The 56,029-nt window shown below is 72.7% G+C and carries 49 protein-coding genes, 1 tRNA gene and 4 pseudogenes (1 of these 54 only partly in view); 29 read left to right on the top strand and 25 right to left on the bottom strand.

The window, feature by feature from the left end; genetic code table 11:
* Window positions 1-15, top strand: a tRNA-Sec gene (locus tag ACZ7HQ_RS26500); it begins 78 nt to the left of the window's first position.
* 35 nt (window positions 16-50) lie between these two features.
* Here the strand turns inward: ACZ7HQ_RS26500 and ACZ7HQ_RS26495 are convergent.
* Window positions 51-1,829 (bottom strand): annotated as a pseudogene (locus ACZ7HQ_RS26495) (SelB domain-containing protein); the annotation flags it as partial.
* Window positions 1,829-3,178 carry an L-seryl-tRNA(Sec) selenium transferase gene (selA, locus tag ACZ7HQ_RS26490; protein ID WP_470994590.1) on the bottom strand — a complete coding sequence of 450 codons (1,350 nt, stop codon included), beginning with the start codon at window positions 3,176-3,178 and terminating at the stop codon, window positions 1,829-1,831. The pseudogene ACZ7HQ_RS26495 and the gene selA, both read right to left, overlap by 1 nt.
* A 193-nt stretch (window positions 3,179-3,371) precedes the next feature.
* Here selA and ACZ7HQ_RS26485 point away from each other — a divergent pair, with 193 nt between their 5' ends.
* Window positions 3,372-3,710, top strand: coding sequence for a hypothetical protein (locus ACZ7HQ_RS26485; RefSeq protein WP_470994587.1), 339 nt, complete (start codon window positions 3,372-3,374; stop codon window positions 3,708-3,710).
* Window positions 3,711-3,758: 48 nt separating this feature from the next.
* Here ACZ7HQ_RS26485 and ACZ7HQ_RS26480 read toward each other — a convergent pair whose 3' ends face one another.
* The 5 genes from ACZ7HQ_RS26480 to ACZ7HQ_RS26460 all read right to left on the bottom strand — a co-directional run bounded on the left by ACZ7HQ_RS26480 (window position 3,759) and on the right by ACZ7HQ_RS26460 (window position 8,218).
* Window positions 3,759-4,781, bottom strand: coding sequence for an MASE1 domain-containing protein (locus tag ACZ7HQ_RS26480; protein ID WP_470994584.1), 1,023 nt, complete (start codon window positions 4,779-4,781; stop codon window positions 3,759-3,761).
* 123 nt (window positions 4,782-4,904) lie between these two features.
* Complete coding sequence (locus ACZ7HQ_RS26475) at window positions 4,905-5,729, bottom strand: PP2C family protein-serine/threonine phosphatase (protein WP_470994581.1); 825 nt, start codon at window positions 5,727-5,729, stop codon at window positions 4,905-4,907.
* A 118-nt stretch (window positions 5,730-5,847) separates the two neighbouring features.
* A complete protein-coding gene (locus tag ACZ7HQ_RS26470) occupies window positions 5,848-6,168 on the bottom strand; it encodes a hypothetical protein (protein WP_470994578.1) in 321 nt (106 codons plus the stop codon).
* A 39-nt stretch (window positions 6,169-6,207) separates the two neighbouring features.
* Window positions 6,208-6,849 carry a DUF998 domain-containing protein gene (locus tag ACZ7HQ_RS26465; protein ID WP_470994575.1) on the bottom strand — a complete coding sequence of 214 codons (642 nt, stop codon included), beginning with the start codon at window positions 6,847-6,849 and terminating at the stop codon, window positions 6,208-6,210.
* 142 nt (window positions 6,850-6,991) lie between these two features.
* Window positions 6,992-8,218 carry a hypothetical protein gene (locus ACZ7HQ_RS26460; RefSeq protein WP_470994572.1) on the bottom strand — a complete coding sequence of 409 codons (1,227 nt, stop codon included), beginning with the start codon at window positions 8,216-8,218 and terminating at the stop codon, window positions 6,992-6,994.
* Between the two features lie 166 nt (window positions 8,219-8,384).
* Between ACZ7HQ_RS26460 and ACZ7HQ_RS26455 the strand changes: the two genes are divergently transcribed.
* Window positions 8,385-9,830, top strand: coding sequence for a glyceraldehyde-3-phosphate dehydrogenase (locus ACZ7HQ_RS26455; protein ID WP_470994569.1), 1,446 nt, complete (start codon window positions 8,385-8,387; stop codon window positions 9,828-9,830).
* A gap of 73 nt (window positions 9,831-9,903) precedes the next feature.
* Here the strand turns inward: ACZ7HQ_RS26455 and ACZ7HQ_RS26450 are convergent, their stop codons facing one another.
* The 3 genes from ACZ7HQ_RS26450 to ACZ7HQ_RS26440 all read right to left on the bottom strand — a co-directional run bounded on the left by ACZ7HQ_RS26450 (window position 9,904) and on the right by ACZ7HQ_RS26440 (window position 14,082).
* The gene (locus ACZ7HQ_RS26450; protein WP_470994567.1) at window positions 9,904-11,862 is read right to left on the bottom strand and encodes a collagenase; all 1,959 of its coding nucleotides are present in this window, start codon (window positions 11,860-11,862) and stop codon (window positions 9,904-9,906) included.
* Between the two features lie 193 nt (window positions 11,863-12,055).
* Window positions 12,056-13,006 carry a LysR family transcriptional regulator gene (locus ACZ7HQ_RS26445; RefSeq protein ID WP_470994564.1) on the bottom strand — a complete coding sequence of 317 codons (951 nt, stop codon included), beginning with the start codon at window positions 13,004-13,006 and terminating at the stop codon, window positions 12,056-12,058.
* 188 nt (window positions 13,007-13,194) lie between these two features.
* Complete coding sequence (locus tag ACZ7HQ_RS26440) at window positions 13,195-14,082, bottom strand: NAD(P)-dependent oxidoreductase (RefSeq protein ID WP_470994561.1); 888 nt, start codon at window positions 14,080-14,082, stop codon at window positions 13,195-13,197.
* Between the two features lie 99 nt (window positions 14,083-14,181).
* Here ACZ7HQ_RS26440 and ACZ7HQ_RS26435 point away from each other — a divergent pair, with 99 nt between their 5' ends.
* The 3 genes and pseudogenes from ACZ7HQ_RS26435 to ACZ7HQ_RS26425 all read left to right on the top strand — a co-directional run bounded on the left by ACZ7HQ_RS26435 (window position 14,182) and on the right by ACZ7HQ_RS26425 (window position 16,534).
* Window positions 14,182-14,532, top strand: coding sequence for a winged helix-turn-helix transcriptional regulator (locus ACZ7HQ_RS26435; RefSeq protein ID WP_470994559.1), 351 nt, complete (start codon window positions 14,182-14,184; stop codon window positions 14,530-14,532).
* A 240-nt stretch (window positions 14,533-14,772) separates the two neighbouring features.
* On the top strand, window positions 14,773-15,345 hold the full coding sequence (locus ACZ7HQ_RS26430; protein ID WP_470994556.1) for a TetR/AcrR family transcriptional regulator: 573 nt from the start codon (window positions 14,773-14,775) through the stop codon (window positions 15,343-15,345).
* Between the two features lie 23 nt (window positions 15,346-15,368).
* Window positions 15,369-16,534, top strand: a pseudogene (locus ACZ7HQ_RS26425) (GDSL-type esterase/lipase family protein).
* 14 nt (window positions 16,535-16,548) lie between these two features.
* Here ACZ7HQ_RS26425 and ACZ7HQ_RS26420 read toward each other — a convergent pair.
* Together ACZ7HQ_RS26420 and ACZ7HQ_RS26415 are read right to left on the bottom strand one after the other, a co-directional pair.
* Complete coding sequence (locus ACZ7HQ_RS26420; protein ID WP_470994553.1) at window positions 16,549-17,220, bottom strand: class F sortase; 672 nt, start codon at window positions 17,218-17,220, stop codon at window positions 16,549-16,551.
* 323 nt (window positions 17,221-17,543) lie between these two features.
* Entirely contained in the window at window positions 17,544-18,188 is a 645-nt protein-coding gene (locus ACZ7HQ_RS26415) for a hypothetical protein (protein WP_470994551.1), read from the bottom strand.
* Window positions 18,189-18,650: 462 nt separating this feature from the next.
* Here ACZ7HQ_RS26415 and ACZ7HQ_RS26410 point away from each other — a divergent pair, with 462 nt between their 5' ends.
* Together ACZ7HQ_RS26410 and ACZ7HQ_RS26405 are read left to right on the top strand one after the other, a co-directional pair.
* On the top strand, window positions 18,651-19,649 hold the full coding sequence (locus tag ACZ7HQ_RS26410; protein WP_470994549.1) for a Vgb family protein: 999 nt from the start codon (window positions 18,651-18,653) through the stop codon (window positions 19,647-19,649).
* 130 nt (window positions 19,650-19,779) lie between these two features.
* Window positions 19,780-20,658, top strand: coding sequence for an SCO6745 family protein (locus ACZ7HQ_RS26405; RefSeq protein ID WP_470994546.1), 879 nt, complete (start codon window positions 19,780-19,782; stop codon window positions 20,656-20,658).
* Between the two features lie 397 nt (window positions 20,659-21,055).
* Here ACZ7HQ_RS26405 and ACZ7HQ_RS26400 read toward each other — a convergent pair whose 3' ends face one another.
* From ACZ7HQ_RS26400 to ACZ7HQ_RS26385, 4 genes are all read right to left on the bottom strand, one after another.
* The gene (locus tag ACZ7HQ_RS26400) at window positions 21,056-22,267 is read right to left on the bottom strand and encodes a cytochrome P450 (RefSeq protein ID WP_470994543.1); all 1,212 of its coding nucleotides are present in this window, start codon (window positions 22,265-22,267) and stop codon (window positions 21,056-21,058) included.
* Window positions 22,264-22,974 carry a cyclodityrosine synthase gene (locus tag ACZ7HQ_RS26395; RefSeq protein ID WP_470994541.1) on the bottom strand — a complete coding sequence of 237 codons (711 nt, stop codon included), beginning with the start codon at window positions 22,972-22,974 and terminating at the stop codon, window positions 22,264-22,266. Before ACZ7HQ_RS26395 ends, ACZ7HQ_RS26400 begins: the two co-directional genes overlap by 4 nt.
* Window positions 22,975-23,015: 41 nt before the next feature.
* Window positions 23,016-23,947 (bottom strand): IS5 family transposase gene (locus ACZ7HQ_RS26390; RefSeq protein ID WP_470994538.1). Its coding sequence is split into 2 segments (ribosomal slippage): window positions 23,016-23,581 and window positions 23,581-23,947, totalling 933 coding nucleotides; the frame shifts between segments, so codons are not numbered across the junction.
* 56 nt (window positions 23,948-24,003) lie between these two features.
* Window positions 24,004-24,333, bottom strand: coding sequence for a deoxyxylulose-5-phosphate synthase (locus ACZ7HQ_RS26385; protein ID WP_228617682.1), 330 nt, complete (start codon window positions 24,331-24,333; stop codon window positions 24,004-24,006).
* Between the two features lie 243 nt (window positions 24,334-24,576).
* On the opposite strand from ACZ7HQ_RS26385, the gene ACZ7HQ_RS26380 reads away from it, so the two are divergent.
* A complete protein-coding gene (locus tag ACZ7HQ_RS26380; protein ID WP_470994535.1) occupies window positions 24,577-25,452 on the top strand; it encodes a fructosamine kinase family protein in 876 nt (291 codons plus the stop codon).
* A gap of 35 nt (window positions 25,453-25,487) precedes the next feature.
* Here ACZ7HQ_RS26380 and ACZ7HQ_RS26375 read toward each other — a convergent pair whose 3' ends face one another.
* Window positions 25,488-25,916, bottom strand: a complete 429-nt coding sequence (locus tag ACZ7HQ_RS26375; RefSeq protein ID WP_470994532.1) for a VOC family protein — start codon at window positions 25,914-25,916, stop codon at window positions 25,488-25,490.
* A gap of 265 nt (window positions 25,917-26,181) precedes the next feature.
* Here ACZ7HQ_RS26375 and tgmA point away from each other — a divergent pair, with 265 nt between their 5' ends.
* The 10 genes from tgmA to ACZ7HQ_RS26325 all read left to right on the top strand — a co-directional run bounded on the left by tgmA (window position 26,182) and on the right by ACZ7HQ_RS26325 (window position 36,895).
* Window positions 26,182-26,373, top strand: coding sequence for a putative ATP-grasp-modified RiPP (gene tgmA / locus ACZ7HQ_RS26370; RefSeq protein ID WP_020938095.1), 192 nt, complete (start codon window positions 26,182-26,184; stop codon window positions 26,371-26,373).
* 17 nt (window positions 26,374-26,390) lie between these two features.
* Window positions 26,391-27,374, top strand: coding sequence for an ATP-grasp ribosomal peptide maturase (gene tgmB / locus ACZ7HQ_RS26365; RefSeq protein ID WP_470994529.1), 984 nt, complete (start codon window positions 26,391-26,393; stop codon window positions 27,372-27,374).
* A gap of 35 nt (window positions 27,375-27,409) precedes the next feature.
* Entirely contained in the window at window positions 27,410-28,297 is an 888-nt protein-coding gene (locus ACZ7HQ_RS26360; RefSeq protein WP_470994526.1) for a Gfo/Idh/MocA family protein, read from the top strand.
* Window positions 28,298-28,751: 454 nt separating this feature from the next.
* On the top strand, window positions 28,752-29,861 hold the full coding sequence (locus tag ACZ7HQ_RS26355) for a PP2C family protein-serine/threonine phosphatase (RefSeq protein WP_470994523.1): 1,110 nt from the start codon (window positions 28,752-28,754) through the stop codon (window positions 29,859-29,861).
* A gap of 279 nt (window positions 29,862-30,140) precedes the next feature.
* Complete coding sequence (locus tag ACZ7HQ_RS26350; RefSeq protein WP_470994520.1) at window positions 30,141-30,608, top strand: hypothetical protein; 468 nt, start codon at window positions 30,141-30,143, stop codon at window positions 30,606-30,608.
* Between the two features lie 503 nt (window positions 30,609-31,111).
* Window positions 31,112-32,362: a serine hydrolase domain-containing protein gene (locus ACZ7HQ_RS26345; protein WP_470994517.1), complete on the top strand. Its 1,251-nt coding sequence runs from the start codon at window positions 31,112-31,114 to the stop codon at window positions 32,360-32,362.
* A 120-nt stretch (window positions 32,363-32,482) separates the two neighbouring features.
* Window positions 32,483-33,715 (top strand): cytochrome P450 family protein, encoded by a 1,233-nt coding sequence (locus ACZ7HQ_RS26340; RefSeq protein WP_470994515.1) that lies wholly within the window; start codon window positions 32,483-32,485, stop codon window positions 33,713-33,715.
* Window positions 33,716-34,016: 301 nt separating this feature from the next.
* Window positions 34,017-34,637: an L-threonylcarbamoyladenylate synthase gene (locus ACZ7HQ_RS26335; RefSeq protein WP_470994512.1), complete on the top strand. Its 621-nt coding sequence runs from the start codon at window positions 34,017-34,019 to the stop codon at window positions 34,635-34,637.
* Window positions 34,638-34,752: 115 nt separating this feature from the next.
* Entirely contained in the window at window positions 34,753-35,508 is a 756-nt protein-coding gene (locus ACZ7HQ_RS26330) for a dienelactone hydrolase family protein (RefSeq protein ID WP_470994509.1), read from the top strand.
* Window positions 35,509-35,710: 202 nt separating this feature from the next.
* Window positions 35,711-36,895 carry a glycoside hydrolase family 64 protein gene (locus tag ACZ7HQ_RS26325; protein WP_470995300.1) on the top strand — a complete coding sequence of 395 codons (1,185 nt, stop codon included), beginning with the start codon at window positions 35,711-35,713 and terminating at the stop codon, window positions 36,893-36,895.
* 50 nt (window positions 36,896-36,945) lie between these two features.
* Here ACZ7HQ_RS26325 and ACZ7HQ_RS26320 read toward each other — a convergent pair whose 3' ends face one another.
* A complete protein-coding gene (locus tag ACZ7HQ_RS26320; protein WP_470994506.1) occupies window positions 36,946-39,366 on the bottom strand; it encodes a M4 family metallopeptidase in 2,421 nt (806 codons plus the stop codon).
* A 368-nt stretch (window positions 39,367-39,734) separates the two neighbouring features.
* Here ACZ7HQ_RS26320 and ACZ7HQ_RS26315 point away from each other — a divergent pair, with 368 nt between their 5' ends.
* The gene (locus ACZ7HQ_RS26315; RefSeq protein WP_470994504.1) at window positions 39,735-40,475 is read left to right on the top strand and encodes an SDR family NAD(P)-dependent oxidoreductase; all 741 of its coding nucleotides are present in this window, start codon (window positions 39,735-39,737) and stop codon (window positions 40,473-40,475) included.
* Window positions 40,476-40,541: 66 nt separating this feature from the next.
* On the opposite strand, the gene ACZ7HQ_RS26310 is transcribed toward ACZ7HQ_RS26315, so the two are convergent.
* Window positions 40,542-40,829, bottom strand: coding sequence for a DUF1905 domain-containing protein (locus ACZ7HQ_RS26310; protein ID WP_470994501.1), 288 nt, complete (start codon window positions 40,827-40,829; stop codon window positions 40,542-40,544).
* Between the two features lie 128 nt (window positions 40,830-40,957).
* On the opposite strand from ACZ7HQ_RS26310, the gene ACZ7HQ_RS26305 reads away from it, so the two are divergent.
* Window positions 40,958-42,460, top strand: coding sequence for a metallophosphoesterase family protein (locus ACZ7HQ_RS26305; RefSeq protein ID WP_470994498.1), 1,503 nt, complete (start codon window positions 40,958-40,960; stop codon window positions 42,458-42,460).
* Between the two features lie 68 nt (window positions 42,461-42,528).
* Window positions 42,529-43,557, top strand: coding sequence for an LLM class flavin-dependent oxidoreductase (locus tag ACZ7HQ_RS26300; RefSeq protein WP_470994495.1), 1,029 nt, complete (start codon window positions 42,529-42,531; stop codon window positions 43,555-43,557).
* A gap of 93 nt (window positions 43,558-43,650) precedes the next feature.
* On the opposite strand, the gene ACZ7HQ_RS26295 is transcribed toward ACZ7HQ_RS26300, so the two are convergent.
* Complete coding sequence (locus ACZ7HQ_RS26295) at window positions 43,651-44,625, bottom strand: TauD/TfdA dioxygenase family protein (protein WP_470994492.1); 975 nt, start codon at window positions 44,623-44,625, stop codon at window positions 43,651-43,653.
* Between the two features lie 171 nt (window positions 44,626-44,796).
* Here ACZ7HQ_RS26295 and ACZ7HQ_RS26290 point away from each other — a divergent pair, with 171 nt between their 5' ends.
* Window positions 44,797-45,627, top strand: a complete 831-nt coding sequence (locus tag ACZ7HQ_RS26290) for an aldo/keto reductase (protein WP_470994489.1) — start codon at window positions 44,797-44,799, stop codon at window positions 45,625-45,627.
* A 19-nt stretch (window positions 45,628-45,646) separates the two neighbouring features.
* On the opposite strand, the gene ACZ7HQ_RS26285 is transcribed toward ACZ7HQ_RS26290, so the two are convergent.
* Complete coding sequence (locus ACZ7HQ_RS26285) at window positions 45,647-46,522, bottom strand: helix-turn-helix domain-containing protein (protein ID WP_470994487.1); 876 nt, start codon at window positions 46,520-46,522, stop codon at window positions 45,647-45,649.
* Window positions 46,523-46,683: 161 nt separating this feature from the next.
* Between ACZ7HQ_RS26285 and ACZ7HQ_RS26280 the strand changes: the two genes are divergently transcribed.
* Complete coding sequence (locus tag ACZ7HQ_RS26280; protein WP_470994484.1) at window positions 46,684-47,547, top strand: oxidoreductase; 864 nt, start codon at window positions 46,684-46,686, stop codon at window positions 47,545-47,547.
* A gap of 57 nt (window positions 47,548-47,604) precedes the next feature.
* Window positions 47,605-48,213 carry a DNA polymerase ligase N-terminal domain-containing protein gene (locus ACZ7HQ_RS26275; protein WP_470994482.1) on the top strand — a complete coding sequence of 203 codons (609 nt, stop codon included), beginning with the start codon at window positions 47,605-47,607 and terminating at the stop codon, window positions 48,211-48,213.
* Window positions 48,214-48,250: 37 nt separating this feature from the next.
* On the opposite strand, the pseudogene ACZ7HQ_RS26270 reads toward ACZ7HQ_RS26275, so the two are convergent.
* The 3 genes and pseudogenes from ACZ7HQ_RS26270 to ACZ7HQ_RS26260 form a co-directional block, all read right to left on the bottom strand.
* Window positions 48,251-50,565, bottom strand: a pseudogene (locus tag ACZ7HQ_RS26270) (ATP-binding SpoIIE family protein phosphatase).
* A 79-nt stretch (window positions 50,566-50,644) separates the two neighbouring features.
* Window positions 50,645-51,112, bottom strand: coding sequence for a peroxiredoxin (locus ACZ7HQ_RS26265; RefSeq protein WP_470994479.1), 468 nt, complete (start codon window positions 51,110-51,112; stop codon window positions 50,645-50,647).
* Complete coding sequence (locus tag ACZ7HQ_RS26260) at window positions 51,109-51,489, bottom strand: DoxX family protein (protein ID WP_470994477.1); 381 nt, start codon at window positions 51,487-51,489, stop codon at window positions 51,109-51,111. Before ACZ7HQ_RS26260 ends, ACZ7HQ_RS26265 begins: the two co-directional genes overlap by 4 nt.
* Before the next feature lie 239 nt (window positions 51,490-51,728).
* On the opposite strand from ACZ7HQ_RS26260, the gene ACZ7HQ_RS26255 reads away from it, so the two are divergent.
* Window positions 51,729-52,271 carry an SH3 domain-containing protein gene (locus tag ACZ7HQ_RS26255; RefSeq protein WP_470994475.1) on the top strand — a complete coding sequence of 181 codons (543 nt, stop codon included), beginning with the start codon at window positions 51,729-51,731 and terminating at the stop codon, window positions 52,269-52,271.
* A 185-nt stretch (window positions 52,272-52,456) separates the two neighbouring features.
* A complete protein-coding gene (locus ACZ7HQ_RS26250) occupies window positions 52,457-53,242 on the top strand; it encodes an XRE family transcriptional regulator (protein ID WP_470994473.1) in 786 nt (261 codons plus the stop codon).
* Between the two features lie 105 nt (window positions 53,243-53,347).
* On the opposite strand, the pseudogene ACZ7HQ_RS26245 reads toward ACZ7HQ_RS26250, so the two are convergent.
* Window positions 53,348-53,586 (bottom strand): annotated as a pseudogene (locus ACZ7HQ_RS26245) (hypothetical protein); the annotation flags it as partial.
* Between the two features lie 276 nt (window positions 53,587-53,862).
* On the opposite strand from ACZ7HQ_RS26245, the gene ACZ7HQ_RS26240 reads away from it, so the two are divergent.
* Both ACZ7HQ_RS26240 and hemC read left to right on the top strand, forming a co-directional pair.
* Complete coding sequence (locus tag ACZ7HQ_RS26240; RefSeq protein ID WP_470995298.1) at window positions 53,863-54,819, top strand: ATP-dependent DNA ligase; 957 nt, start codon at window positions 53,863-53,865, stop codon at window positions 54,817-54,819.
* A gap of 49 nt (window positions 54,820-54,868) precedes the next feature.
* Window positions 54,869-55,804, top strand: a complete 936-nt coding sequence (gene hemC / locus ACZ7HQ_RS26235) for a hydroxymethylbilane synthase (protein WP_470994471.1) — start codon at window positions 54,869-54,871, stop codon at window positions 55,802-55,804.
* Window positions 55,805-56,029 lie beyond the last annotated feature (225 nt).

The raw sequence follows: 56,029 nt of genomic DNA, 5'->3' as shown, positions 1-56,029 counted from the left end.
TCCCGTCCGCCTCCGTTCGCCGCGTCCCCGCGGCAGCGCCGATGCTGGTCGTCGACGCGTTCGGTGAGGCCCCGGGCGTCCAGGAACTCCAGCAGCGGTACGGCCACCCGGCGGGTGGTGTCCAGCGCGCGCCGGGCCTCGCTGAGCGTGAACGGCTGGCGCAGGGTGCGCAGTACGGCGGCGGCCCCGGCGTCGGCGCCGGGCAGCAGCACGATCCCGTCGGCGATCCGCAGCAGCGCGCCGGCCGAGACGGCGGCGGCCAGCGCCCTGCGGTCCAGGCCGAGTTCGGCGAGCCGCCCGGCTTCGGGGGCGCGGAAGGGCGTACGGCCGAGATCCCGGCGCACCGCGTCCACGGCGGCTTGGACGGGCGGAGGCAGGGCGGGGCGGGGGCTGCCGGCGGGGTACAAACGGCCCTGGCGGGCGTGGAGTCGGGGTGCCGCTTCGGCCAGCGCGTCGACGAGGGCCCGGTCGGGCAGGCCGAGCAGCCGGCGTGCGGCCTCGGCGGGCAGGCCCGGCTCCAGCGGATGCTCCCCCGCGTACCGTTCGACCTCGGCGGCCAGCCGGTCTTTCAGAGTGGTCCAGTACGCGTCGTCCACCAGCCAGTCCGCACCGGTCGGCGTGCCGGCGGTGTCCGCCGGGTCCTGGACCTCGGGCGCGGGAGGCGGCGGGACGCCCATCGCCCGCAGGTCGGCGCGCCGGATCAGCTTGCGGCGGCGCAGTTCGGCGGTGGCGTCGGGGCGGCCGGTCATGTCCGCGAGTTCCGCCGCACGGGCCCGGCCGGCGCCGCGCCGGGTCAGCCGGGGCGGGCGTACGTCGAGCACGGTGACCCCGCAGGGCCTGCGCCCGCCGCCCGGTTCACGCAGCACCGCGCGGTCGCCGAGGCGCAGGGGCAGGCCCCGGGCGAGCGTGAGACGGGCGGTGTCGTCGCCGAGCGGCCGGACGGTGGCGGGCACGGCCGCGGTGCCGATGTGCAGGGTGACCTGTCGGGGCAGGTCGTCGACCGGTGCGCCGGTGACCCGGGCGTCGAGCACCTCGGTGCGCAGCCAGCGGTCCGGGGTCAGCAGCACCTGGCCCCGGCGCAGGGCGTCGGCGCCGGGGCCGTGCACGTTGACCGCCACCCGGGCCACCCCGCTGACCTCCGTCCGCTCCTGCTGCAGGGCTTGCAGCCCGCGCACCCGCAGCACGTTCGTGCCGTCCCCGGTGGCCAGCCGGTCACCGACGCGCAGGGTGCCCGCCCCGAGGGTGCCCGTCACCACGGTGCCGTACCCGCGCACGGTGAAGACCCGGTCGAGCCACAGCCGTACGTCGGCGGCGGGGTCGGGATCGGTCAACTCGGCTGCCAGCCGGGCCAGTTCAGCGCGCAGCTCACCGAGGCCCGCGCCGGTGACCGAGCTCACCGCGATCGCGGGGACCTTGCCGAGGGAGGTCCGGGCGAGCCGCTCGACGGCGTCGCCGCGCACGGGCTCGGGGTCGGCGAGGTCGATGCGGGTCACCGCGAGGACGGCGTGCCGGACGCCGAGCGCGTCGAGGACGGCCAGGTGCTCCTCGGACTGGGGCTGCCAGCCCTGGTCGGCGGCGACCACGAACAGCACGGCGGGGACCGGTCCGACGCCGGCCAGCATGGTGGGAACGAAGCGTTCGTGCCCGGGGACGTCGACGAAGGCGAGGTCGTCACCGTCCGGGCCGAGCCGTGTCCACACGAAGCCCAGGTCGAGGGTGAGTCCCCGGCGGCGCTCCTCCTCGTAGCGGTCGGGCTCCATGCCGGTGAGGGCCCGTACCAGGGCGGACTTGCCGTGGTCGACGTGGCCGGCGGTGGCGAGGACCCGCATCATGCCCGCCCTTCCGCGGCGGGCCGGGCCGCGCGCACCGCCTCGGCCAGCCGTGCGTCGTCCTGCTCGGGCACCGCCCGCAGATCCAGCAGGCAGCGGCCCGCCTCCAGGCGTCCGACCACCGGAATGCGGCAGGTGCGCAGCGCGGCGGCGTACGGCTCGGGCAGGGAGAGTGCGGCACTGGGCAGGGTGACCCCGGGTGCTCCGCCGCCGCCGACGGTGGCGGCGGACTCGACGGCCCGTACGTCGATGCCGTCGGTGGCCAGGTCTTCGGCGAGCCGGCCGGCGCGGGCACGCAGGGCCCCCGGGTCGGCGGTGAGGGCGAGGGCGGTCGGGGTGGGCGGGCCGCTGAGGGTGGCCTCCAGCGCGGCCAGGGTCAACTTGTCGACGCGCAGGGCGCGGGCCAGTGGGTGCCGGGCGAGGGCGCGGACCAGGTCGTGGTCGCCGAGCAGCAGTCCGCACTGGGGTCCGCCGAGCAGTTTGTCGCCGCTCGCGGTGACGAGCGCGGCACCCGCGCGCAACTGCGTCTCGGCGTCGGGTTCCGCGGGCAGCGCCGGGTGCGGGGCGAGGAGTCCGGAGCCGATGTCGACGACGACCGGTACGCCGAGTCCGGCGAGTTCGGTGATGTCGGCGGACCGGGTGAAGCCGGTGATACGGAAGTTGGACGGGTGCACCTTGAGCACGAAGCCGGTGTCCGGGCCGAGCACACCGGCGTAGTCGGCGGGGGTCGTGCGGTTGGTCGTACCGACCTCCCGGAGCCGGGCGCCGGTCGAGACGAGCAGGTCGGGCAGGCGGAAGCCGTCCCCGATCTCCACCATCTCGCCCCGGCTCACGACGATCTCCCTGCCGGCCGCGAGGGCGGTGGCGGCGAGCGCCAGCGCGGCGGCGCCGTTGTTGACGACGTGCACCGCCCCGGCCGACGGCACCCGCTCGTGCAGGGCGGCGAGGGCCGAGCGGCCACGGCGGGCGCGTACGCCGGTCGCCAGGTCCAGTTCGACGTCGGTGGGCCCGGCGGCCTCCTGTACGGCCTGCCGGGCGGCGGCCGACAGGGGGGCCCGGCCCAGGTTGGTGTGCAGCAGCACCCCGGTGGCGTTGAGCACCGGGCGCAGGCCGCTCGCGGTACCGGGCAGCAGGGTGAGGGCGGTCCGCAGCACGTCCTCGGGCGGGATGCCACCCGTACGGGCCCGCTCCTGCGCCTCGCGTACGGCGGCCTTGACGACGCCGGCGCCGAGGCGGCCGACGGCCGCGGACAGCCGGGGGTCACGCAGCAGGCGGTCGGTGCGCGGGATGCCGCGGCGCGCGTCGGTGGCCTCCGGCGGCCGTACGCTCGTACCTTCCTGCGGTCCCACGGCCCCGGAGTCTGGTCGGGCCACCCCGGTCCGCCGGTCCGCCGCTCCGGCCGTCCGCTGCTCCATGACGACGCCGTCCCTCCGGCCCGGGCCCGTCCGGGCTTCGCCCATCGTCTCCCAGTGCCCCGCACCGGCCGTTCGACACGCCGGACGAGGTGGCTGCACCGGCCGGCGGCCGGGTACTCGGCGCCGTATGAGCGACAGGGACCGCATGCCCATGAACGACGACAAGGTCCGCAGCCGGCAGGACGAGCGCGCCCCGGCCGCCGAGCCGGCCCCGCCCCGCCGGCGCGAGACGGAGCGCGAGCGTGCCGCCGGCGAACCGTTCGACCACCCGCGCCCGGAGCGCCGGGCGGGAATCCGGGTACCGCGCCGGATGAGCGAGGCCCAGGCCGCCGCGGACATGCCGCCGGGCCTCCTGGGCGGCTACGGCAGGACTGGTGGCGGTCAGCCCGGCGCCGTACACCCACCGGCCGCCACGGCCTCGGCGGAGCCGGGCGACGACGAGGGGCCGCACCGCTCGGGCCGGTGACGCGGAACCACCCGGGCGCCGGCCTGCGCCGTCCGCGGGACCGGCGCGTCAGGGGGGCCCGGCCGGCCAGGTGCGGTCGGCCCCGCTCTCGGCGTCCGGCTGTGACCGGGGCGGCGGGGCCTCGCCCGCGGTGAGGTGTTCCAGGACCTCGACCAGCTCCTGGCAGGCCTTCTCCACCGAACGCCGGGTGTTGCGCTGCTCGGTGATCAGCGCGGACAGCAGCAGGGCGGTCAGGGCCATGGAGCCGTTGAACGCCTGGAGCTTCGCCATCACCTCGATCCGGCTCAGCCCCGCGAAGGGGCCGACGCCGTCCGTCGCGGCGACGGTGGCCAGCACGCACGTCAGCAGTGCGGACAGCACGCTGCCCATGAGCTGGAAGCGCAGGGCGGCCCAGATGATCAGCGGGTAGACGAGGAAGAGCAGGCTGATCGTGCTGTAGACGGCCGTCGGCAGCAGACAGCAGGCGACGACGGTCAGCGCGGTCGCCTCCTTCCAGCGGGCCAGGGGCAGTGGCCGGCGCGCCCGGTGCAGCAACAGCAGCAACGGGGTGACGATCAGGACGCCCATGGCGTCGCCCACCCACCAGGCCAGCCAGACGGGCCAGAAGTCGGCCGCGTTCAGCCTGTCCGCGATGACGAGGAGGCCGACGCCGACGGTGGCGCTGATCAGGGTGGCGGTCAGTGCACCCAGGAACACCAGGGCGATGCCGTCCCGCAGCCGGCCGAGGTCGGTGTGGAAGCGGGCGCGGCGCAGCAGAAGCGCCGCGCACACCGGTGCGCCGGTCTGGCCGGCGAGGGTGCCGAGCACGTCGAGGCGGGGGCTGGTGATGGACAGCACGGCGAAGAAGGCCCCGATCGTGATGCCGGGCCAGCAGCGCAGGCCGAGGATCAGCAGCGCGGCGACGGCGACGCCCGTCGGTGGCCAGATGGGGCTGACGACGGCGCCCTCGACGGTGAGTTCACGCAGGAGCCCGAGTCGTGCCGCGGCGTAGTAGCACGCTGCGACGGCCAGTATCTGGACGACATAGCCGCCCGGCCGGCGCAGGACCTCGTAACCCACCACAGCAGCCATCCCACACCGACGGCCCCGCCTCGGCGAGGCGAGAACCGGTGGCATCCGGCCCTCTGGCTGAATCCCGGCCCACTCGGCGCCGGCCAGCGGGTCCGGCCCGCTCGGACCCGTCAGCGGGGCGGGTCACGGGTGGAATCCGTCCAGGCCGACGACGAGGACGGCCGCGTCGTCCTCGTGCCCGACGCTCTCGGCGCCCTTGATCACGGCGGCGGCCAGCGCATGGGCCTCCAGGCCGGCGACGGCGGCGATGCCGGCGAGGCGCACGACCTGGTCGAGGCCCTCCTCGATGCTCAGCGAGGGGCCCTCCACCACACCGTCGGTGACCAGCACGAAGACGCCACCCGTGGTGAGCCGGTGTCTGCTCACCGGGAAGTCCATGCCCTTGTCGATGCCGAGCGGCGGCCCTCCCTCGTCGTCGACGACACCGGACTTGCCGTCCGCCGTGGCCCACACGAACGGGATGTGGCCGGCCCGTGCGCTCTCCAGCACCCCGGTGGCCGGGTCGAGGCGCATGAAGGTGCAGGTGGCGAACAGTTCGCCGCCCAGCGAGAGCAGCAGGTCGTTGGTGCGGGCGAGGAGTTCGCCCGGCTCGCCGGTGACGGAGGCGAGGGCACGCAGTCCGGCCCGCACCTGGCCCATGAAGGCGGCGGCCTCGATGTTGTGCCCCTGGACGTCGCCGATGGACAGCCCGACCCTGCCGTCGGGCAGGGCGAACGCGTCGTACCAGTCGCCGCCCACGTTGAGACCGAGGTTGGCCGGTGCGTAGCGGACGGCGAGATGCAGGCCGGGCGCGGTGGGCAGGTCCCGGGGCAGCATGCCCCGCTGCAGGGCGATGGCCAGCTCGACCTGGGTGCGCTGCAGCTCCGCGCGCTCCCGTGCCTGGGCGGTGAGCGAGCCGAGCCTGGCCAGCAGCTCGTCGCCTTCGTCCGTGGAGCGCTTGCGGGGCATCGATCACTTCCGGCACGGCGGTGGCCTGCACTGACCGTCCGCATAAATTTTCGGCAAACGCCTAGATTTTACCTAAATCGGAAGATCTCGCCCCATGAGTGGGCCCAGCGAGGCTGGGTCAGCGCACCTCGGAGTCGATCCCGGTGATCACGGCGGGCCCCAGCGGTGCGCTCCGCTCGTCCAGTCCCGCGTCCCGGAGGGCGGAGCCGGCGATCCGGCGGGCCTCTTCCTCGGCGTGCGGGCCGGTGTCCGCCTCGACGGTCAGGCGGAGCGTGAAGGTGTTGTCCTCGTTGACGCTGAGTGCGTCGAGGTCCTCGGCGTCGCCCATCCGGGTGCCGTGCGGATCGGCGGGCCTGAGCGCCGTGGCCAGGCGGCTGCGGGTATCGGTCCCGATGTCCGCGGTGAAGGTGCCGGGGACGCTGATCACGTAGGTCGTCATGACGGTCCTTTCCTCGGGCGTCCCCCCGCCTACCCCGATTCACGGCGTTCGCACAGGACCGCCGCGGACCAGCCCGTGCAGGCCGGCGGCGGCCGTCCACGCGAGCGGCGGAAACACGGCGAGCCGCTCCATACCGCCCATGCCGAGCCCGAGGTGGTGGCGGGAGAGGAAGAGCCCGAACGCGACGAGGGCGACACCGCCCAGCACCCCGCTCCCCCACCGCAGCGATCGCGGCACGCCGTCGGCGAGGGCGGGCCCGGCCAGAAGCAGGCCGACGTTGCCCGTTCCCATGATCAGCAGGGCGCCGAGCACATGCTGGTTCTCGTGCAGGTCCGCGGGCGCGAGCCCGACCAGGACGAATCCGACGCCGGCCCCGGCGAGCAGCCCCCGGCACAGGACCGCCGCACCCCCGCGCCGCCAGAGCGCGCCCGTCAGCACGACCCCGGCGACGAGCAGCAGGCCCAGGGCGGCGAACGAGGTGTTCATCAGGGCGTGGCGGGGAGAGCAGACGTACCGCGGCTCGGGGTCGGGCTGCCAGGCGCAGCGCGCGTTGCCGAGATCGCTGATGTTGTTCCGCGCCCAGCTGTACGGCCGGGCCCACACCGACTCGGCGAGGCCGTGGCACACGAAGAACTGCGCCACCCCCGCGACCCACGCCGCACGCCCGGTCCGGTCCCGCATCCGCTCGCCTCCCCGTCCACGGCCTGTCTCCCGGCAAGCCGATCACGGCACGGGCGAGCGGCACACTGTGGCAGGCCCCCGGATCCGCGGTGTGGGATTCCCCCGGCCGGAGCGGCAGTCCGGGCGCCGGGCCGGCGGGGGGTCACAGCGGGGAGCGGGCCACGGCCGTCACATAGGCGCCGAACAGCAGGGACACGACGGTGAGGGCGCCGTAGACGATCACCGCCTGGGCCGGACGGACCCGCCAGGTGCGGACCAGGGCGCGGGCCATCGGGATGAGGAGCGGGAAGGCGGGCAGCAGGAACCTCGGTTTGGAGGAGAAGGGCCCAGAGCCGCCGATCACCAGCAGGATGAGGACCCCGGCGAAGATCACGAGCGCCAGTGGGGCCCGTTCCAGGCACAGCAGCGCGAACAGCACGACGCCGGCCGCGACGATCACCAGGGCCACCGGATAGACGACGCCTCCGCCGTGCAGCAGCAGGGCCTTGACGAAGCGGGCCGAACCGAGGCCGAGGTCGAAGCGGGAGTTCCAGGCGCTCTGGATCTTGAAGTAGCCGCCGAGCACGTCTCCCGTCTGACTGCCCACCCACAGCACATAGCCCAGCCAGCCCAGCGGGGCCACCAGGGCACCGGCCCACAGGCTCACCGGGACCCGGCCGCGCTGCCGCACCACCTCGTGGGCGGCGGCGAGACAGACGGCCACCGCGACCGCGAAACCGCTCGGCCGGGACAGGCCGGCCAGCGCGGTCAGCACCCCGGCCCACAGCCAGCGTCCCTTGAGCACGCAGTACAGGGCCCAGACGGCGAACGCCGCGAACAGCGACTCGGTGTAGGCGATGGTCAGTATCACGGAGTGCGGCAGGACGGCCCACAGACCGACCAGCGCGGTGGCGACCCCGCGCCCGTAGAGGCGGTGCCCGACGACGTAGATGCCGTACGCCGCCACGCCGGCGGCGATCCAGGAGATGAGCATCGCGGCCTGGCCGGGGGTGAGCGGCAGCACCGTGGTCAACGCTCTGATGAGCGCCGGGTACAGGGGGAAGAACGCCCAGTCGGTCTGTACGGCGCCCTCCTTGGTGATCCAGATCTGGTGCCCGTAGCCGTTGGCGGCGATGTGCAGGTACCAGCGCGAGTCCCAGGAGTGGGCGAGGCTCCTGACCAGCGGATGGCCTCGCAGCGCGTTAGTGAGGATCACCATGAGGACCCCGGCCAACCGGACCCCCGCGAAGAGGGCGAGGGCCGGGAGCGCACCCTCCGGGACACCGCGCCGGGCGATCCTGGGCAGGGCCGGGCGACGGACGGGTACGGACGGGGCGGCCGGCTCGGGCCGGGGCATGGAAGAGGTACTCACTCTCTTGACCTTGATCACGCCCCGTAAGACGGGCAATCCACGACTCGGGTTTCTTAACCACTTCCACCCTGATTCAGGAATCAGTCAAGGAAACGGGGTAAATCCCTTACCTCGGCACCCCAGGACGGGTCACGTGAGAGGTGCGGTTAGCATATGAGCGCTGCCTAGCTCGAAAGATGGATCCGTGACTGTCAACGACGACTCGTTCACCAACTGGAAGATCCGCGAGGAGATCGCGGAGTCGATGATCCCGCTCATCGGGAAGCTGCACCGCGAGCAGGACGTGACCGTCCTGCTGCACAGCCGCTCCCTGGTGAACAAGTCGGTGGTCAGCATCCTCAAGACGCACCGCTTCGCCCGGCAGATCGACGGCGCGGAACTGTCCGTCACCGAGACCATGCCGTTCCTCGAAGCCCTGACGGACCTCGACCTCGGGCCCTCCCAGATCGACCTGGGCATGCTGGCCACCACCTACAAGGCCGACGACCGCGGTCTGAGCGTGGCGGAGTTCACCGCCGAGGCCGTCGCCGGTGCCACCGGCGCGAACAAGATCGAGCGCCGTGAGCCGCGCGACGTCGTCCTGTACGGCTTCGGCCGCATCGGCCGGCTGGTCGCCCGTCTGCTGATCGAGAAGTCCGGCTCCGGCAACGGCCTGCGCCTGCGCGCCATCGTGGTGCGCGGCGGCGGCGCCCAGGACATCGTCAAGCGCGCATCGCTGCTGCGCCGCGACTCCATCCACGGCCAGTTCCAGGGCACGATCACGGTCGACGAGGACAGCAGCACGATCGTCGCCAACGGCAACGAGATCAAGGTGATCTACGCCGACGACCCGTCGCACGTCGACTACACCGAGTACGGCATCCGGGACGCCATCCTCATCGACAACACCGGCAAGTGGCGCGACCGTGAGGGCCTGTCCAAGCACCTGCGCCCCGGTATCGAGAAGGTCGTCCTGACCGCGCCCGGCAAGGGCGACGTCCCGAACATCGTGCACGGCGTCAACCACGACACGATCAAGCCGGACGAGCAGATCCTGTCCTGCGCCTCCTGCACCACCAACGCGATCGTCCCGCCGCTGAAGGCGATGGACGACGAGTACGGCGTGCTGCGCGGCCACGTGGAGACCGTCCACTCGTTCACCAACGACCAGAACCTGCTGGACAACTACCACAAGTCCGAGCGCCGTGGCCGCTCCGCGCCGCTCAACATGGTCATCACCGAGACCGGCGCGGCCTCCGCCGTCGCCAAGGCCCTGCCGGACCTCAAGGCGAAGATCAGCGGCAGCTCGATCCGCGTGCCCGTGCCGGACGTCTCGATCGCGATCCTCAACCTCCAGCTGGCCCGCGAGACCACCCGCGAGGAGGTCCACGACTACCTCCGCGAGGTGTCGCTGACCTCGCCGCTCAAGCGCCAGATCGACTTCATCACGGCGCCCGACGCGGTCTCCAGCGACTTCATCGGCTCGCGCCACGCCTCGATCGTGGACGCCGGCGCCCTCAAGGTCGACGGCGACAACGCGATCCTCTACCTCTGGTACGACAACGAGTTCGGCTACTCCTGCCAGGTGGTCCGGGTCGTCCAGCACGTGTCGGGCGTGGAGTACCCGACGTACCCGGCGACGGCGGTCTGATCCGTTTCGCCGGCACGTGTGCGGCCGCCGACCGGGGTTCCGGTCGGCGGCCGTCCTGCTGGGGCGCGTACGGTCAGGCCTTCGCCGGCCTGGCGCAGGCGCCCGCGGCACACGCGGTGAGCCACTGGTCGAAGTCGGCGTCGTAGCGGGTGCCGATGCCGTCGTGGTAGACGGCGTATCCGCCGGCGTAGTCACCGGCGCGGAAGCGGGCGAGCATGCGCTGGATGTCGTCGGGATGGTGCTCGGCCATGTAGCGCACGGCGAGGTAGCCCCACGGGTAGGTGCGGGTGACGTCGCTGTTGCCGTAGGTGTTCTCGAAGAGGGTGCTCAGCTTGTACGTGTGCCTGGCCGCCTCCTGGGCCGCCTGGTCGTCGGCGATGCCCCGGTAGCTGTAGGACACGTACTCGGCCACACCCTCGATCCACCACACGTCCGGCACGGTCGTCTCCTGGGCGAAGTCGCCCTTCATGTCGTCACGGCCGTCGAGGAAGTGCGTGTACTCGTGGTTGAGGTTCCAGATCCGGGCCGTGAATCCGTCGTCGGACGGCTTCTGGTACATGATCGACGTGACGTGGTTGGCCGGGTCGGACGGGTTGCCGTCCAGGGTCATGCCTCCGTTGTCGGTGTCGATGCCGTAGATCGGGCCGGCGTAGGTCTGGTAGTCGGAGCGGCTGGAGAAGACCACGAGCTGGATGGTCGACACGTACTGGCCGGGTATCGCCCCGTCGGCCTTCACGATGCCGCGGAAGTAGCTGCTCTGGTTCAGCACGCTGGCGCAGGCGGCGTCCAGGTCGGCCGCGGTCAGCGACTGGGCGAGGAGGGTGACGTTCGCGTCGCAGTGCCGGGTGACCGGCAGGACGGCCTCGGTCAGCTTGGCCGGCAGGTCGCAGACGTCGTAGTACGAGCAGTCGGCGGCGTCGTAGGCGTTCGCCTGGGTGGCCACGGCCACCCAGAGGCCGGCCGTCGGACCGGTCATCGCGGTCTCGTCCAGCAGCTCCTTGACCAACGGCTGGACGGCGTCGCGCAGTTCGGGGTGCTCGACGTAACGGGCCACGTTCATCCCGGCGTTGGAGTCCAGGAAGGCCTGGTCGGTGCCGAGCAGGTCGGTGTTGGCGAGGGCGAAGTCGTCCAGCGTGTCGATGATGCGCGGGTCGGCGTCCACCGCCCTGACGTAGTCCGGGTTCCAGTTGCCGCGCCACAGGGGTGTGTAGACGTCGTTGACGGCGCTGATCATGCTGGGAATGGCGTCGTAGGTGCTGTCGTAGTCGTTCAGCAGCCGCCGGTAGACGTACAGGTAACGGCCCTGCTGGTCCGCGCTGTCGGTGAGGATGACGGTCTCGGCGAGGATGTCGCCGTTGGCCGCGCTGACGTCCTGGGAGTGGGAGCGGGCGAAGAAGGTGTCGAGCCCGGCTGTGACGGCGGTGGTGAGCCGGGAGGTGTACGACCCCACGTCGGCGGAGTGGTTGAACTGCACGTAGTAGCCTGCCCGCAGGAAAAGGACCAGCTGCTCGATGCCGCCGGAGTCATTGCCTTGGTACTGCCCGGCCACACGCGTGTACGCGTTCGCCACGGTCAGCATCTGGGCCTGCCGGAAGACGTCGTGCGCGTCCCTGCCGGTCACCGAGAACAGCGTGTTGACGCAGTCCGTGGACGAGGCCTTCACGAAGGCGACGAGGGCGGAGCCGGAACGTCCGCCGAAGTCGCCGGGAGTGCAGGAGGCCGCCTTCGCATCCGGGCGGGCCGGCTTGCGGGTGAGGGGCTGCAGGGGCGGGAGCTGGGCCGGGCTGAGGCGCCGGGCCTGGCTCGCGGGACGCTCGGTGACGGCGGTGGTCGCGCCGGCCGGCGACGGCACGGACGTGTGCCCGCGGGGAGCGGTGGGCGCGCCGGTGTGCGGCTGGGGTGCCGCCAGGGCCGGCGTGGACAGCAGCCCGGCCACGGTGACGCAGACGGCCGCGGCGCCGGCCATGCGTGTGCCCGTGCGGGGGCGCGTTCGGCCGGGCATGCGTCTGGGCAGCGCGAGGCGATAGCGCATCTGGGTTCCTCCACGAAGGGATGCGCCTCTGTGGGGTGTTGAGGCGTGTGAGGCACTGTCTCAGCGGGCCGCCCGCCTCAACAATGCCGTGTGACATAGCACATGACACTGCCTGCTCATAACGTCACGGCGCGCCTTTGACACCCTCGGCCCGACACCCTCGGCCGTGGCGGCCGTACCGGCGTCCCGGTGGCTACGCCCCGACGCTCCACGTCCGCGAGGCCCAGGCCCGCAGGTGGGGCGCCTGTGCGACGAGGTCGCGGTAGGCGGCCGTGGCGGACTGGGACAGCGCCTCGACGACCTCCTCGGTGACGGTGTCGGGCCGCCAGGCCAGCACGTAACGGCACCACAGCGGGGAGCCGACCAGCGGCTTGACCACGACGTGCGGGATCGGCCGGAGCGTCGGCTGCACGAGCGACACCCCCAGACCGTCGGCGATCATGCTCTGCAACTGTGTCTGGTCGCCGAGGAACTCGTGCACCGTGACCGGCGTGAACCCGGCCGCGGCACAGGCGTCGTAGAACACCCCGGGCCAGCCCGCCCCGTCGTCCGGGGTCACGAACCACGCGTCCTCGGCCAGGTCGGCGAGCTGGACCTGGGCGCACTGGCGCAGCCGGTGCCGGGAGGGCAGGGCCACGAACGTGGGCTCGGTGACGATCCCGCTGTGCCGTACCGCGCCCGAGTGGCGCAGCTCCATGCCCGGGTAGTCGGCGGCGATGGCCGCGTCCACCGCGCCCTCCTCCAGCAGCTCGACGATCCGCGAGGAGGCGTACACGCTGGTGACCGCGAGGGACAGTTCCGGCAGCCGGGTGCGGACGCGGGAGACCGTGCCCGACAGCATCGGCGAGTTGGTCGCCGCCACGCGCAGGGTACGGCCGGCTCGTGCGGCGGCGGGGCGGTGACCGATGGCGTCGGCGCGGGCCAGTACGTCGCGGGCCTGGGCGACCACCTCGGTGCCGTAGCGGGTCGGCCGTACCCCGCTCGTGCCGCGCTCGAAGAGCGGCTCGCCGAGGTGGCGCTCGATGCGGCGCAGCTGGGTGCTCACGGCGGGCTGCGAGTAGCCGAGCTGTGTCGCGGCCCGGCCCACGCTGCCGGCGTCGGCGATCGCGCACAGCACCCGCAGGTGCCGCAGCTCCAGCTCCATTGCTCCACTCCCCGTTCCGTCCACGGCCGCCCCTGGAGATCGGTCCGCCTCCTGGGGAAAACCACTGCTCACAGCCACCGCCGGCCGTGGTCGTGGCCGGCGGACCGAAGCGTCGCACTGTGCCGCGTCCGGCACAAGTCGCAGGTCCGCCGACCTCGGGGCACCGCCTCCTCGCCGGCCGGTCCGGGTCAGTGGCGGCCCAGCACCTCCGCGACCCGGATGAAGCCGTCCGTGCCGTGCCCGAGGCCGATGGTGCGCCGGGCCATGCCCTCGACGGCGCGCATCACGCCCGCGTCGATGCCGTGTGCCTCGGAGACGGCCACGACGTGCGCCATGGTCGACGCGGCCGAGGTGAGGGGGTTGATCGCCCCGGAGTAGGTGCCGTCGTCGGCGTCCTGCGCGAACTCGGCGAAGAGCGGCGGCAGGATCGCGCCGATGCCCTGGGCGAAGGGTGCAAGGTCCCCGGCCGTGACGCCCTCCGCGCGGGCGAGCGCCACGGCGTGCGCGTAGCCCGCCATCGCCGTCCAGAAGAGGTCGAGCAGCGCGATGTCGAAGGTGGCGGCGCGTCCGATCTCCTCGCCGAGGTGGGTGTGGGTGCCGCCCAGTGCCTCCAGCACCGGCCGGTGCTCGTCGTACAGGTCCCGCGGTCCGCTGTGCAGGAAGACCGCCTGGGGGGTTCCGACACTGGGGGCCGGCGTCATGATCGCGCCGTCCAGGTAGCGGATACCGTGGGCGGCCGCCCAGTCAGCCGTCTCGCGTGCCCGGGCCGGGGTGTCGGCGGTGAGGTTCACGACGGTACGGCCCTTGAGTGCGCCGGCGACGGGCTCGGGGCGCAGCAGGGCGTCGACCGCGTCGCCGTTCACGACGCAGACGACGGTCAGGTCACCGGCGGCCACGGCCTCCGCAGCCGATCCGGCGCCGGCCGCGCCCTGCTCGATCAGGTCCCGGTCCCTGCCCGGTGTGCGGTTCCAGACCGTGGTCCGCAGCCCGGCCCCCAGGAACGCGCCGGCCAGCGAGCGGCCCATCGGGCCGAGACCGAGCACGGTGACGGCAGGAAGATTCGTGGACGTGGACATGTTTCAACTCCCGTGGAAGTGATGGGGAATCGGGAATCAGGGCCGTACGGCCCGATGGGAACGAAGCCGTATGGCCCGATGGGAATGAAGAGGACGCCGATGACACGCAGCCGCGCCCAGGACCCGAACGTCTGCGGAGTGACCGCCGCGATCGCCGTGATCGACGGCAAGTGGAAGACGTCCCTGCTGTGGCTGCTGGAGTCCGGCCCTTACCGGCCCGCCGAACTGCGGCGCCGGCTACCGGGGTTGAGCGAGAAGGTGCTGACGCAGGCGCTGCGCGAGATGGAGGAGGACGGTCTGGTGCACCGGGAGGTCTACGACGTGCTGCCGCCGAAGACCGTGTACACGCTGACCGCTTTCGGCCGCGACCTGTCCGAGGCCCTGGGCCCCGTGTCCGACTGGGGACACCGCCGCCTGGAGCAGCTCCGCGCACCCGGCGGACCCTCCTGAGACACCCCCGCTGCCACCTCCTCCCGGCCCGTCTTGCTGGGCTCCGACCTCGTGAAACAGCCTCTCCCGACGGGGCGGCGGCTGCCAAGTACGCACAAAAAGGTGGGTAGACGACGGTGTCCGTGTCCGGCCTCGCTGGTGCTGCGAGGGTCCACAGGGGACTGTTTCCTATAACCCTCCACCCTTTGCCTAAAACCTTTAGGCAAGTCATGATGGCTGGTGACAGGAGGGAGACACGCCGTGGTGCGCGCAGGCCTGACCACCGAGCGCCTCGTCCGGGCGGGTGCGGAACTGGCCGACGAGGTCGGCTTCGACCAGGTGACCGTGTCGGCGCTGGCCCGGCGGTTCGACGTCAAGGTCGCGAGCCTGTACTCGCACCTGAGGAATTCCCAGGACCTGAAGACGCGTATCGCGCTGCTTGCCCTGGAGGAACTGGCCGGCCTCGCCGCCGACGCTCTCGCCGGCCGGTCCGGCAAGGACGCCCTCGGCGCTTTCGCGGACGTCTACCGCGACTACGCCCGCGAACACCCCGGCCGCTACACGGCCGCCCGGCACCCGCTGGACCCCGAGACGGCCGCCGCCAGTGCCGGGGTACGGCACGCGCAGCTGACCCGGGCCGTCCTGCGCGGCTACGACCTGGCCGAGCCCGACCAGACCCACGCCGTCCGCCTCCTCGGCAGTGTCTTCCACGGCTACGTCAGCCTGGAGCTGGCCGGCGGGTTCAGCCACAGTGCCCCCGATTCCCAGGAGTCGTGGACGCGGATCGTGGACGCCCTCGACTCCCTGCTGCGCGACTGGCCCGCCGCCCCCTGACTCCCTGGACACACGCCGAGATGATGCACACCACGCCCCTCACCGCCGACCTCGTACGCGGCGCCCTCGATCTGGAACGCACCGCCCACGGGCTGCTGCCGCACCGGCTGCCCGCCCGCGCCCGCGCGCGGTGCGCCGATCCACAGCTGGCCATGGCGGAGTCCCAGCCCTCCGGCGTACGGCTGGTCTTCCGCACCCGCGCGACCGCCATCGAGCTGGACACCCTGCCGACCAAGCGGCTCTACGTCGGCGCGCCGCCCCGCCCGGACGGTGTGTACGACCTGCTCGTCGACGGACGTCCGGCCGGCAACGGCCGGGTCGCCGGCGGCAACACGCTCACGATCGACATGACCGCCGGGACCGCCGAACACCGGGCGGGCCCCATCGGCACCGTGTGCTTCACGGGGCTGCCCGACGCCGTCAAGCTGGTGGAGATCTGGCTGCCCCACAACGAGACGACCGAACTCGTCGCCCTGCGCACCGACGCACCCGTCGAGCCCGTACGGGAGCCGGGCGGCAAGGTGTGGCTGCACCACGGCAGTTCCATCAGCCATGGCTCGGACGCCGCGAGCCCCACCACTACCTGGCCCGCGCTCGCCGCGTCCCTGGCCGGGGTGGAGCTGCTCAACCTGGGGCTGGGCGGCAGCGCCCTGCTCGACCCGTTCACCGCGCGGACCCTGCGTGACACGCCAGCCGACGTGATCAGCGTCAAGCTCGGCATCAACGTCGTCAACGCCGACCTGATGCGGCTGCGTGCGTTCGGCCCCGCCGTCCACGGCTTCCTCGACACCGTGCGCGACGGCCACCCGGACACCCCGCTGCTCGTCGTCTCGCCGATCCTGTGCCCCTCCACGAGGACACACCGGGCCCGACCCTTCCGGACTTCTCCGCCCTGAGCGAGGGACGGCTGCGGTTCCGGGCGGCCGGGGACCCGGCGGAGAGGGCGGCCGGGAAACTCACCCTGGGCGTCATCCGCGAGGAACTGGCCCGGATCGTGCGCGAGCGGTCGGCCGAGGACCCTCAGCTGCACCACCTGGACGGCCGCGATCTCTATGGCGCGGCCGACTTCGCCGAACTGCCGCTGCCCGACGGCCTCCACCCGGACGCGGCCGCGCACCGCCGGATGGGCGAGCGGTTCGCGGCGCTGGCGTTCACGCCGGGCGGCCCCTTCGCGGACGCCCTCGCCTGATCCGTGGGACCGGCTCACACCAGGTGGGCGAAGACGACGAGGTTGTCGGTGTAGTCCCGCACGTCGTGGTCGTAGTCGCCCGCGCAGGTGATCAGCCGGACCTCGGAGCGCTGGGTGTCGGCGTAGACGCGCTTGCTGGGGAAGTCGTCCTTGGCGAAGGTCTCGACGCTGTCCACGACGAACTCGGCGTCCCGCCCGTCGGCACGCTGCACGGTGAAGCGGTCACCGCGCTGCAGATGGTCGAGGTCGACGAAGACGGCGGCGGAGGTCGTCGTGTCGACGTGCCCCGCGATGACGGCGGTGCCCTTCTCACCGGGCGAGACCCCCTTGGCGTACCAGCCGACGAGGTTGGTGTCGCCCGCCGGTGGGGGCTGCAGCTGGCCCGAGGCGCCGATGTCCAGCGTGGTGAACGGGGCGTCCACGGAGATCTTCGGGATGACCAGGCGGGTGGGTACGGACCTCGGCAGCGCATCGCCGACCTGCTGCGGATCGGCCTGCGCGGCGGCGCTCGCACCCGCGGCACGGGACGCCTGGGACGCGCCCTGCGAGCCGTGCTTGCCGCCGAACATGGCGACGGCGACGATCACGATCGCCACGCCCCACAGCGTCAGCCGCCCACCACGGCCCGAACTCTGCCCGTCCGCCGGCGGTTCCGAGGGGGTCGAAGAGGAGGGATCTGCTGCCATCGGACACCACCTCACTCGGGCACGGCAGCACGGGGATCAGAACAGGGGCACCGGCGCACAGGGCCGGTGCGCTGGGACGGGACGCGCAGGGTGGCGTGGGTGCACGGGACGGAAGCGTGGGGCGCCCATGGACCAGGTCTATTGGGGGGAGGGACGACAGGGACGCCGGTGCGGGCGCCCGGTGCGCGCAGGGACGTGTCCGGGCGTCGGTGCACCTGGAACGCGCGAGGACGGGACCCAGGGGGCCGGTCGCCGCGGGTGCGGGCCGCCGACGCGAGGGGCGCGTCGGCGGCGGCCGCAGCCTCGGGTGACGAGTCGCCACGTCAGGACGCCGGCTGGCCGGCCTTCTTGCGGCGCATCGCGTACATGCCCGCGGCACCCACGCCCAGCACGGCCAGACCGCCCGCGGTGACGCTCGGAGTGGCCAGCGCGCCGCCGCCGGTGTGCATACCGCCGTGCGGCTTCTCGTGGTCGCCGCCCCGCTCGTTGCCACCCCGCTCGTCGCCGCCCCGTTCGTCGCCGCCCCCCTCGTCGCCACCCCGGTCGTTGCCACCCCGTTCGTCATCGCCCCGCTCGTCGTCGCCGCGTCCACCGTCCTTGCCGCCGCTCTTGCCTTCGTCGCGGTAGCTGTCGGGGTCGAACCGGCTGTCGTCGCGACCCGAGCCGGAGCCCCAGTCGTCGCCCTGCATCATGGCGAGCGCTCCGCCACCCGTGTGCATTCCACCGCGCGGTTCGTCGTGTCCGCGGCCGCCGCCGTGGTCGTCGCCGTGATCATTGTCGTGACCGCGGCCCGAGTCGTCGTCGCGGCCCTGGCCGTCGTCGGAGTCGTGGCCGCGCCCCTGGCTGTGGGAGGAGCCGTCGCGGCCTCCGTCGGCACCCGCGGCCACCGCGAACGCGGCACCGGGCGCGGCGAAGGCGAGGGCTGCGGATGCGGCAGCCGTCGCCAGAATCATGCGGGCAGAACGCATAGTGATGTCCTTCCGCCGTGGTCGGGCAGCGGATACCTCATCAGCTGGATAAACCCGGCCTCGACATGAACCACCGTCAGTGAGTGGCCCGGCTCCCACCATCCGAGCCGCCCAGCCGGGTCACCGCGCCACCCGTCTGCCCCAGTGATCCCCCTTCGAGGCGCTCCCGCCGATCACACTTCCCGCATGGTGCTCGCACGCTCGGAGTAGCAGGCGGCAGGCTGCCGCAGTCCTTACCGAGGGTGTGCCGCCGTTCGTCTCGGACCCCACCCGCGCGTGCGCCGCCCCGCGGCTCTCGCCCCGCCTCCCGGTGGCGCCGGCCGGCAGGCGCACTCGCCGGCGCGGCGTACTCCCACCGGGTCGTTCAGGTCGTACGGCCGTGCCGGTCCTCCTAGCCTGATTCCGGCACTCCCTCACGTTCCGGCAGCACCCCTGCTGCCCGCCCGCCGAAAAGGGGCCGCCATGCCCGCGACCGACCTGGGGAGACGAGGCGGCCGGCGGTGGTTCACCGCGGTGCTGGGCGCGCTGACCGGTGTCGCCGTGATCGCCGCCCCCGCGCGGGCCGGGGCCGGCGATGTGACGGAGTATCCGGTCACCACGGCCGCCGACAGCGCCCCGTCCGGCATCACCGCGGGGCCGGACCGGGCCGTGTGGTTCACGGAGAGCGGTGTGGGGCGGATCGGGCGGATCGGGGTCGACGGCACCATGACCGACTTCCCCACCTCGGGTCCGGACACCGGTCCCACCGCCATCACCCAGGGACCCGACCGGGCGCTGTGGTTCACCGAGACCGTCGCCGGCAGGATCGGCCGCATCACCCCCTCCGGCCGGGTCACGGAGTTCGCCGTCCCCTCGGACGACAGCGGACCGGCCGGGATCGCGCTCGGGCCGGACGGGGCCCTGTGGTTCACCGAGGCGAACACGGACAAGATCGGCCGGATCACGGTCTCCGGCCGCTTCAGCGAGTACGCGCTCCCCACACCGGGGGCCTCCCCGCACGCCATCACACCGGGTGACGACGGAGCACTGTGGTTCACCGAGCCGGCCACCCGGAAGGTCGGCCGGATCACGCCGTCGGGCCGGATCACCGAATCCCCGCTGCCCGGCGCCGGCGAGCACCCCGAGGACGTCGTCGCCGGGCCCGGCGGCATGTGGCTGACCGCCTCGGGCTCCAACGCGGTCGAACGTGTCACCTACGGCGGCCGCGTGACCCGCTTCCCGCTGCCCCGCTCGGGCGCAGGCCCGAGCGGCATCACGCGCGGGCCCGACGGGTGCGTCTGGTACGCCGACCAGTCGGGCCGGATCGGCAGGATCACCGCTGAGGGCGCGATCACCACCGTCCCGGTGCCGGACGGCGCCGTCAGGGTGCCCTTCCGGCTGGCCACCGGCCCCGACCGGTCCATGTGGTTCACCGAACTGATCGGCAACGCCGTGGGCCGGGTCCGGCCGCTGCCCGGGTGAGGCACGGACGAGGCCGGAACCGCACTCCGGAGGCCCGCACTCCTTGTTATGACCGGTGTCATAAAGCAGGCTGGAGCCGGACACAGGGCGGTGCCGACGGCACGGCACGTCGACGCGGTGGGAGGAAGCGGTGGCGGACGGGATGGCGCGGGGGCTGTGGGAACGGTACGAACCGGTGCACGATCTCGTGTACTTCGCGCCGGAGGTGCGCCGGGCGGCGGACGCGCTGGGGATGCGCGGGTTCTGGATGGGGTACTTCGCGCTGCGCGCCGCACCGCTCGGCCCGGTCCCCCCGTCCGTCGTGACGAGCTGTTTCTACGTCTTCCACCCCGCCCGGGTCGCCCGGGCACTGCCGGACGCCTGGGAGTACGCGTCTGCGGCCGACGTGCTGGCCGCCCGGCAGGATGCCCTGGACGCGGCGATGACCGGCCTGTTCGGAGCGGATGCCGTGAGCTCGGCGGACTTCGCCGAGGCCGCCGACCTCGCCTGGGAAGCCGCCGCGGCCGCGGACACCACGGGCCGGGTGCTCGCTGCCGCGAATCAGGCGCTGGAGCGCCCGGACGGCCCCGCCGCACGGCTGTGGCAGGGCCTGACGACCCTGCGCGAGCACCGGGGCGACTCCCATGTCGCGGTCCTGGTGGGTCAGGGGCTCGGGCCGGTCGAGGCGATGGTGCTCAAGGCGGCTGCCGGCGAGTCCGACGGGGCGCTGCTGCGGGAGACCCGCAGGTGGGAGCCGTCGGACTGGGAGGCGGCCGCGACACGGCTGCGCGAGCGCGGGCTGCTCGCGGCCGACGGGTCGCTCACCCCCGCCGGGGCGGCGGCGCGCGAGGAGGTGGAGGCGCTGACGGACGCGGCGGCCGAAGGACCGTGGACCGCGCTCGGCACCGAGCGCACCGCCCGCCTGGCCGCGCTGCTGGAGCCGCTGGCCCACATGGTGGGGAACTCGGGCCTGCTCCCCCCGGGCAATCCGGTGGGGCTCACCCGGAGCTCGGTCACCCTCGACCGCTGAGCACGCTCAGGCCGCGCCGCTGCGGACCGGCCCCGACACCGACGCCCATCGGCCGGCCACCGGCCCACATCCCGAGCACCACCCGACACCGGCGCCCCTCGGTCGGCCGGCCGGCCGCACTCCCGGCGAACCACCCGGCGCCGCACGACCACTGGCCCACCACCACCGACCAGCCAAGCCCCGGGGATCACGCTGACCCCGGCAGCCTCCAGCCGACCGGCCACCCACCCGGCGCCCCCGGAGGCCCTGCTCGGGACCAGCCCCGCACGGCCACCCACCACCCACCGGCGTTGGCGCCGTCGGGCGGTGCTCGGGGTGTTCGCCCAGCCGGTCCCGGCGGCGGCCGCGCTCCGGGTGCCGGGGCGGGGCCGCCGTACGGACGGCGAGTGTCGCGGGGTTACCAGTTCACCGGGAGCCGCTCGGGGATGCGCTTCATGAAGCCGGTGCGCCAGACCAGTTGGCCGGGCGGTACGGCGAGCGCGAGGTCCGGGAGCCGGTCGAGGAGCACCTCCAGGGCGATCCGGGCGTGTGCGCGGCCGAGCGCGGTCGCGGGGCAGTAGTGGGCCCCGCCACCGAAGGAGAGGTGGTCGGCGGTGTTGTCCCGGTGGATGTCGAAGCGGTGTGGGTCGGGGAACTTCTCCGGGTCGAGGTTCGCTCCCTCGACCAGGACGAGGACGAGTTCGCCCTTGCGTACGTCCACGTCGCCGAGCCGGACGTCCTCCAGGGCGAGGCGGGGCAGCGCGTCACCGATGGACAGGTTGACCCGCAGCAGTTCCTCCACGCCCGGGCCGATCAGGTCCGGTCGGTCCCGCAGGAGGTCGCGGGCGATGGGATGGGTGAGCAGGTACACCAGGGCCATGGCGAGGAAACCCGAGGTGGAGATGACGCCCGCGCCGAACATCGTGACACCGACGGTGGCCAGCATCTCGTCGGTGAGGTGGGCGTAGTCGGGGTCGTCGCGCAGGGCGGCGAGTTCGCCCATCAGGCCGTGCGTCGCCGGGTCGTCGAGCAGGGCCGTCATCCGGGTGATGTCCCGGTCCCAGTTGATCCTCGCGCCGGTGACCGGGCACGCCGAGTTCATGAAGGCGATGTCGAGGCTGCGCAGAAAGGCCGGCGCCTCGGTCTGCGGGATGCCGAGGATGCGGCAGTGCATGCCCGCCGAGTACGGCTCGCAGAACGCGCCGCGCAGGTCTGCCGTCGGGCCGTCGGCCACCAGCCGGTCCACCAGCCGGTGCGCCTCCTCGCGCAGCCATTCCATCAGGCCCGGTGACTTCGGGTTGAGTGCCTTCAGCACCGCCCGGCGCAGCCCGGCGCCGGTGATGTTGCCCATGTTGTTCACGACCTCGGGCGGGATCGTGAGCGCGTACTGCCGGGGCACTCCGGGGGCGGAGGTGTCCTTCAGGGAGAACCGGTCGTCCTTGAGCACCTGGGCACACAGGTCGTACGACGACACCAGCCAGGCCTCGTCGCCGGCGATGGTCCGCACGCGCCGTACGGGGGTGGCGGCGCGTACCTCCTCGACCTCGGCGGGAACCCTCGTGCCGTCCCAGGAGAACGGGAAGTCGAGCAGGGGCGGGTGGTCGGTACGGGTGTCGGGGGCGGTGGTCATGCCACGGCTCCTTCCAGGGCGGCGGGGGTGACGATGGCGTGGCCCTGGTTGCGGGAAGCGCGCAGGCCGGCACCACGGGAGTACAACAGCTCGGCCATCGGCAGCAGTTGGTGGTAGCAGTTGAGAGAGGAAGGCACTTTGAGGATGGCGGGGGTGTCAAGGAAGAGCGGGGCCTCGGCGCACACGTACTCCAGGCACACGGCGCGCTGCCGCTCGGTGGGGTCCTCGCCACGGGCGCTGAGGAAACGATTCACCAGGGCGTCGCACACGGCGCGGAAGGCTCCGTCGGAGGCCAGGCGCGCCGTGAGGTGCCGGTGGATGTCCTGGTAGGCGGGGTTGGTGCGGAACTCCGACATCGGGTGCCAGTCCAGCCGCAGGCCGTCCGGATCCGCGGCTGACACCGCGTCACGGACCTTGGCGCGCACCCCGCGCAGGTTCTTCACGGCCTTGCGCCGGGCCTCGTCCGGTGGATAGCCGGACGCCTCGTACATCTCAGCGACATACAGGTCGGTGTACACGAAGTCGACCCTGTCGAAGTGATCCAGTCCCCAGCGGGCGAGGTCGTGCAGGCGACGGGCCGAGAAGTAGCTGTTGCCCGGGGACACACCGATCACGGCATGCGCGCCCTCGCCCAAAATGACTTCGCAATGGGAGGTGTACGGCTGGACTTCGAAGACGTCGGCCATCAGCACGGATGCTGTGGTCAAAGGGGAAATCCTCCGCCGCGCGCTAGGATCTGTCGCTCCGATCATGATCGGAGCCAGATGATGACGGCCGCGAAGGTCACGGTGCCGAGGAACACGTGTCCTCGCTTGTCATAACGGGTGGCGACAGCCCGGAAGCCCTTGAGCTTGTTGATTGCCCGTTCGACGACGTTGCGCTTTTTGTACCGCTCCTTGTCGAAGCCGGGAGGCCGACCACCATGCGAACCACGCTTGCCGCGGTTGGCTGCCTGGTCGGCCTTCTCCGGAATGACGTGCTGGATACCTCGTTTGCGGAGGTAGGACCGCGTGCGGCGGTTGCTGTAGGCCTTATCAGCGCTGACGCTGTCCGGGAGGATACGGGGCCTGCCGGCACCGATGCGCGGGACACGGATCTTCTCCATGACCGGCTCGAACTGGGTGCAGTCCGCCAGCTGCCCGGGCGTAACCACCAGGGACAGCGGGCGGCACCGGCCGTCGGCGCTCAGGTGGACCTTGGTGGTGAACCCGCCGCGCGAGCGGCCCAGGCCCTCATGTGCAGCACCACCTCCTCCAGGTGGCCGAGCAGGCGCGTCCACGCCGGATCGATCTGGTGTCCCGTAGCCACCGCCCCCTTTGAGACGGCTGGCGGCGGGGCCTTGCGGGCGCCGGCGGCGTGCTGATGGGCGCGCATCACCGTGGAGTCGACCGAGATGTCCCAGTCGATGGATCCCTCGGCGTCTGCAGCGGCCTGGACTTGCTGCAGCAGTCGCTCCCACGTGCCGTCCGCCGACCACTGCAGATGCCTCTTGTGCACGGTCTTCCACGGGCCGAACCTCTCAGGCAGGTCACGCCACTGCACCCCGGTCCGCACCCGATGCAGAACCCCGTTGATCACCTGCCGGTGATCCCGCCACCTGCCACAACGCCCGTTGCTCACCGGTAGAAGCGGCTTCAAGCAAGCCCACTCCTCGTCCGTCAGATCACCGCGACCACTCATACCAAGCTAACGAATCAGATGACCGGACGCGCATGGCTGCCCTGTTGCGCCAAGGGCTACGGCAGCTCGTGGCGCACCAATGCACGCGCGAACGGCTCACCGGTCTTTCGCGCATACGCCATCCGCTCGCGCACCTCGCTGAGTGTGCGCGGACGATAGCCAGGGCCGCCACAGCAACTCTTGTGGAAGCGGACACCGGCATTCAAAAGTACCGACAGGGTCCGCCAGGCAGCGGTGTCGCGCCGCCGCGGCGGCGCGAAGGCGGAACCAACATGGATCAACGGCTCGGCACAGCGCGGGCAGAGCCGGTCATGGTCACCGAGGTAAGGCTGCTTGTAGGAGGCCCGACAGGGCAGGCAGACATAGGAGGTCTTCGCGTGGGCCATGCTGGCCAGAGTACGGCCCGTCCGGGATGAACTCGACCAGGTTTCCGTGACATTCAGCAAGATCGAAGGGACAGACCCTAGTCCCGGCGGGGCCCTGTGCCCCTGGTGTGGCAGCGCGGCGCCCTCACGCTAGCCGTACGGATTCAGCACGGGTAGTTACCGCCGGGGTTTGGCTGAAAACCATCGTATTAATAGTTGAAGTGCCGCACTACGGAGCCCTGTTGCGCGCCGTACGCTGGGGCCGTGGTCAACCGAGACGAGGCTCCCGAGGACCCGCGACGGGCGGCATCCCGACTCACCGGACGCCCGGTCACCGGCGCGCTGGCGCCGTCCGGGTCACCGGCCGAACTGACGCTGGACGGCGGAACTGCGGTGATGGTCAAGCGCGGCCACGCTCCTGGGGCCGTGCGCGCCGAAGTGGCGGGACTGCGCTGGCTGGCCGCCGCGGAAGCGGTCCGGGTGCCTGCGGTGCTCGGGCACGACGAACGGTGGATGGTCACGGAGCGGGTGCCGACCGGGCGGCCGGAGCCCGCGGCAGCGCTACGTTTCGGCCAGGCACTCGCCGCGCTGCACGCCGCGGGAGCTTCGGATTTCGGAGCGCCGCCGCCCGACGGCCCCGAGGACGCGTTCATCGGACTCGCCCCGATGCGCAACACGCCGGGCGCCGACTGGCCCGCCTGGTACGCCGAGCACCGCGTACTGCCGTATGTGCGGGGAGCGGTCGACCGCGGCACGCTCCGGCCGGGCGAGGCAGCCGTGTTCGAGCGGGTCTGCGCCCGGCTGCCGGACCTGGCCGGCCCTGCCGAGCCGCCCGCGCGGCTGCACGGGGACCTGTGGAACGGGAACGTGCTGTGGGGCGCCGACGGCGAGGTCCGGCTCATCGACCCGGCCGCGCACGGCGGTCACCGGGAGACCGACCTGGCGATGCTCCAGCTGTTCGGCTGCCCGCATCTCGACCGGGTGCTCGCCGGGTACGAGGAGAGGGCACCGCTCGCGGCCGGCTGGCGGCAGCGGGTGGGCGTGCACCAGCTGTTCCCGCTGCTGGTGCACGCGGTGCTGTTCGGACGCGGGTACGCGGAACAGGCCCTGACGGCGGCGCGCGGCGCGCTCGGAGCGTGAGGCGGCTCCGGCCGCCCCCGGCTCGGAGAAAATGCTCAGTCGATACAGAACTCGTTGCCCTCGATGTCCAGCATCGGGATGCATGAATCATTGCCGTCATACAGCGTTCGCACGTGTACCGCGCCGAGCGGGACCAGCCGTGCGCACTCGGCCTCGAGTGCGGCGAGGCGCTCTTCACCCACGAGTCCGGTACCGACCCGCACGTCGAGATGCACCCGGTTCTTGACGACCTTGCCTTCGGGGACCCGCTGGAAGTACAGCCGCGGGCCCACACCTGAGGGATCAATGCAGGCGAACCATGAATCCCGCTCCTCAGGTGGCTGCGAGCGCTTGAAGTCGTCCCACGTGGCAAACCCCTCGGGCGGCGGCGGTACGACGTATCCCAGCACCTCGCACCAGAAGCGCGCCAGGCGCTCAGGTTCTGCGCAGTCAAAGGTCACCTGGAACTGCTTGATCGATGACATCGGCGCACGATACCAGGGGGAATGGGGCCCCCGTCGGGCATGGTCGCCGGGACGGACTCGCTGCCCTCGATGTCCTGCATCACGATGCAAGGCCCCTGGCGCCGGCCGCGGCGAGCCGCGGCCGCGCAACGCCGTGGGCCTCATCGGCGTCATGAGCCATGCGGGACCTTCCGGCATGCCCTCCGGCCTGTGGTGACGCAGAGTAAGGAAACCAATCACCCGTTCGATTCGTATAAGGACGTGAAAGCCGAAACAGGGAGAGACCATGCAACCGTTCACGCTCAACTACGCGCGCCCCGCTGTGCAGTTGGACGTCACCACTCCGTACGCGTACGACTCCGGACTGCAGTTGAACGTCCTCCCGGACGGGCGGATCGCCGCCACCGACCACGCGACCCTCAGGGCACTCGGGACCACGACCTCGACGGCCGGTTCCAAGACGCACTTCGACGACTGAACCGTGGGTCCCGGAAAATGACCGTGCTCATCCTGACCAACGAAGAAGACGTGACGGCGGACATGGTGGTCCTGCGGCTCGGCGAGGCCGGCGTGCCGGTCGTCCGGCTGGATCCCGCCGACCTCACCAACGGGGTGGCGCTGTCGAGCGAGTACGTGCAGGGCGCCTGTCGTGGACACCTGTCCGCCGGTGGGCGCCTGGTGAGCATGAACGGCCTGCGCTCCATCTGGGTACGCAGACCCGGAGACGCCGCCGCCCGCGCCGCCCAGCCGTCCGCCTGGCTGACGGAGGAGTCCTCGCAGGCGCTGTACGGCATGCTGCGCACCACCGACGCGCGCTGGATGAACCATCCGGACGCGGCCCGGCGCGCCCGCCACAAGCCCTGGCAGCTGCACCTCGCGCGACACAGCGGCCTCGCGGCACCGGCCACGCTGATCACGACGTTCCCCCAGGCGGCGCGGGAGTTCGCGGAGCGCTTCCCCGACCTGGTGGTCAAGCCCGTCTCCGGCGCGCATCCGCAGGAGCCGCCGCGTGCGGTGCCGACCAGCCGGGTCGCCCCGGACACCGACTTCTCGGCGGTGGCCTTCGGCCCGACGCTGCTGCAGCGACGGATCGCCAAGCGGGCCGACATCCGGCTCACCGTCGTCGGCGACACGCTGCTGGCCGCGCGCAAGCCCGCGGACCCGGACGCGCACCCGGACGACGTGGACGTCCGCTTCGCCCCGTCGGTCTCTCCCTGGCTGGCCGCGGACGTGCCCCCACGCGTCGCCGAGGGCGTACGGCGGTACATGAGGGGCGCGGAACTGGCCTACGGCGCATTCGACTTCGCCGAGGACGCGGACGGGATCTGGTGGTTCCTGGAGTGCAACCAGTCGGGCCAGTTCGGTTTCGTCGAGATGGACACAGGTCAGCCCATCGCCGCCACCATCGCCGACTGGCTTGCCGGGAACGGGAGTCCGGAGCGCAGGTGTGCGCAGGACGACCGGAGCGCAGCATCTTGAGGGTGCGGGGATCGGCTCGGAGAAAGGAACGCCACATGCGTATCGGACTGCTGGGGACCGGCCCGTGGGCCCGGGCGGCGTACGCCCCCGCCCTCGCCGGGCACACCGGCGTGGAGTTCGCCGGGGTGTGGGGCCGCCGGCCCGAGGCGGTGACAGCGCTGGCCGAGCAGTACGGCGTCGCCGCGTACGACGACGTGGACGCGCTGCTGGCCGACGTGGACGCGGTGGCCGTGGCACTGCCACCGTCGGTGCAGGCCGAGGTGGCGGTCCGCGCGGCACAGGCGGGCCGGCATCTGCTGCTGGACAAGCCGCTCGCCGTGTCGGTCGCCGACGGGCGGGCCGTGGCGGCCGCGGTGGAGCGGGCCGGGGTGGCCTCGGTGGTGTTCTTCACCGCGCGCTTCCAGAAGGAACCGGAGGCCTGGATCGACGAACAGGCGGCCGTGGCGGGCTGGTTCACCGCCCGTGCGCAGTGGCTGGGGGCTGTGTTCACCTCCGACAGCCCGTTCGCCGCCTCGCCGTGGCGGCGGGAGAAGGGCGCGCTCTGGGACGTCGGCCCGCACGCCCTCTCGGTGCTGCTGCCGGTCCTCGGTGACGTACGGCAGGTGCTGGCCGCGGCACACGGTCCCGCGGACACCGTGCATCTGGTCCTCGACCACGCCACCGGGGCGTCGAGCACGCTCACGCTGTCCCTGACGGCACCGCCCGCGGCGGCCGGGGCGGACGTGGAGCTGCGGGGCGAGGGGGGCGTGGCACTGATGCCGGGAAGCTCCGAGGGAGCGGTCCCCGCGCTCACCCGCGCCGCCGACGCCCTGCTCCGGGCCGCCCGCACGGGCCGCCCACACGCCTGCGACGCCGCGTTCGGCCTCCGCGTCACCGAGATCCTGGCAACAGCGGAGTCACGCCTGACAGCGGCCAGGGACTAGCCCCGGCCCTCCGCCTCCCACCCCCGCCGCCCACGCGGCCTGGTTCCTGCCGGGCCTTCCCGTGCGGGCGTGGTGGGGGTGGTGGAGCGCGGTGGCGGGGGTGCGGGCGGTGGAGGCGTGAGCGGGCGGGCCCGGGGGGCCGGGTATCCGCTCCGGCGGGTGAGGCCATGACTCAGGAGGACCCGACGTCCCTTGTCAACCGTCCGCCGGCCCCTCCCCGCCCGCTCCTCGAACGGCTCCTCGCTCCGCCGGAACCACACCCCCCGGTCGCCCTCGACGCGGACGGCAACGAAGCCGTGGCCCGTCGCGGACCGGCCCGCCGGCCGCGGAAAGCCTCCCCGGAATGCGGTTCGAGCCGTGGCCCGACGGCTCTCGCGGCACGGGGCCGGGCCTCGATCACAGCCTCGGTCCCAGGCGGGAGGCCCGGGTGCGGAGGGCGGCGTAGCTTGGGGGTGTGCGATGGGTGCGCGGCGGGTCGTCGCGTGGGGACCTGGAGGATCGCGGCTGGCTGCGGGGCGCGCCGCCGCCGTGGTGGGTGCGGGTGCTGCCCGTACTGCTGCTCGTGGCCGTCAGCACGGCCACGCTGGTCACGCCCCACGCGCGCGATCTGGGCTTCCTGCTCGGGGCCATCCCGCCGCTGGCCGTTCTGTCGTACGGTCCGCTGGCCACCGCGGGCCTCGGCCTCGGGGTGGTCGTGGTGCTGAACCTGCCCGCCACACACCTCAACCGCCCGGGCAACACCGATCTGCTCACCATCATGTTCGTGGCAGCGCTGAGTGTGTTCGTGTCGTATGTGCGCAGCCAACGGGATGCCCAGCTGGACACGGAGCGGGCCATCGGGGAGGCCGTGCAGCGGGCCGTGATGCCGCCGCTGCCGAGCCGGGTGGGGTGCGTGGGGTGCGCGGGGTTCTACCGGGCCGCGCAGGACGGGACGCTGGTGGGCGGGGACTTCTTCGACGTACGGGACGGGCCGTACGGGGTGCGCGCGGTGATGGGCGACGTACAGGGGCACGGGCTGTCGGCGGTCGCGACGGTGGTGTCGCTGCTGGGCGCGTTCCGGGAGGCGGTGCTGGACCAGCCGGACCTCGAGTCGGTCGCCGCGCGGATGGATCGCAGGCTGGCGGTGGATTCGGCGGGCGTGCGGCACACGGAGCTGTTCGCCACCGGGGTGCTGCTGGAGTTCTCCCCCGACGGGCGTGTGGTGCGCGTGGTGGCCTGCGGCCATCCGGCGCCCGTCCTGCTGCACGAGGAGCACGCGCTGGAGATGGCGGTCGTGCCGGGGCCGCCGCTGGGGCTCGGGCTGGTCGGCGTCGACCCGCCGAAGGAGGTCACGGTGACGCTCCGGCCGGGCGACCGGCTGTTCCTGGCCTCCGACGGGGTGTGGGAGGCGCGGGGTGCCGACGACGCCTTCTATCCGCTGCCCGCCCGCCTCGCCGCGCTGTCGGGTACACCGCCCGCCGAGCTGGCCGGGGTGGTGTGGGCAGATCTCGTACAGCTGCGCTACCAGGTCCGTGACGACGCCACGATGCTGGTGCTGGCGCCGGAACCGACGGGCGTCCGCTGATCGCGCGGTCCCCGGTCCCGGCTCCCCGGTCATGTTCGTGCGGATCACCGATGGCCCGACGGCACCGGCCGGGCGCCGCACGCGCCCCTTCCCTCCCAACCGGCGAACCCATTGCCGGAGTTCGAACGTGCCGGCTCAAACGCCAGGGCTCGCCACCCCTTCCGCCACGTAGAAATATCTACGAGCATGCATATGCCGGGTTGGCGTGCAGGCGCACGAACTGCCCGGTCACGGTTTCCTGCGCCGAGCGCGGGCGAGCGAGGACACCCGGAGCAGTGCATGACGCACACGATGTGGATGCGGGGCGTGGAGTGGCTGGCCGCGGCTGCGGCGGACCCGCGCTCCTGCAAGCGGGAATGGGATCACGGGGAGGGCGTCGCGCTGCTGGAGGCCGGCCGCTACTGGGACGTGCTGAGCGTCCCCGACCGGCTGGGGCTGCTCACCCTGGACCTGTTGTGGCGGCCCGGGATGCCCCCGCCGGGGCCGACGCTGGTCGACACGGCGGCGCGCCGGGTGGGGTTCCTCCTGCCCCCGGACCCCTCCGGGGGCTGGGTGGGAGCCGGTCTGCGGTACGCGACCAAGGGTGCGTGGGTCGCCGTACCGCCGCCGTACCGGCCCGCGCGTTTCCTGGAATGGCTCGTGCCGCCCGACGGCACCGGTGCGCTCCACTCGCCCAGCACCCTCGAGGAGGCGCTGCGGCAGGCCAACGGCACCCTCGCCGTCCTCGTTCCGCTGTGCGGGCAGTGAAGGATCGGACACGCTCGGGCACGGGCAGCCCGTCCGGGGCGGGCGCCGGACCGGTGCCCCGCCGCGCATCCGGCCCGGCCGGCCCGCCCGCCCGCCCGCGCGCCCGCGGCGGCGGCCTCGGCTGCTGGACCAACGCCCCCGTAGGAACCCTTCCGCAGGGACTGCGCCCGCCACTCCCCCACCCAGCCGCCGGACCAATGCCTCGGGACGTCCGCGTCCGCAGGCACAGCCCGTCTTCATGCCACTCGGCGACGAGGTGGGCGCAGACCGGTTCCCGGGCCCGGTCCCTCCGCGCCGACCGGCCCGCCGGGCCGGGTGAGGCCATCACCGGACCTGGCCGCTCCGCCGCGCGGACAGGCAGCCCGCCGGCCGGCACCGAGCGGGGCGTCCACTCCTCTCCCGCGCGGCGGGCGGGGCCCGATGGCCGCTCCTATGCTGGGAAGGTCCGGGCTCCGACGTCCCGCTCACCGCACGTTCGGTTCTCACGTGCTTGGAGTCAGACCATGGCGCAATCGTCCCGCCGTCCGCTGAGGGGGGCCGCGACCGTCGTCATGGTGGGGACGCTGATGGTGCCCCTGGCCGCCGGGCCCGTCCGGGCGGCACCGGCCTCCGTACCGACCGCCCTCTCCGCCGGCTCCCCCACTCCGACTCCCTCGGGGCCGGCCGTCCGTGACCTCACCCCTGAGGTGGCGCGCCGGCTCGACGCCGCCGTACGGAAGGTGATCCGTGAGGCGAACGTTCCCGGTGCGACCGTCGGTGTCTGGACGCCGGGTCAGCCGAGTTACCTGCGTTCCTTCGGAGTCGCCGACAAGAGCACGGGCCGGCGGATGGAGCCGGACATGTACATGCGCATCGGCAGCGAGACCAAGACGTTCACGGTGACCGCGCTGCTGCAGCTGGTGGACCAGAAGAAGGCCGGTCTGGACGACCCGGTCGGCAAGTACGTCCACGGCGTCCCCAACGGGAACAAGATCACCCTGCGTCAGCTCGCCGGCATGCGCAGCGGGCTGTACAACTACTCCGAGGACCCGGGCTTCTTCAAGGCGCTCACATCCGACCCGCAACGCTCCTTCACGCCCCGGCAGTTGCTCGCCTACTCCTTCAAGCACCCGGTGATGTTCCAGCCGGGGCAGAAGTTCTTCTACTCCAACACCAACCTCATCCTGCTCGGCCTGGTGGTGGAGAAGCGGAGCGGACAGCGCCTCGGGGACTACCTCACGCGGCACGTCCTCGACCCGGCCGGCATGAAACACACGCTCTTCCCCACCGGCAACGAGTTCCCCACACCGCACGCGCAGGGTTACACCCGGCAGACGGCGAACGGCAAGGAGGCCGACTCGGCCGACTGGAATCCGTCCTGGGGCTGGGCGGCGGGCGCGATGATCTCCACGCCCGGCGACCTGCGCATCTGGGCGCGCACCGTCGCCACGGGACGGTTCCCGGACGGAACCCGGATGGTCGGTACCGCCGCCCAGACGCAGCGGCTGATCACGCCGCCGACCAGCGCCATCAAGGGGGCCCGATACGGGCTGGGCATCTTCGACGTGCAGGGCTGGATCGGCCACAACGGCTCGCTCCCCGGCTACGAGTCGCTGACCGTCTACCTGCCGTCCACGCGCACCACGCTCGTGGCGCTCCTCAACAGCGACACCGCCTACCGTTCCCAGGAGCCGAGCACCGTACTGAGCGAGGCCATCACGAAGATCATCTCCCCCGCCCACGTCTACAACCTGCCAGTTTCACGCACCGGATGACGCGCCGGAACGGCCGGTTTCCTGCCCCCGCCGAGCCCGCACTGTGTGCTCACCGGCCCTGACGGCGTCTACTGAGGGGCGACCGCCTCGCAAGAGGGCCGCTTGCCCAGGAGAACAGACGTGACCCTCACCGACCGCATCGCCCTCGACCCCTTCGGGTCCGACATCGTCGCGCAGAGCGCCCGGCTGCGCGCGCTGGGTCCTGTCGTACCGGTCGAACTTCCCGGTGGCATCCCCGCCTGGGCGCCCACCGGCTACGACTGTCTGAAGGAGCTGATCCTCGACCCCCGGGTCAGCAAGGACGCGCGCCGCCACTGGCGACTGTGGCCCGAGCTGCCGCACCATCCGTCCTGGAGCTGGATGGCGACCTGGGTGGGGGTGGTCAACATGCTCTCCACCTACGGCGCCGACCACGCCCGGCTGCGCAAGCTGGTCGCGCCGAGTTTCACCCACCGGCGCACGGAGGCGATGCGGCCGCGCGTGGCGGACCTGACCACCGAGCTGCTGGACGCGCTGGCGGCCGAGGGGGCGGACGGCCGGGTGGTCGACCTGCGGGCCGGGCTGGCGCATCCGCTGCCGATGCGCATGATCTGTGAACTGCTCGGGGTGCCCGAGGAGTTGCGGCCCGACGCGGCACGGCTCATCGCCGACATCATGGACACCTCCGATTCGAGCCCCGAGGTGGCGGCGTCCGTCCAGGAGCGGATCGGCTCGGTGTTCGGCGCGCTGATCGAGCACCGGCGGACGCATCCGGGCGACGACGTCACCACGGAGCTGATCCGGGTCCGGGACGAGGGCGGCGACCGGCTCTCGGACGAGGAGTTGCTGCACACGCTGCTGCTGGTGGTCGGGGCCGGGTTCGAGACCACCGTCAATCTCATCGGCAACGCGGTGGTCGCGCTGCTGACCGGTCCGGCGCAGCTGACGGCGGTGCGCTCCGGAGCGGTGGGCTGGGACGCGGTGGTCGACGAGACGCTGCGGGTGCATCCGTCCATCGCGGCGCTGCCGCTGCGGTTCGCGGTCGAGGATCTCAAGGTGGGGGACGTGACCATCCCGGCCAGTGACGCGATCATCACGACCTACGCGGCCGCGGGCCTGGACCCCGCGCACTACGGCCGGGACGCCGCCGTCTTCGACGCGGCGCGGGCCGCCGAGGACCACCTGGCGTTCGGGATCGGTGTGCACCGCTGCGTCGGCGCTCCGCTGGCCCGGCTGGAGGCCCTCACCGCCCTGCCCGCGCTGTTCGCCCGGTTCCCAGGCCTGCACCTGGCCGTCGACGCCGCCGGACTACGACACGTGCCCTCGTTCATCGCACACGGCTGGCAGGAGATCCCGGTCCGGCTCGGAACCTGAACCGGACCGCGCGGCCGCCCCGCCGGCCCGGCTGCGGCCCGGCGGGGACCCGAGCGGTACGGCCGGGCGGGGCCGGCGTTGTCCCTCTCCCCGCCTCCGCGCTCGGCCGGGCCCACCCGCCGCACCGTGACCCACGCGACACGCCCGGCGTATGCGTCCGACGAAGGCGCTGATGACAAGGACCGGCACAAAGGTGCGGCCGTGGATGGTGGGGCGTGTACGCGCTGCCCCCGGTCAGTACGACCGCCTCGACCCGCTGCACCAGGGCGTGGGAAGTACGCGGACGGCATAAGCTCGACAGGTGGCGAAGTACTTCGACGTGCACCCCGAGAACCCGCAGTCGCGCAGCATCACGCAGATCGCCGACGCGGTGCGCTCGGAAGCGCTCATCGCATACCCGACCGACTCCTGTTACGCGCTGGGCTGCCGGCTGGGCAGCCGGGACGGCATGGACCGGATCCGCTCCATCCGCCATCTCGACGACCGGCACCACTTCACCCTGATGTGCCGGGACTTCGCGCAGCTCGGTCAGTTCGTGCGGGTGGACAACGACGTTTTCAGGGCGGTGAAGGCGTCCACGCCGGGCAGCTACACCTTCATCCTCCCGGCCACCCGCGAGGTGCCGCGCAAGCTGCTGCACCCGAAGAAGAAGACCGTGGGCGTGCGCATCCCCGACCATGTGGTCACCCAGGCGCTGCTGGCGGAGCTGGACGAGCCGCTGCTGTCCAGCACCCTCCTGCTGCCGGACGAGGAGGAGCCGTTGACGCAGGGCTGGGAGATCAAGGACCGGCTCGACCACGCGGTGGATGCGGTGGTCGACTCCGGCGACTGCGGCACCGAGCCGACGACGGTCGTGGACTTCTCCAGCGGCGAGGCGGAGATCGTGCGGCGGGGCGCGGGAGACACCAGCCGGTTCGAGTGAGGACGCGGCACACCGGGTGCGGGCTTGCGGATCTTGCGTGACAGCATGGGACGTAGCCGTGGCGTCGAGGGCCGTTGCCGCCCGACGCCGATTCCCGAGGGAGGGCCTGCTCTTCATGACCGATGTCAAGGGAAACGATGTCGAGATCCCGACCGAGGACGGCGTCGCCGACGCCTACCTCGTCCATCCGGCCGACGGTCGCCCCCGCCCGGGTGTGCTGTTCTACCAGGACGCCTACGGACTGCGTCCACACCTGAGGTCGATGGCCGACCGGCTGGCCGCCGCCGGATACACCGTGCTGGTGCCGAACGTGTTCTACCGCCTCGGCCGGACCCCGGTCGTCGAGCTGCCCGAGTACATCGACCCGAGCGCCGATCCGACCATCTGGGAGCGGCTCGGCCCGGTGGTGGCCTCGCTGACGCCGGATCTGGTCGCGCGGGATTCGGCCGCTTATCTGCGCCGGCTCGCGGACAGTCCGTCGGCCGCCGACGGACCGGTCGCGATCACGGGTTACTGCATGGGCGCCCGGCTGGCCCTGTGGACGGCGGCCGCGCACCCGGACCGGGTCGCGGCGGCGGCCGGATTCCACGGCGGCGGGCTCGCCACCGACGATCCGAACAGCCCGCATCTGGGCGCCCCGCACATCACCGCGGAGCTGTACTTCGGGCATGCCGACAACGACCATGCGCTGCCCCCGGAGCAGATCGCGCGCTTCGAGGAGGCCCTGACCGCCGCCGGCGTACGGCACACCTGCGAGGTCTATCCGGGCGCCCACCACGGCTACACGCAGGCGGACACCCCGGCGTACGACAAGGCGGCCGACGAGCGGCACTGGGCGGCCCTGCTCGGCCTGCTCGAGCGCACCTTCTGACACCGCGTCAACCAGCGGGCGGACGGCGGCCGGAGGTGCCCGCGGCTCGGCGGGCGCCTGCGGCCGGTCCCGTCCGTTTCCCGTTCAACTCATTGACATGTTCGCATCCTCAGACCAGGCTGAGAGCGCTCTCAAACAGGTACGGACCAATATCCGTACGACCCCGACCCCACACGGAGGTAGGAGAGTGCCTCGTACCCGCATGCGCCCCCCGCTGCCCCTTGCCGCCGCCGCGTCCCTGGTCGGCGGAGTGCTCGCCCTGGGTGCTCCGTACCGCGCCGGTGCCGCCGTACCCGACACCATCCCGCTGCAGATCACCAACGACTCCGGCCGCTCCGGACCGGTCTACGTCTATGACCTCGGCACCCAGCTGTCCTCCGGGCAACAGGGCTGGGCCGACGCGGGCGGCGCCTTCCACGCGTGGCCGGCGGGCGGCAACCCCCCGACGCCCGCTCCCGACGCGGCGATCGACGGGCCGGGCCCCGGACAGTCCAAGACGATCCGGATCCCGAAGTTCTCCGGGCGGATCTACTTCTCCTACGGTCGCAAGCTCGACTTCCGGCTGACCACCGGCGGCCTGGTGCAGCCGGCCGTGCAGAACCCCTCCGATCCCAACCGGGACATCCTGTTCAACTGGTCCGAGTACACCCTCAACGACTCGGGGCTGTGGCTGAACAGCACCCAGGTGGACATGTTCTCGGCGCCGTACGCGGTCGGGGTGCGGCGCTCCGACGGCAGCGTGAGCACCACCGGGCACCTCAAGTCCGGTGGGTACACAGGCTTCTTCAAGGCGTTGCGCGGCCAGTCGGGCGGCTGGTCCGGCCTGATCCAGACCGGCTCCGACGGCACGGTCCTGCGCGCGCTCTCGCCGCTGTACGGCGTCGAGACCGGCGCCCTGCCGGCCAACGTGATGGACGACTACGTGGGCCGGGTCTGGCAGAAGTACACGACGTCGACGCTGACGGTCACACCGTTCGCCGACCAGCCGAACACCAAGTACTACGGCCGGGTCTCGGGCAACGTCATGAACTTCACCAACGCCTCGGGCGCCGTCGTCACCAGCTTCCAGAAACCCGACGCGGACAGCGTCTTCGGCTGCCACAAGCTGCTCGACGCGCCCAACGACAACGTCCGCGGCCCCATCTCCCGCACCCTGTGCGCGGGTTTCAACCGCTCCACGCTGCTGGTCAATCCCAACCAGCCGGACACCACGACCGCGAACTTCTACCAGGACGCGGTGACCAATCAGTACGCGCGCACCGTGCACGCCCAGATGGCCGACGGCAAGGCCTACGCCTTCGCCTTCGACGACGTCGGCAACCAGGAGTCGCTGGTCCATGACGGCAGCCCGCAGCAGGCCTATCTGACGCTGGATCCGCTGAGCTGACACACCACGGCCCCGCACCACCCGGGTGCGGGGCCGCGCAACGGGGTGACTCAGCCGGTCGTCAGGGCGGTGTCGTCCACGACGAAGCTGGTCTGCAGCGAGGAGTCCTCCACGCCGTTGAACTTCAGCGTGACCGTCGAGCCCGCCAGCGAGGACAGGTCGAAGGACCTCTGGCTGTAGCCGGAGGCCTTGTTGAGGTTCGAGTAGGTCGCCAGCGTCTTCGAGCCCGCGGTCACCGTCAGCTTGTCGTACTGCGTGCCGGTGGTGGTCTCCACGGTGTCGATGTGCAGGTAGAAGGTCAGGGTCGCCTTGCAGCCCGCGGGGATCGTCACCGACTGGGACAGGGTGTCGGTGTGCGAGGAGCCGTAGCCGTCGAGCCAGGCCTTGTACGAACCGCCGTGCGCGGCCTCACCGGTGTCGTTGGTGATGACGCCGCTGGTGGCGGTCCAGCCGGTGCTCCCGGACTCGAAGCCGGGGTTGCTCAGCAGCTGGGCCGAGGTGCAACCGCCTCCACCGCTGGAGTTGACCGTCCAGGTGAAGGTCGCGGTGCCGGTCGCTCCGGTGGAGTCGGTCACCGTCACCGTGGTGTTGGAGGTTCCCGCCGTGGTGGGCGTGCCCGTGATCAGACCGGTGGAGCTGTTGATCGACAGGCCCGCGGGCAGCCCGGAGGCGCTGTAGCTCAGGGCGCCGCTGTTGGTGCTGCTCGCCTGGATCTGCAGGCTCACGCCCGTGCCGACGGTCGAGGTCTGGCTGCCCGGGTTGGTGACCGTCACACCGCTGCTCGGCGGGGTGATGTGGCTGCCGACGTTGATGCCGGCGAAGGCGTTGCCGACCCCCGCGTACTGTGTGGAGTTGGTGCCGTACAGGGCCGCGGCCGCGTTCAGGGCGGCGGTGCGGGCGGCGGCGTAGTCGGTGCTCGACGTCATGTACGTCGTCAGCGCCTTGTACCAGATCTGCAGCGCGGCGGCCCGGCCGATACCGGTGACGGCGACGCCGTCGGAGGTCGGGCTGTTGTAGGTCACCCCGTTGATGACCTTGGTGCCGCTGCCCTCGGACAGCAGGTAGAACATGTGGTTCGCCGGACCCGAGGAGTAGTGCACGTCGAGGCCACCGACGCCCGAGTACCAGCTGTCCGCCGAGCCGCCGTCCTTGCTGGGCTTGTCCATGTAGCGCAGCGGGGTGCCGTCGCCGTTGATGTTGATCTTCTCGCCGATGAGGTAGTCACCGGGGTCGGAGCTGTTGTTGGCGTAGAACTCCACGCCGGTGCCCATGATGTCGCTGGTCGCCTCGTTCAGGCCGCCGGACTCACCGGTGTACTCCAGGCCCGCGGTGTTGGAGGTGACGCCGTGGCTCATCTCGTGGCCGGCCACGTCCAGGGACGTCAGCGGGTCGTTGTTGCCGGACCCGTCGCCGTAGGTCATGCAGAAGCAGCCGTCGTCCCAGAAGGCGTTCACGTACGAGTTGCCGTAGTGGACCCGGCTGTAGGCGGCGACGCCGTCGTTGCGGATGCCGCTGCGGCCGAAGGTGTTCTTGTAGAAGTCCCAGGTCTCCTGCGCGCCGTAGTGGGCGTCCGCGCCCGCCGTGGCGGCGTTGGAGTTGGTGCCGTCGCCCCAGGTGTCGTTGGTCTGCGAGAACAGCGTCCCGGTACCCGAGGTGCCGTGGTTGAGGTTGTACGTCTTGTGACCGCCGCGCGTCCCGTCGTTCAGCGTGTACGTCGAACCAGACTGCGTCGTCGTCAGCGTGACCTGCCCGCTGTACCGGGTGTTGCCGGTGCCGGTCCTGACCGCCTGGTACCGGTACAGCTCCTTGCCGGTCGTGGCGTCGGTGACGACGTGCAGCTGGCTGGGCGTGCCGTCGTCCTGGAAGCCGCCGATGACGGTCTCCCAGGCGAGCTTCGGGGTGCCGCTGCCGGCCCAGATCACCTTGCGGACGCTGTCGGCGGTGGGTTTCTCGGCGGCGAGGGACTTGGCGGCCTTCAGCGCCTTGGTCTCGGCTGCCGATCTGGTGAAGGTCGCGGTGGTGGAGGCGACCTCGATCCTGTGCTTGTTGTTGTAGGTGGTGCTCACGGTGCCCGCGGCCAGGGAGGCGGGCGGGGTGTGCACGACGAGGTCACCGCCGAGGACGGGGAGGCCGGCGTAGGTGCGCTCGTACCGTGTGTGCAGGGTGCCGTCGTTGTCCTTGACGACGTCCTTGACGACCAGCTTCTCCTTCGCGCCGAGGCCGAGGGTGCGGGCCGTCGCGGCGGACTTCTGCTGGGCGCTCCTGATCAGCGCGTGGTGCTGGGCCGGGCTGAGCCGTGCCTCCAGGCCGCCGCTGCGCAGCGGGCTCGGGTGGGGGGCGGCGGGCTTGGCCATGGCCGGGGCGGCCTGTATGCCGACGGCGAGGAAAGCCGCGGTGGAGACCAGGGCGGCTCCGACCGTGGCACGCTTGTGACCTCTGGGGGAAAGGGGTCTGTGGGGAAGGCGTCTCACTCGTACTCCTCCTGCTGCGGTCGCCGGGACGCGACCGGTGACAGACGGGCAGACGGGTCTGCTGCCCGGGCGAGCTGAGCTGTGCCGAACCGTGATCCGTGAACTCACCAGGGATGCCGGTGCGGGGAAGGATTCCAGCCTTGACCCGCACATGTCAGCCATGTGCGGGTATTCGAGGGTTTTCCCTATGCCGGTCGCCGCGGGTGCCGGGCCTGCCGGGGGGAGGTGAGGTGAGGTGTGACGGTGCGGCCCAGCGGTTCCCGGCGCTCCGCCGGCCGATGGCTGTCCTCGTGCTGCGCCAGGTCGCCGACGAGTTCGGCGCAGTGGGGGCACGGGCGGCCCACGACGCCCATGGCAGGATCTCGATCATGAGGAACGCAGCAGAGGACCGGCCCGTTGCCCTGGTCACCGGGTCCACGTCCGGGATCGGGGAAGCCGTCGCACGGCGGCTGGCCGCGGACGGCATGCGGGTGGTCGTGCACTCCCGGCAAAGCGCCGAGGCCGGGCAGGCGCTGGCCACGGAGCTGGGCGGCGTGTACGTCCGGGCGGACCTGGCCGTGGAGGAGGAGGCCCGTGGGCTGGTGGAGGCGGCGCTCGGCCGGTGCGGGCGGCTGGACGCGCTGGTGAACAACGCGGGCATCAGCTGGCCCGTCCCGCACGCCGACCTGGCCGCGGCGACACCGGCGGCCTGGCGGCAGCTGCTGGAGGTCAACCTCATCGCCCCCTGGGTCCTGTGCACCGCGGCACTTCCGGCACTCCGCGAGTCCCCCGCGGGCGGCACCATCGTGAACGTCACCAGCCACGCCGGGGTACGGCCCAAGGGCTCGTCGGTGCCGTACGCGGCGAGCAAGGCGGCGCTGAACCACGTCACCCGGCTGCTGGCGGCCGCGCTCGCACCCGATGTGCGGGTGAACGCGGTGGCGCCGGGGCTGGTGGACACGCCCATGACGAAGGACTGGACGCAGGCACACGAACTCTGGCGCGAACGCGCCCCCATGCGCCGCCCGGCCCAGCCCGCCGACGTGGCCGATCTGGTGGCGTCGGTCATCGCCAACAGCTACCTCACCGGCGAGGTCATCCTGCTCGACGGCGGTCTGAACCTCACCTGACGACATCGAGCGAGGCGCCTGGACCCCCGGACCACACGCGGTCTCGGCGTCCCCACGCCGGCGGCCTCACAGCCGTACGGTCATCGTGACCGCCACTTCGTCGCCCGGCGCGAGCTCTTCCGGCCGGCGCACGGCGTTCTTCAGTGGCAGCAGATAGCCGCCGTCCCTGGGGAAAAGGGACGTGGTGAAGGCCGTGGCGCCGATCCTGGCCTCGACCGGGATCACCCCCCAGCCGTAGCTGGCGGCCGCGGCCACGTCACGGATGTCGGCGGACTCGGCGTCCGGAACGGCGACGAAGTAGTACGGCGCCGGGCCCCGCCACTCCACGACCCGGCCGGCGAAGGCGAGTTCCATACGTGCCCCTCCTGAAGGCGGCTCTCAGCGTAGTACCGATGGTCGGGCGACCGGCGCCGAGGCCTGCGACCGGCGGTCGGCGGGCCCCGCCAACCGCCGCTGACCGGTGCGTTGTTACCGTGCACGACGTGTCTGACTCCTCGCGCGATACCGCACAGGGCGCCGGCTGGGGCTCGGCCGAGCCCGGTGCCTACAAACAGCTGATGCCGGACCACGTCGAGAAGCTGTCGTGGCTGAATCCGCGGACGCTGTGGGCAGCCCGCAACGGCGTGCTGGCGTCCTGGTTCGGTGATCCGACCGGCCGTACCCGCAGCCGCTGGGTGGCGCGCCGGCAGGCGGCCGGGGCGCCCGCCGACAAGGTGATCAGGCGGGAGGTCTCCGACCGGTTCTCGTTCATGGTCATCGGCGACACCGGCGAGGGCGACGACTCCCAGTACGCCGTCGTACCGGGGCTTCTGAAGATGAGTCAGGGCACGGACTTCGCGGTGATCGCCAGCGATGTGATCTATCCCGTGGGCAGCGCCCGGGACTACGGCGACAAGTTCTTCCGCCCCTACCGGGACTACCCGGCGCCGATCTTCGCGATACCGGGCAACCACGACTGGTACGAGGACCTCGGCGCCTTCATGCGCGTCTTCTGCGCCGACACCCCGCCGCTCGGCCCCGAGCCACGGCCCCGCCCGCTCAGCCGTGCCTGGTGGCGCGCGCTGCTGTGGCACCGGCCCCGGCCGACGGACGAACAACGGCTCGCCGCCGCACGGGCGTTGCGGGCCGCCCCCGGCCAGCAGGCGGTGCAGCCGGGACCGTACTGGGCGATCGACGCCGGCCCGGTGCGGATCGTCGGTATCGACACCGGTCTGCTCGGCACCATCGACGCCGAGCAGGGCGCCTGGCTGCGCGAGGTGTCCCGGGGGCCCCGGCCGAAGATCCTCGTCACCGGGTCGCCGCTGTACGTCGACGGCGAACACCACCCGTGCCCCATCGAGGGCGGTGGCACGGTGGACGGCATCGTCCGCGATCCGGAGCACCACTACGTGGCCGCGATCGGCGGCGACATCCACAACTACCAGCGCTATCCGGTCGACGTCGACGGCCGCACCGTCCAGTACGTGGTCGCGGGCGGCGGCGGGGCGTTCATGCACGCCACGCACACCATCCCGCGGGTGTCGGTCGCGGGCGTCACCGAGCGGGACTTCCGCTGCTATCCGCTGCGCGGGGACTCGCTGGCCTTCTACAGCCGTCTGTACGGCCGCCGGCTGCGGCTGCGCCGCTTCTTCACCCTGAGCGAGGCCGAGGCGACCGCGGTCGTCGCCGAACGCCTCGGTATCGAGCCGGGCCGCAAGACCGGCTCCGACGCCCGGATCACCCGGCGCACCCGGCTGGTTTCGAGCCTCCTCGGCACCGGCGGCCGCCCGGACCGCACGTCCCGGTTCCGGCTGCCCGTGCGCAAGGTCTACACCCAGCTGTTCTCACCCGGGTCGGCCACCTACAGCCCGCCGTTCTTCAAGTGCTTCCTGCGGCTGGACGTCGCTCCCGAGGAGGTCCGGCTGCGCTGTTTCGCCGCGACCGGCAACCGGCAGCAGGAGCTCGATCCGCCGGTCGAGGACGAGGTCGTCATTCCGCTGAAGTGATCACACGGTTGTCACACTCGCCTGCCAGAATCGGGAGGCGAAGCGACATACGACCGCTGGAGGAGCCCGTGCCGTCCACCGCCCGCCCGCTGCGCAAGCTGGGCTTCCTCACCATCGGCCTGTTCGACCCGGCGGATCCGGCCCGGGGCCACGAGTCCACTCTGGAGATCATCGAGCTGGGCGAGCGACTCGGCTTCGACAGCGCGTGGCTGCGCCACCGTCACCTGCAGTACGGCATCTCCTCCCCGTTCGCCGTGCTCGCAGCCGCCTCCCAGCGCACCCGCCGGATCGAGCTGGGCACCGCGGTGACCCCGCTCGGCTGGGAGAACCCGTTGCGCCTCGCCGAGGACCTGGCGACGGTGGACGTCCTGTCCGGCGGCCGGCTCAACCCGGGCGTCAGCGTGGGTCCGCCGATGCACTTCGAGCAGGTCAAGGAGGCCTTGTACCCGGACACGGCCGACGCCGAGGACTTCTCGTACGAGCGCGTGCGGCGGCTGCTGGACCTGGTGCGGGGCGGCCCCGCGAGCGGCTTCAGCGGGGTCGAGGGATTCGAGGCGTTCTCGGACGTGGTCCAGCCGCGTTCCCCTGGCCTCGGCCGACGGCTGTGGTACGGCGGGGGCAGCCTCGGCTCGGCCCGCTGGGCGGGCGAGCACGGGATGAACTTCCTGACGAGCAGCGTGGTCAAGGCGGAACGGCCGGACGGGCCATGGGATTTCGCCGAGATCCAGCTGTCCCTCGTCCGGGAGTTCCGTGCCCGTCACCCCGACGGCGAGGCGGCCCGAGTGTCGCAGGGGCTGGTGGTGATCCCCACCGACTCCGCGAGCCCGGAGCAGCGCGCCAGGTACACGCAGTACGCGGCGAAGCGCCTGCCCCGCACGGCCTCCCCGCAGGGACCGGCCCGGCTGCTGTTCGCCCCGGACCTGGTCGGCACGTCCGAGGAGATCGCCGGCCGGCTGCGCGCGCACGCCGCGTTCCGCGAGGTGGACGAGGTGGCGTTCGCGCTGCCGTTCACCTTCGAGCACGAGGACTACGTACAGATCCTGACGGACATGGCGACGAAACTGGGCCCGGCGCTGGGGTGGAAGCCGGCGGGCTGACGGCCGGCTCCGGCACCGGGCGCCGTCGTGCCCCGCTCACCAGCGGCCGGGGCTGATCCCCGGCGCCCGCTTCGGCCCTCGGCCGGGCCCGTCTCACCACCGGCCCGCTTCCGTTCCCACGACCGCCTCCGATCGCCTGCCGTCGACACCCACCGGCATCTCCCCCGCGAGCATCACCCGGTGCATGATCCGGGGAAAGTCCAGGTGGGCGTTGTCGCTGGGGGCGAGGTGGACGGTGGCCCGGTTGTCCCAGAAGGCGACGCTGCCCGGCTCCCAGCGGAAGCGGACCGTGTACTCGGGACGGACGGCCTGCTCCAGGAGCATCTCCAGCAGGGCCGCGCTCTCCGGGCGGGAGACGTCCATGATCTGTTCCACGTAGTAGCCGTTGACGAACAGCACCCGCTCCCCCGTCTCCGGGTGCACCCGGACCAGCGGATGCACCGAGGCGACCTGGTGGTCGAGCAGATGACGCAGATACGCGTCGTCGCCGGGCCGGGGCTGGTAGCCCACGCCGAGCCGGTGCTCGGCGCGCAGCCCGTCCACGAAGGCCCGGACCGGCGCCGAGAGACCGGCGTAGGCGGCGGCCAGGTTGGCCCAGGTGGTGTCACCGCCGTAGGGCGGGACCGTCTCGGCGCGCAGGACGGTCGCGGCGGGCGGGTCGATCCGGGCGCCGTGGTCGCAGTGCCAGCCGCGCAGCAGGGTGTGCCGGCGGCGGCGCAGCCACTCCTCGTGCTCCATGCCGAACCGGCCACCCAGCTCCAGCCGGTCGGCGGTCGTCTCGATCTCGGGGAAGTCCGCCGGTGAGGCACTGCCCCGGCGGCCGAGGACGACGGGTTCGCCGAAGCGGCGGGCGAAGGCCACATGTCCGGCGTGGTCCAGTTCCTGCCCGCGGAAGAACACCACCTTCCAGCGCAGCACGGCCTGGCGGATCAGGGCCACCACGGAGTCGTCGAGCGGCCCGGCGAGGTCGACGCCGGTGATCTCGGCCCCGATGTGCCCCGCGACCGGCCTCACCTCCACGCCCTCGCCCCGCTCGGTCCGGTCCGCGGTGGCCCTGTGCGTCGTCATACGCGCTCCCGTGCTCGTCTGAACCAGCTCCACCCTACGGAACACCGGCGGGCAGCGAGTCTTCCGCGGACGGGCAGTCGGGCGAGACGTTGCCCCGGTGCGGTCCGGTTGATCAGCGCTCACCCCATCCGTGAGGCTGGAAGGACGACACAGTCGAGGGAAGGTCCCATCGTGAACGGCATTCCGGCGCACACGCTCAACGACGGTACGACGATCCCCGCCATCGGCCTCGGCACCTGGCCGCTGGACGACAGGGCGGCCGAGCAGGCCGTACGCTCCGCGCTCGGCCTGGGCTACCGGCTCGTGGACACCGCGACGAACTACCGCAACGAGACCGGGGTCGGGCGGGGCATAGCCGGCAGTGGGGTGCCCCGCGAGGACGTGGTGGTGACGACCAAGCTGCCCGGCCGGCACCACGGCTACGAGGAAGCCCTCGCCTCCTTCGAGGAGTCCCGGCGGCGGCTCGGTCTGGAGTACGTGGACCTGTATCTGATCCACTGGCCCAACCCCCGGGTCGGCAGGTACGTCGACTCGTGGAAGGCGATGATCAAGCTGCGGGAGGACGGGCTGGTCCGCTCGATCGGCGTCTCGAACTTCACGCCGGAGCACGTCACGCGGCTGGAGAAGGAGACCGGGGTGCTGCCCTCGGTGAACCAGATCGAGCTGCATCCCCTGTTCCCGCAGGAGGAGTTGCGCGCCTTCCACGCGGACAAGGGCATCGTCACCGAGAGCTGGAGCCCGCTGGGCCGGGGCAGTGACCTGCTGGCCGATCCCGCGGTCACGCGGATCGCCGAGGCACATGGGGTGTCACCGGGGCAGGTGCTGCTGCGCTGGCACGTCCAGGTGGGCGCGTTGCCCATCCCGAAGTCGGCCGACCCCGGTCGGCAGCGCGCCAACCTGGACGTCTTCGGCTTCGAACTGGACTCCGACCAGCTGGCGGCGATCGCCGGCCGCGCCCCGCGGCGACTCGGCGGGGACCCCGAGCGGCACGAGGAGTTCTGAGACCGGGCGGCCGCGGCCCCTACTGCTCCTCGGTCCGTTCCGGCGCTCCGGCGGGCCGGGCCTGCCCGCTCGGGGGTGCGCTGAGGCTCCCGAGGATGTCCAGCAGTTCGGCGCTGCGGCTGCCCGGCTCGGCATGGAAGACGACCAGGGTGAGTCCGTCGGTGCCGTCCACGGACAGCTTGTTCGACTGCAGGTCGAGCTCGCCGACCTGCGGATGGGTCAGACGGCTCACCCGGCCGCGCCGGGGCCGTACCTCGTGCCGGGCCCACAGGGTGCGGAAGCGTTCGCTGCGCAGGGACAGTTCGCCGACCAGGTCGCGCAGCCGCGGGTCGTCCGCGTCGGCCCCGGCCTCGGACCGCAGCGCGGCCACGCCCTCCTCGGTGAGGGCCTCCCAGTCGCGGCGCAGCTCGCGCTCGGCCGGGTCGAGGAAGACGGCGCGCAGGAGGTTGACGCCGGTCCGGTAGTTCGGGGTGAGTGCGGTGGCGAGGGCGTTGGCGGCCAGGCAGTCGGTGTAGCGGTTCTGGACGTAGGCGGGGTTGCGCGGCCAGCCGTCGATGAGCTGCAGCAGACTCACCGGCACCTGTTGCGGGCGGCCCGCGGACCGTTCGCGGGAGCCGGGCCGCTCCTGGGCGAGTTGGACGAGATGGGCGGTGGCGTCGGCGTCGAGGCGCAGCACGCCGGCGATGGCCTCCAGGACCTGCACGGACGGGTTGCGGTCGCGGCCCTGCTCCAGCCGCAGGTAGTAGTCGGAGCTGATGCCGGCCAGCATCGCGACCTCCTCGCGGCGCAGGCCCGGCACCCGGCGCAGACCGCCGCCGGGCAGCCCCACGTCCTCGGGCCGCACCAGCGCCCGGCGGGCGCGCAGGAACTCGCCGAGCGCGTTCGATCCGTCCATGGCCTCACCGTACGGCCGCCCGGCCGGCGGTGACTGGCCCTGTCACTCCCAGGATCACCGGGGTACTGCAAGCCAGGGCGCCACGGGCGCAGGGTGGAAAGCGCGGCCGCCGCAAGGACCGGCGGCCCGGACATCTCGCGCACCACCCTGAGAGGTACGACATGACTGCACAGCTCGGCGGCACCGTCACCCCGGCCGACGGCCTGACCCTGACCCGGGTCGGCTACGGCGCCATGCAGCTGGCGGGGCCGCACGTCTTCGGCCCGCCGAGGGACCGCGGCCGGGCGGTGGCGGTGCTCCGCGCGGTGGTGGAGGCGGGCATCACGCACATCGACACCGCCGACTTCTACGGGCCCGTGGTCGTCAACGAACTCATCCGCGAGGCCCTGCACCCCTACCCGGCAGAGCTGCACATCGTCACCAAGGTCGGCGCCCGCCGGGGAGCCGACGGCAGCTGGATCCTGTCCCGGCATCCCGAGGACCTGAAGGCTCAGGTCCACGACAACCTGCGGAACCTCGGTGTGGACACGCTGGACATCGTCAATCTGCGGCTGGGTGACGTGGACACCCCGAACGACGACTCCCTGGCCGAGCAGTTCGGCGCGCTGGCCGAGCTGCGGGAGCGGGGGCTCATCCGGCACCTGGGGCTGAGCACGGTGACCGCGGCGCAGCTGGACGAGGCCCTCGCGATCGCGCCCGTGGTGACCGTGCAGAACCTGTACAACCTGGCCGACCGGCGGGGCGACGCCCTGGTGGAGCGCACGGCGGCCGAGAACATCGCCTTCGTGCCGTACTTCCCGCTCGGCGGCTTCACACCGCTGCAGTCCGAGACGCTGGCGAAGGTCGCCGCCCGGCTGGGGGCCTCGCCGCAGCAGGTGGCGCTGGCCTGGCTGCTGCGGCGGTCGCCGAACATCGCGCTCATCCCCGGCACCTCCTCGCCGGAGCACCTGCGGGAGAACATCGCCGCCGCGTCCCTGGTGCTGCCGGACGACGCGGTCGCCGAGCTGAACGGCATCGTGGGCTGAACGGACCGGCCCGGGGTACCCGGGGCCCGTGAGGCGGACGCAGGGAAGGAGCCGCACGTGGCAGCGGAGGACCGGCTGCGGACGTACCGCGGCAAGCGCGACTTCGAGCGGACCCGCGAACCCTCGGGCCAAGAGGCCGGGGCCGGGGGCGAGGAGCCCCGGTTCGTGGTGCAGATCCACGACGCACGGCGGATGCACTTCGACTTCCGGCTCCAGGTCGACGACGTCCTGAAGTCCTGGTCCGTCCCGAAGGGCCCGTCCACCGACCCGGCCGACAAACGGCTGGCCGTGCCGACCGAGGACCATCCGCTGGACTACGAGGACTTCGAGGGCGTGATCCCGAAGGGCGAGTACGGCGGCGGCACGGTGATCGTGTGGGACCGCGGCACCTACGAGCCGCTCAGCCACGACAGCCGGGGCCGTCCGGTGGAGTTCGCCCAGTCGCTGGAACGCGGACACGCCACCTTCCGGCTGCACGGCAGCAAACTGCACGGCGAGTACGCGCTGACCCGGTTCCGGGGTGGCGAGGACGACGAGGAGGCCTGGCTGCTGGTGCGCAAGGGTCCGGCACGGCCGGACGGGCACGGCACGCCGGATCCCCGCCGGGCCCGCTCGGTGCGCACCGGCCGCACCCTCGCGCAGGTCGCGGCCGACGACGGCGCGTGAGCCACGCTGCCGTGCCGTACGCGTGATCAGGTGCCGGTCAGCGCGCCTGCTCGGCCCAGATCGTCTTGCCCCGCCCGGTCTGCCGGCTGCCCCAGCGCTGGGTGAGCTGGGCGACCAGCAGCAGTCCGCGTCCGCCCTCGTCGTAGGCGTGGGCCCGGCGCAGGTGCGGTGAGGTGGAACTGGCGTCGGAGACCTCGCAGATGAGCGCGCGGTCACGGATCAGCCGGAGCTGGATGGGCGGTTCGCCGTAGCGGATGGCGTTGGTGACGAGTTCGCTGACCACGAGCTCGGTGACGAAGGCGGCCTGGTCCAGTCCCCAGGCGGTCAGCCGCTCTCCGGCCGCCTGCCTCAGGACGGCGACGGAGGCGGGATCCGGCTTGACGTCCCAGGTGGCGACCCGGTCGGCGCCGAGGGCGCGGGTGCGCACGAGGAGCAGCGCGACGTCGTCGGCGGGCTGGTCGGCAGGACCGCCTTGAGGACGCTGCCGCACAGGGCATCGAGGGAGTCGGCGGGCGCGCTCAGGGCCCGGAGCAGTTCGTCGGTGGCGCCGTCGGGGTCCCGGTCGCTGTTCTCGACGAGGCCGTCGGTGTAGAGCGCGACGACGGAACCCTCGGGCAGTTCCAGTTCCGTCGCCTCGAACGGCAGCCCGCCGACGCCGAGGGGCGGTCCGGCGGTCATGGGTACGGGTTCGGCGGTGCCGCCGGGCAGCACGACGGCCGGGGCCGGGTGGCCGGCGGCGGCCAGGGCGAGGCGGCGGCAGAGGGGGTCGTACACGGCGTACAGGCAGGTCGCGCCGAGTTCGGCGACCTCCTCGCCGCTGTCGTCGGAGGCCAGGTGGGTGACCAGGTCGTCCAGGTGGGTGAGGAGTTCGTCGGGTGGCAGGTCGACGTCGGCGAGGGTGCGCACGGCCGTCCGCAGGCGGCCCATGGTGGCCGAGGACTGGATGCCGTGGCCGACCACGTCGCCGACGACCAGGCCCACCCGGCCGCCGGAGAGCGGGATGACGTCGAACCAGTCGCCGCCGATGCCGGCCAGTGAGCCGCAGGGCAGATAGCGGTGCGCCACCTCGACCGTGGCCTGCCCGGGCAGGCCACGGGGCAGCAGGCTGTGCTGGAGGGCGAGGGCGGTGGTGCGTTCGCGGGCGAAACGGCGGGCGTTGTCGATGCAGACGGCGGCGCGGCTGCCGAGTTCCTCGGCGAAGACGGCGTCGTCGGGGCCGTAGTCGTCGGGGTGGGCCATGCGGACGCAGACCGCGACGCCGAGAGTGGTGCCGCGGGCCCGGAGCGGAATGGCGAGCAGGGAGTGGACGCCCTGCCGGAAGGGGCGGCCCTCGGGCGAGCGCACGTTGCGTTCGTCGAGCCATACGGCGAATTCGGGTCGCCGGCCTGGCTGAGCACGGCGTGGCCCCCGCTCAGGGCGCGGGCGGGCGGCGAGTCCGGCGCGTAGACATGGGTCTCGCCGATGCGGACGGCCGCGCCCGGGTCCCCTTCGTGGGTCGAGCCGTGGGCGACGCGGTGCAGGACGACTCCGCCGGCCGGGATCATCGGCGGCTCGTCCGCGCCGAGCACCCAGTCGAGCAGGTTGACGCTGGCGAAGTCGGCGTAGCGCGGGACGAGGATGTCGACCAGTTCCTCGGCGGTGCGCACCACGTCCAGGGTGGTGCCGATGCCGGTCGACGCTTCGTTGAGCAGGGCGAGGCGGCGCCGGGCCCAGTACTGTTCGGTGTTGTCGAAGGCCGCCATGGCGGCCCCGGTCAGCTCGCCGGTGCCGGCGCGCAGCGGCCACATCTCGATGCTCCAGAGATGTTCCCGGTTCAGTGCGGGGGCGTCGGCGAAGCTCTCGTAGCGGACGGGCCGGCCGGTCTCGGCGACCTCCTGGAGGTGGCGCAGGAAGCCCCGGTTGTACTCCGTGTCCCGTACGGTCTCCCGGAAGAACCGGCCGGTGAGCGCTGCCTCGGGGACGCCCATCACCTTGCAGGCCGTGTCGTTGACGCGCAGATAGCGCTGCTGGAGGTCGAAGACCGACATGGACAGGGAGGCCTCCTCGAAGGCCTCCGCCGCAAGCGTGGTGCCGGGCGGGTCCGCCGTGACGACGTAACCGGTGGGCTCCCCGTCGGCTCCGGCGACGGGGCAGGCGGGCCACCTCGACGAGGTGGCCGTCACGGTGGCGCAGCTCGGCGGTGCCGGCCCGCGCGGCGAGCATGCCGGGCGGGATGGCACCGGCGAGCAGCCCGGCCGCGGGCCGGCCCACGACGTCCCCGGCCGGGCGGCCCGTGAGCCGCCGTGCGCCCTCGCTCCACCCGGTCACCGTGCCCAGGGCGTCGATGAACGCCACGGCGGCACCATGCTTCATATGCCCCAGGATGTTCCGATTGCTTCGACGCATCAAGCGCGGGACCGTTCCGGCGTCTTCGGCGCGGTCCGGGAGCGGATCAGCCCGTGTGGGCGCGCAGGACGGTAAGGGCCCGGTCGGCGTGGGTGTTCATGCGCAGTTCGCTGCGGACGATCTCCAGCACGGTGCGGTCCTGGGCGATCACGAAGGTGACGCGCCTGGTGGGGGCGAGGGAGAAGCCGCGCCGGACGCCGAACCGCTCACGGACCGTGCCGTCGGCGTCCGAGAGCAGCGGCATGCCGAGGCCGTGCCGGCCGGTGAACTCCTGCTGCTTGTCCACGCTGTCCCCGCTGATGCCGACGGGCCGGGCGCCGACGGCGGCGAATTCGGCGGCGAGGTCGCGGAAGTGGCACGCCTCGGCGGTGCAGCCGCGGGTCAGTGCGGCCGGGTAGAAGAACAGCACGACCGGGCCGTCGGCCAGGAGCTCGGTGAGCCGGCGGGTGGTGCCGGTCTCGTCGGGCAGGGCGAAGTCCTCGGCCTTGTCCCCGACCTCGATGCGGTCTCTCATGAGCGTCCCTCCTCGTTCCGGGCGACTCCCCGCGCCCACAGCACCAGCGGCACCTGCAGCGGAAGCCGCGCGAGGGCGGCCGTCCGCAGCGGCGCGGGCCGGTGCCGCCAGTCCAGGGCCAGCTGTACGTTCGCCGGGAACACCCCGACGAAGAAGGCCGCGGCCGCCTTCGCGGCGACCGCGCGGGTGCGGGGCGCGGCGATCCCGGCCGCCAGGGCCAGCTCCACGACCCCGCTGCCGTACGTCCATGCCCTGGGCGAACCCGGCAGGCGGCGGGGAATGGTGGCGTCGAACGAGCGTGGGGCGGCGAAGTGGGCGACCCCGGCCGCGGCCAGCAGGCCGGCGAGCAGCAGGGGCGAGCGTTCGGACCGGGGCACGGTTCCTCCTGTGGTGGCCTGCCGCCGGATATTACTGGACGGTAGACGGTGCGGAGCTCAGCGGCCGCTCGCGCAAGTCAAGCGGGTCCCGTCGGGCCCCCGTCGCGCGGGGGGTCCGTCCCGGGGGACGTCCCGGGCGTCCCAGGGGACGGCGGGACGGCATTGCGGCGCTCCGCGATGGAAACGCTGGCTGTCGTGATCACTCCTCGTGGTCACGAGAACGACAGCCGGAGGTTTCCATGATCCGACGGACCTTCAAGAGCGGACTACTGGCGACGGTCGCGGTACTCGCGTTCCTGCCCACGGCGGCCGGGGCCACCGCGGCGAGCGCCGCCACCCAGCAGCCGGCGCCCAGCGCCGTCACCCAGCAGGACACCCACCACCGCGGGCACGTCACGCGCCACTTCCACCACCACGTCCACCTGCGCAAGCACCACGTGCTCCGCCTCACACCCGGGGGAGCGGCGTACCGCTACGTGCCGGCGCTGCACGCGGCCCGGTACCGCCTGCAGTACCGTCTCGTGGCGCAGTGGGTGCCGTACCGCACCCTGCCGGCGACCGGCCGCGTCACCACCCGGCACGTCCGGCTCAACGTCCGCTCCGGACCGGGCACCGGCTACCGGGTGATCGGCCACCGGCACACGGGCCGGCAGCTGGCGCTCGTCTGCAGGACGCGCGGCTCCTCGGTGTACGGCAACCACACCTGGTACCGGCTGTCGCACCACCGGGGCTACGTCTCGGCGCGCTACGTCCGCGCCAACCGCGCTCTTCCCTGGTGCTGACGGCCCGACACCGCCGCATAACAAGTCACCGAAGGCCCGTTCGACGACCCCCGAACGGGCCTTCGGTACGCCTGCGCTTCACCATCCTCCTACCTCACCGTGTGTTGCGGTCGCCGCACTCCGGGAAGTCATTCCGACAACAGGGGCTAAAACGCCCATAGCGGAAAGGGAGTCGAGGACGCACGATGCGGCACCCCCAAGCAGCGACCGCGCCGGACGAGCCACTGGTGGCGGGGCTGCGCGAACTGAAGGACCGTACGGGGCTGAGCCTGGCGGCGCTGGCCGCCCGCACCCCGTACAGCAAGTCCGCGTGGCACCGCTACCTGTCCGGCGGCGCGCCGCCGCCCAGACCCGCCGTGGAGGCGCTCTGCCGCCTTGCCGGCACCGACCCCGACCCCGTACTGGCCCTCTGGCGGGCCGCCGACATCCCGCCGCCCGTAGCCGCGCCCGAACGGCCCGGCCGCGGGCGGCGGTTGGGACGGACCCCGGCACGGCGTGCGCCCTGGCTGCCGCTGTCCGCGCTCGCTCTCTTCGGCGCGGCGACGGCGGTGACCGCCGCCGTCACCCTGTCCGGGCGTCCGGGCAGCGCACCCGCCGCGCAGCCCCTGCCGGCAGTGCCGCACTGTCACGGCCGGTCCTGTCAGGGCGTGTTGCCCGACGCGTCGGCGTGCGCCCGGGACGCGCGGACCACGAGCACCGTCACGGGCCCGGCCTACACCGTGCTGCTGCGCTACTCGCCGGCCTGCAAAACCGCCTGGTCCCAGGTGCGGCTGCGGTCGGCCAAGGCCCGTGAGGTGTCGGTGCGGGCGGGCCAGGACGTCCTCTCGGCCCGCTACCCGGCGGACGACGTGGCCGGGGACAGCAGCCCGATGCTGTCGGCGTCCTCACCGCGCGGTGTGGAGGCCTGCGCCGAGGTGGGCGGTGAGCTGGCGTGCACTGGTCTGGACGCGGAGCCGGACGGGCAGGGGTGACCGGCACCGCCGGGTACGGCGGCGGGGCCCGGCACCGTACGCGGGGCGGGGCCGGCCGGAGGCCACCTTCGCGGCACCGCTCGACGGCCGCGTGGATCACGAGGGCTCGGTCAGCCGCTCGTCACTGGCCGCGACGGCCCTTGGCCGCACACCTCCGGAACCAGGGGGCACTCCGTGATCGCGACCGCTTCCTCCACGGTCACCACCCGCAGCCGCGAACCGCGGTTGCGGATCCTCTCGACCAGTCCCCGCGCCTCCGGATCGATCAGCGCCGCACGAATGCCGGCCCGCGTCACACCGAACCGTGCGCGACAGGAATCGCTCTGCGGCGAGCCGACTCCCACCGCCTCCCAGGGCTGTCCGCGAGGAGGCCCGGCCGGGGCCAGCCACAGGGTGCACCCTCGGCAGGGGACGGCGTGCCGGCCGGACTCCCGGTGCCGGTGCCCCCGGGCGACAGCGGACACCGCCGGGTGCCGGCCGTGCTCCCCCAGTTGCGGCACGCGTGACGCCCGGTCGCCGGGGCCCGTTCAGGGGAACCGGCGGCCCGAGGCGCGTACGGCCGCCGGGAGCGGTCGAGATCTTCAGCCGTGACCGCCGCACCCCTGCCGCTCATCGCGCCGATGCTCGCCACTCCCGGCCGCCTGCCCTCCGCCGCCCAGGACCAGAGGTGGGCGTACGAGACCAAGCAGGACGGCCAGCGGGTGATGGTCTATCTGCCCGGCGACGGCGGTGTGCTGCTGCGCGCCCGCTCGGGCGAGGACATCACCGCGGCCTATCCCGAACTGCGGCCGCTCGGCGGCGCGCTGGGCACCAGGGCCGCCGTGCTGGACGGCGAGGTGCTGGCCCTGGACGACCGGGGGCGGGCCGACTTCCAGTTGCTGCAGAGCCGGATGGGGCTCGCGCACGCCCCCGCCCGGGCGGCGCGCCGGGCAGCCCAGGTCCCGGTGCACCTGGTGCTGTTCGACGTCCCGTACCTGGAGGAGTCCCTGGTGCGGCTGCCGTACGTGCGGCGGCGGGCGCGGCTGCAGGAGCTCGGGCTGGCCGGGCCGAACTGGTCGACGCCCGGCGCGGTGACCGGGCACGGTGCCGAGGCGCTCGCGGCGACCAGGGAACACGGCCTGGAGGGGCTGGTGTGCAAGCGGCTGGACTCGGTGTACGAGCCCGGGGTGCGCTCCCGTTCCTGGATCAAGATCCGGAACATGCGCGCCGAGGACGTGGTCGTCGGCGGCTGGCTGTCCGGCAAGGGACGGCTCGTCGGGCTGCCCGGCGCGGTGCTGGTCGGTCAGCGCGACACGGCGGGCCGGCTGCGGTACGTCGGCGGGGTGGGCACCGGCTGGAGCGAGGCCGAGCGGACGGAACTGGCCCGGCTGCTGGAGGACGCCGCGAGCAGCCGGTGCCCCTTCGATCCGGTCCCGCGGATCCCGGACGCCCGGTGGGTGCTGCCGCGGCTGGTGGGCGAGGTCAACTACAGCACCCGTACCCGCGCCGGACTGCTGCGCCAGCCCTCCTGGCTGCGGCTGCGCCCGGATCTGACGCCGGAGGAGTCGGCGGCGGACCTGCCCGAGGGCTTCGGCTGAAGATCGGGCGGTCGAGTCCGGCTCGGGCCGAGGGGTCTATCGTGGGGGCATGCCGGTTCCCGAACTGATCCGTGTCGTCTCCCGCGACTCCCCGATGGCTCTCGCACAAGTGGAGCGGGTCCGCGCCGAGTTGGCCGTCCTGCACCCGGGTGTGCGCACCGAGGTGGTGCCGGTGAGGACCACCGGCGACAAGTGGCTCGGCGATCTGTCCAAGGTCGAGGGCAAAGGGGCGTTCACCAAGGAGGTGGACGCGGCGCTGCTGGCGGGTGAGGCCGATCTCGCGGTGCACTGCGTCAAGGACGTGCCGGCCGACCGGCCGCTGCCCGCCGGGACGGTGTTCGCCGCGTTCCTGAAGCGCGACGACATCCGCGACGCGCTGGTGCATCCGGGCCGTCTCACCCTGGACGAGTTGCCGGCCGGCACCCGGATCGGCACGTCCTCGGTGCGCCGGGTGGCCCAACTGGCCGCCACGCACCCGCATCTGGAGTGCGTGCCGTTCCGCGGGAACGCCAACCGCCGCCTGGAGAAGCTGGCCGCCGGGGAGGCGGACGCGCTGCTGCTGGCAGCGGCCGGGCTGGAACGGATCGGCCGTACGGACGTGATCAGCGAGGTGCTGTCGACGGAGGAGATGATGCCGCCGATCGGCGCGGGCATCCTCGCATTGCAGTGCCGGCAGGACGACACCGACGTGATCGATGTCGTCAGCGGGCTCGGCGACCCGGACACGCACCGGGAGGCGACGGCCGAGCGGATGTTCCTGCACGTGCTGCAGGGCCACTGCAACAGCCCGATCGCGGGCTACGCGCGCGCGGACCGCAGCGGGGAGCTGTCCCTGCGGGCGTGTGTGTTCACTCCGGACGGCAAGACCCGGCTGAACGCCCACGAGTGGGCGGGCCGGCTCGATCCGGAGACCCTCGGCACCTCGGTCGCGGTGGCGCTGCTGCGACAGGGGGCCCGCGAGATCATCGACGGTATCCCGCACTGACGGTACGGCCCCGCCGCCGCCCGCGTCAGGCGGTGCCGGGTTCCGTCTGGTCCCGCAGGAAGGCGCTGACCTGGTGGGCGAGGCTGCCCTGTCCGGGGGCCGCGGGGGGGGGCGCCGGGGGGGGCCCCAGGGAAGCGAGGCCGCCCCTCCCCAAACAGCGGGGGGGCCAACCCCCCTCCCCCCCCCACTTTACCCATACGTTCACATTGGACAAGGGGGACCCGG

The organism is Streptomyces sp. NPDC037290 (assembly GCF_055603245.1).
This window is presented reverse-complemented; position numbering and strand designations above follow the sequence as displayed.

Excerpts from the sequence above, each read along its gene's own strand:
- ACZ7HQ_RS26400 (WP_470994543.1), bottom strand. The coding sequence starts at position 22,267 with ATGACCACCGCCCCCGACACCCGTACCGACCACCCGCCCCTGCTCGAC.
- ACZ7HQ_RS26435 (WP_470994559.1), top strand. The coding sequence starts at position 14,182 with ATGACACGCAGCCGCGCCCAGGACCCGAACGTCTGCGGAGTGACCGCC.
- ACZ7HQ_RS26280 (WP_470994484.1), top strand. The coding sequence starts at position 46,684 with ATGACTGCACAGCTCGGCGGCACCGTCACCCCGGCCGACGGCCTGACC.
- ACZ7HQ_RS26415 (WP_470994551.1), bottom strand. The coding sequence starts at position 18,188 with ATGCGTTCTGCCCGCATGATTCTGGCGACGGCTGCCGCATCCGCAGCC.
- ACZ7HQ_RS26330 (WP_470994509.1), top strand. The coding sequence starts at position 34,753 with ATGACCGATGTCAAGGGAAACGATGTCGAGATCCCGACCGAGGACGGC.
- ACZ7HQ_RS26385 (WP_228617682.1), bottom strand. The coding sequence starts at position 24,333 with ATGGCCCACGCGAAGACCTCCTATGTCTGCCTGCCCTGTCGGGCCTCC.
- ACZ7HQ_RS26295 (WP_470994492.1), bottom strand. The coding sequence starts at position 44,625 with ATGACGACGCACAGGGCCACCGCGGACCGGACCGAGCGGGGCGAGGGC.
- ACZ7HQ_RS26470 (WP_470994578.1), bottom strand. The coding sequence starts at position 6,168 with ATGACGACCTACGTGATCAGCGTCCCCGGCACCTTCACCGCGGACATC.
- ACZ7HQ_RS26420 (WP_470994553.1), bottom strand. The coding sequence starts at position 17,220 with ATGGCAGCAGATCCCTCCTCTTCGACCCCCTCGGAACCGCCGGCGGAC.
- ACZ7HQ_RS26485 (WP_470994587.1), top strand. The coding sequence starts at position 3,372 with ATGAGCGACAGGGACCGCATGCCCATGAACGACGACAAGGTCCGCAGC.
- ACZ7HQ_RS26360 (WP_470994526.1), top strand. The coding sequence starts at position 27,410 with ATGCGTATCGGACTGCTGGGGACCGGCCCGTGGGCCCGGGCGGCGTAC.
- ACZ7HQ_RS26250 (WP_470994473.1), top strand. The coding sequence starts at position 52,457 with ATGCGGCACCCCCAAGCAGCGACCGCGCCGGACGAGCCACTGGTGGCG.
- ACZ7HQ_RS26440 (WP_470994561.1), bottom strand. The coding sequence starts at position 14,082 with ATGTCCACGTCCACGAATCTTCCTGCCGTCACCGTGCTCGGTCTCGGC.
- tgmA (WP_020938095.1), top strand. The coding sequence starts at position 26,182 with ATGCAACCGTTCACGCTCAACTACGCGCGCCCCGCTGTGCAGTTGGAC.
- ACZ7HQ_RS26265 (WP_470994479.1), bottom strand. The coding sequence starts at position 51,112 with ATGAGAGACCGCATCGAGGTCGGGGACAAGGCCGAGGACTTCGCCCTG.
- ACZ7HQ_RS26285 (WP_470994487.1), bottom strand. The coding sequence starts at position 46,522 with ATGGACGGATCGAACGCGCTCGGCGAGTTCCTGCGCGCCCGCCGGGCG.
- ACZ7HQ_RS26375 (WP_470994532.1), bottom strand. The coding sequence starts at position 25,916 with ATGTCATCGATCAAGCAGTTCCAGGTGACCTTTGACTGCGCAGAACCT.
- ACZ7HQ_RS26345 (WP_470994517.1), top strand. The coding sequence starts at position 31,112 with ATGGCGCAATCGTCCCGCCGTCCGCTGAGGGGGGCCGCGACCGTCGTC.
- ACZ7HQ_RS26350 (WP_470994520.1), top strand. The coding sequence starts at position 30,141 with ATGACGCACACGATGTGGATGCGGGGCGTGGAGTGGCTGGCCGCGGCT.
- ACZ7HQ_RS26475 (WP_470994581.1), bottom strand. The coding sequence starts at position 5,729 with ATGCCCCGCAAGCGCTCCACGGACGAAGGCGACGAGCTGCTGGCCAGG.
- ACZ7HQ_RS26445 (WP_470994564.1), bottom strand. The coding sequence starts at position 13,006 with ATGGAGCTGGAGCTGCGGCACCTGCGGGTGCTGTGCGCGATCGCCGAC.
- ACZ7HQ_RS26325 (WP_470995300.1), top strand. The coding sequence starts at position 35,711 with ATGCGCCCCCCGCTGCCCCTTGCCGCCGCCGCGTCCCTGGTCGGCGGA.
- ACZ7HQ_RS26480 (WP_470994584.1), bottom strand. The coding sequence starts at position 4,781 with ATGGCTGCTGTGGTGGGTTACGAGGTCCTGCGCCGGCCGGGCGGCTAT.
- ACZ7HQ_RS26310 (WP_470994501.1), bottom strand. The coding sequence starts at position 40,829 with ATGGAACTCGCCTTCGCCGGCCGGGTCGTGGAGTGGCGGGGCCCGGCG.
- ACZ7HQ_RS26465 (WP_470994575.1), bottom strand. The coding sequence starts at position 6,849 with ATGCGGGACCGGACCGGGCGTGCGGCGTGGGTCGCGGGGGTGGCGCAG.
- ACZ7HQ_RS26315 (WP_470994504.1), top strand. The coding sequence starts at position 39,735 with ATGAGGAACGCAGCAGAGGACCGGCCCGTTGCCCTGGTCACCGGGTCC.
- tgmB (WP_470994529.1), top strand. The coding sequence starts at position 26,391 with ATGACCGTGCTCATCCTGACCAACGAAGAAGACGTGACGGCGGACATG.
- ACZ7HQ_RS26450 (WP_470994567.1), bottom strand. The coding sequence starts at position 11,862 with ATGCGCTATCGCCTCGCGCTGCCCAGACGCATGCCCGGCCGAACGCGC.
- hemC (WP_470994471.1), top strand. The coding sequence starts at position 54,869 with ATGCCGGTTCCCGAACTGATCCGTGTCGTCTCCCGCGACTCCCCGATG.
- ACZ7HQ_RS26240 (WP_470995298.1), top strand. The coding sequence starts at position 53,863 with ATGCTCGCCACTCCCGGCCGCCTGCCCTCCGCCGCCCAGGACCAGAGG.
- ACZ7HQ_RS26410 (WP_470994549.1), top strand. The coding sequence starts at position 18,651 with ATGCCCGCGACCGACCTGGGGAGACGAGGCGGCCGGCGGTGGTTCACC.
- ACZ7HQ_RS26255 (WP_470994475.1), top strand. The coding sequence starts at position 51,729 with ATGATCCGACGGACCTTCAAGAGCGGACTACTGGCGACGGTCGCGGTA.